The organism is Pseudomonas sp. REST10 (genome assembly GCF_029542605.1).
Lineage (GTDB): Bacteria > Pseudomonadota > Gammaproteobacteria > Pseudomonadales > Pseudomonadaceae > Aquipseudomonas > Aquipseudomonas khazarica.
This window is the reverse complement of sequence record NZ_CP035677.1, coordinates 4,799,297-4,853,296: the sequence shown is the minus strand read 5'-3', so window position 1 is coordinate 4,853,296 and position 54,000 is coordinate 4,799,297. Positions and strand designations below refer to the sequence as shown.

Genomic DNA, 54,000 nt, shown 5'->3' with positions numbered 1-54,000 from the left:
GCGCGCTTGCGCTCGAATTCCTTGAAACCGGGCTCGACGAAGGCGCGGGTCAGCTCGCGTGCGCGGTCGGCGCGGAAGTTCATGAACACCACGGCGTCGCCGTCTTCGACCTGTACCGCGTCGCCGATGGTGGTGGCCTTGACGAACTCATCGCTCTCGCCCCGTGCATAGGCGGCCTGCAGGCCTGCCACGGCATCGGCGGCGTTGAACTGGCCGGCACCGTCGACGATCAGGTTGTAGGCCTGCTCCACGCGGTCCCAGCGGTTGTCGCGGTCCATGGCGAAGTAGCGGCCCGTGAGGCTGGCGATGCGGCCTTTGCCGAGGCGGGCGAAGGCGGCGTCGAGCAGCTCGATGGACGGTTGCGCGCTCTTCGGCGGGGTGTCGCGACCGTCGAGGAAGGCGTGCAGGTAGATCTTCTCGGCGCCACGCTTGGCGGCCAGTTCGGCCATGGCGACGATGTGATCCTGATGGCTGTGCACGCCACCATCGGAGAGCAGGCCGAGGATGTGCACGGCTTTGCCGGCGGCCACGGCCTTGTCCACGGCCTGGTTGATCGTGGCGTTGTCGAAGAACTCGCCGTCACGGATGGCCTTGGTCACGCGGGTGAAGTCCTGATACACCACGCGCCCGGCGCCGAGGTTCATGTGGCCGACCTCGGAGTTGCCCATCTGCCCATCCGGCAGACCGACGTCCATGCCGCTGCCCGAGATCAGGCCGTGCGGGAAGGTGGCGCGCAGGCGATCGTAGACCGGCGTGTTGGCGGCGTGGATGGCGTTGTACTCGGGGTTGTCGCTGTGACCGAAGCCGTCGAGGATGATCAGAACCAAGGGTTTGGGCGTGGCGCTCATTAAGCTGGCTCGCTCTGGGTCGATGGACGGGAAACAAAGCCGGGCATTCTACGGCCAAGCGCCTGGCGCGTCACTGCCGGACGGGGTTTGGCCGACCTGTGGGGCTGTGTATACTGGCCGGCATTTTACCGTCCTGGGCCCTATAGATGTTCGCCAACCTGATTGAATTCATCATTAACCACTATGTACTGAGTGGATTGTTCGCCGTTCTGCTGGTGCTGCTGATCGTCACCGAGATGCGCAAGGGCGGCCAGAGCCTGTCGAGCCGCGAGCTGACCGCGCTGGTCAACTCCGACAAGGGCGTGGTGCTCGATGTGCGGGCCCAGAAGGAATTCTCCGCCGGGCATATCGTCGACGCGCTGCACATCCCCTACGACAAGGTGACTGCACGCATCGCCGAGCTGGAAAAGCACAAGGCCAGGACCATCGTCGTCGTCGATGCCGCTGGCCAGCACGCCGGCACCATCGCCCGCGAGCTGCAGAAGGCCGGCTACACCGCTGCCAAGCTGTCCGGCGGCATCGCGACCTGGCGCGCCGACAACCTGCCGCTGGTGAAGTGACATGAGCACGGTGGTCATCTACTCCAGCGACTGGTGCCCCTACTGCATGCGGGCCAAGCAATTGCTGGCCAGCAAAGGGGTGGATTTCGACGAGATTCGTGTCGACGGCCAGCCGGCCGTGCGCGCGGAGATGACCCGCAAGGCCGGACGCACCTCGGTGCCGCAAATCTGGATCGGCAGCACCCATGTCGGTGGCTGTGACGATCTCTATGCCCTGGAGCGCGCCGGCAAGCTCGACGCCCTGCTGCAGAGCCCCGCTTGAAACCGCAACGTTAAGGAAGGCAAACGCCATGACCGAGCAAGCCAACAGCGGCGCCGCCGCTGCCGAGTCGCAAAACCCGCAATTCTCTCTGCAGCGTATCTACGTCAAGGATCTGTCCTTCGAAGCGCCGAAGAGCCCGGAAATCTTCCGCCAGGAGTGGACGCCGAGCGTCGGTCTGGACCTGAACACGCGTCAGAAGGCCCTGGAAGGTGACTTCCACGAAGTGGTGCTGACCCTGTCGGTGACCGTCAAGAACGGTGAAGAAGTGGCCTTCATCGCCGAAGTGCAACAGGCCGGCATCTTCCTGATCAAGGGCCTGGACGCCGCGTCCATGAGCCACACCCTCGGCGCCTTCTGCCCGAACATCCTGTTCCCTTACGCTCGTGAAGCGCTGGACAGCCTGGTGACCCGTGGTTCGTTCCCGGCACTGATGCTCTCTCCGGTCAACTTCGATGCCCTGTACGCCCAGGAACTGCAGCGCATGCAGCAGGAAGGCCAGGCCGAGACCACTGCCCACTGAGGCGAGCGGGTCGGATGAAAAAAAGCGCCCTCAGGGGCGCTTTTTCTTTATCGGCTTCATTCGCTGTCGGCGAAGCCGTTCTGGCGCCAGGCCTCGTAGACGGTCACCGCCACGGTGTTGGACAGGTTCAGGCTGCGGCAGCCGGCGCGCATCGGCAGGCGCACGCGTCGCTCCACCGGCAGGGCGTTACGCACTTCTTCCGGCAGGCCCCGGCTTTCCGGGCCGAACAGGAAGGCGTCGCCGGGCTGGTAGGCGACCTCGTGGAACGGCTGCGAGCCCTTGGTGGTAAAGGCGAACACGCGCGGCTGGCCGATGCTGTCCAGGCTGCTCTGCAGATCGGCGTGGCGTTCGAGCGTGGCGTATTCGTGGTAATCCAGCCCGGCGCGACGCAGGCGCTTGTCGTCCAGCTCGAAACCCAGTGGTTCGATCAGGTGCAACCGACAGCCGCTGTTGGCGCACAGCCTGATAATGTTGCCGGTATTGGGCGGGATTTCCGGTTGAAAGAGGATGACGTGGAACATGCAGCACTCCGAGCACTGGGATGAGCGCCATTCTACGCCGCCTGAAGATCCACGGCCGCGTTTGCGCTGGCGTTTCATGGCCTCGGTGATGCTCATCGCCTTTCTCGTCGGCAGCATGATCGGCCGCGCGTTCGACCCGCCCCGCTTGCGTATCGAGCAGGTCGAGCCCTGGGAGCAGGGGGTGCAGCTCTGGTTCAACCGCGAGCCGCAGGCGCTGGCCGAGCACGCCGACGGTGCGCTGAGGTATCGCTTCGAGGATGCCTACGGACGTGTCCGCGAGGGGCGCCTGAGCTTGCCGCTGGGCTTGGTGAACTGGCGCGTGGAGCGCGACGGGCGGGACCTGCTGCTGGTACTGGTGTCGCCCCGTCCGCTGGACGGGGAGTGGCGCGGTGCGCAGGAGGATGGACGCTGGCGCGTGCAGCTGGCGCTGCGTCCCAGATAAAGAAGGGGATTCCCCGGCCTGCCTGTACCAAGGTCCCCGAAACGGGTAACGCCGTGCCCATGGATGAGCGGCGGCGGACTGCCATGACGCGGCGTTCGCGTCGAATAAAGAGGGGATTCCCCGGCCTGCCTGTACCAAGGTCCCCGAAACGGGTGACGCCGTGCCCGTGGATCAGCGGCGGCGTACTGCGGTGACGCGGCGTCCGCGTCGAATAAAGAAGGGGATTCCCCGGCCTGCCTGTACCAAGGCCCCCAAAACCTGGATTGCCTTAGCCTATGCAGGGCGTGTGCCAGTTTTCTTACATGGGCGTGAAGCCCTTGTTTCCTGGGGCTTGCGGTGCAGTGGGGAGCGCAGAAGGGCGGTCTTTGCGGGTGCTGTGCACCAGCGTGCAGCGTGATGCACCGGCGGCGCACCACGCTGTGAGTGGGGCAGGCCCGGCTGCGCGGGGGAGGCTGGTCGTTGCGACGCAGCAGGCGCAGGCCGGGTGGTGCTCAGCGGGGCAGCAGCCTGAGCGTGCCCTGGCTGTTGGCCGTCACGTCCGCTTCGCTCAGGTGCTGCGGCCGGTAGACGCCCAGTACGTGGCCGGCGGCCTGGTCGGCGTAGTGCGGGTCGAACGGCACGCCGCTCTGGCCCACGGGGTTGCTGCCGAGTGCCGTGCTGGCATCGGCCAGGTCGACCAGGCGGCGGGTCGAGGGCCCGTAGACCACCTGCCAGGGGGCCGGACCGATCTTGTGCGAGAGGTTGTTCGGCACCTCGTGGCTGCCCGGAGCCGCGTACGGGCCGGCATTCAGCAGCCAGGCCAGTGGCTGCTGCTGGCCCAGCGGGTGCGTGTGGGTCAGGGTATGGGCGCGTCCCCATTGCCAGGCGGCAGGATCATCACCGAACTGCTCGCGCAGGTGTGCCAGGCTGGCGCGCCAGGCGTCGGCGACGATCTGCGCACGGGTTTCCTCGCCGCTGCCACCCTGGCGATGCCACCAGGGCGACGTCGCATCGGCGGCCAGGCGCGGCAGGGCGACGTCGAGCACGCGGCTTTGCAGCAGGCTGTCGAAGAAGGCGTCGCCCAGCTCATCGGCCATGGCCTCGTGAGCCAGCTGATAGAGCAGCTGGTTGAACAGGGTGGCGCTCACCGAGTCCAGCGGATGCTCGCCGTTCCAGTCGGCCAGGGCCTGCACCATGGCCTGCTCCTGCTCGCCCTGGGCGGCGGCGCGCAGCTCGTCGAGGATCGGCGTCAGCACGCGCATGGGGTAATCGGTGCCTGTATCGAGCTGCAGGGCCTGGCTGTTGTGCAGGTCCCACTTCACCGAGGCGTCGCTCAGGCGCTGATTGAGGCGCTGGCCACGGTCGGGCAGGTTGTAGTAACCGGGAATCTCGATGCCGCTGGCCGGCACCGGCTGGTAGTTGGCCGAGACGATATAGCCGCGTGCCGGGTTCTCTTCCTGCGGGTTGGCGCTGAAGGGGTGGTAGCCGAGCTTGTCCGCCTCGGCGCTGGCGCCGTCGAGAATGAAGGTCGGGTTGACCCCGGCCGGGCGCAGCGGCAGCTTGGCAGCCGCCCACCAGCCGATGTCACCGGCGGCATTGGCCCAGACCACGTTGAGGCCGGGCGCTTCGATCTTCTCGGCGGCGGTGCGGGCCTTGTCCAGGGTATTGGCACGGTTCAACTGGTAGAAGGCGTCGAGGATCGGGTTGTCGGTCTCCAGGAAGGCCCACCACATGGCGATTGGCGTGCTGCCGCTGGTCTGGCCCAGGGCATCGTTGATGATCGGTCCGTGCGGCGAGCGGCGCAGGGTGAGCTGCACGGGCGCTGCATTCTTGACCTGGATGGTCTCCGTGCGCTGCTCCAGGTCGACCCAGCGGCCCTGGTACCAGACCTGGTTGGGGTTGTCCGGGTTGACGCGCTCGGCGATCAGGTCGAGGTCGTCGTTCTGGAACATGGTCAGGCTCCAGGCGAAGTCCCGGTTGTGGCCGAGCATGGCACTGGGGATCAGCGCGTGGTGGTAACCGTAGAGTTCGTAGCCGGGCGCCTGCAGATGCGCCTCGTACCACACCGCCGGCAGCGAGAAGCGAATGTGCGGATCGCCGGCCAGCAGGGGTTTTCCGCTGGCGGTGCGGCTGCCGGACACGGCCCAGGCGTTGCTGCCTTCGAACTGCGGCAGGCCGCTGTCGGCCAGGGCCGTGTCGCTGAGCTGGGCGAGGGCGGAGAGGTCCTTCCAGTCGCCGGCGCTCAGGGCGCTGCCGACTACACCGTCCGGGTGCCAGTCGAGATCGAAGACCTTGAGGTAATCCGCGCCCAGGCTGTCGCGCACGTGGCTCATCAGGGGCTCGGTACGCAGCGCAGCGGCGAAGCTGTAGGCCATGTAGCCGGCGACGCTCAGGGTGTCGGCGACGGTGAAGGGGCGCGGCTCGATGCCCAGCAGGTCGAATTCCACCGGTAGCGGGCGGCTGGCCTGGTACTGGTTGATGCCATCGAGGTAGTTCTGCAGGGCCTGCACGGACGGGCTGTCGGCATCCAGGCGGGTGGCATAGGTATCGGCGTGGCGACCCAGCTCCAGGGTGCGGAACAGGCGGTCGGTAGGCACAAGCTTCTCACCCAGCACTTCGGCCAGTTCGCCGCGGGCCAGACGCCGCAGCAGCTCCATCTGGAACAGGCGGTCCTGGGCGTGCACGTAGCCCAGGGCGCGATACAGGTCGGCCTCGTTCTCGGCACGGATGTGCGGGACACCCAGTTCGTCGTAGTTGACCGTGACCGGGGCGTGCAGCTCGCTGAGCACCAGCTCGCCGTCGCGCTGCGGTTGCTTGTCGTGCAGGTACCAGGTCAGGCCGCCCGCTGCGGCGGCAACGAGCAGGGCAAGGGCGGTCAGGGAGCGTTTCATCGAGCGGTCCTTGTTGTTATGGGGGATGCGTCGGGCTGCATTCTGCGCAGAAGCCGTGGCGACAACATTGACCAGATGCTGCAGTGATGAAAGTCTATGGTCAATTCATGCCGAGGAGCCAGCATGGCCACCCACGAGTTCGTCGCCCTGACCCATTCGTCGACGTTGCGCCGCCTGCTCTACGAGGCCCTGACGGCGCTCGGGCTCGACCCGACCCACACCTATCGGCAGGCATATGCCGGTGTGGCCCTGGCCGCGCCGCTGCTGGAAGCGCGTGAGGACCACGACAACGCGCCGCGCTTCTGGCAGGCGCTGGAGGGTATCACCGGCGATGCCGACATCGGCCTGCACCTGGGGGAAATGATGCAGCCACGGCCGATGGACGTGGTCGGCTACCTGCTCCTGGCCGCCCGTGATCTGCGCCAGGGGCTGCAGGCCTTCGTGCGCTTCCAGCACATCCTCTCCGGTGGTTTCGCCGCGCGGCTGGAGGAGGAGGGCGAGCAGGTGCGCCTGGTGATCGACCTCAACTACCGCGAGGTCGGCTCGTTGCGTCAGCAGATGGAATGCCTGGCGGTGCTGCTGATGAAGATGCTCGCCGCTGCCAGCGGAGAACTGCCGCTGTTCGGCGTCGACTTTCGTCACCGCGCGCCACGCAGGCTGGGCGAGCATCGGCGCCTGCTCGGCGTCGAACCGCGCTTCGCGCAGGCGCACGATGCGCTGATCCTGCCCCGTGCGCTGCTCGCGCGACCGTCGCGCAGCGCCAGTCCACGCTTGTTCGAGGTGCTCAGCGAGGAAGCCGAGAAGCAGCTGGCCGGGTTGGTGGAGAACCAGCTGCTGGCACGGGTGCGCTACTGGCTGGAGCTCAATATCGGCGCCACGACCTGCACGCTGCAGGCGTGCGCGCAGGCCCTGGGCAGCAACCGCAGTGCCTTGCAGCGAGCGCTGAGCGAGCAGGGCAGCAGCTTTCGGCTATTGCATGATGAAGTGCGGCGGTTGTGTGCGTTGCGCCTGCTGGATCAGGGCCTGAGCGTGCGAGAGGTCGCACGGGCCTGCGGCTTCGCCGAACTGTCACCGTTCTACCGGGCCTTCCGCCGCTGGCAGGGTGGCACGCCACGCGGTCGAGGCGGATGACGGGCACTTGAGACGCTGATGCAAGCTGGCTTGGCGGTCGACGTTCTGGTGGCGGCGTAACCCACCCTGCAGGTCAGTCGTTGCTTGCTTCGGCCCATTCGCAGAAGCACCCGACCGCCAGTGTGTTGCTGGCGTCGACCTTGCGCCCGGCCTCCAGGGCTTCGAGTATGGGCTCGATGAAGCTGTTGCTGGAGTTGCACACCAGCCCTTCGCTGTAGGGGCCGAAGTAGGCCAGCTGGCCCTGGCGGTCCCAGATCGCCACCGCCGGGCTGGCGGGCAGCTCGGCGCTGCCTGGCATCTCGTCGATCGGTTGCAGCGCCGCCAGTTCGGCAGGCAGGCGACCCTGGCTGCCGGGCTTCTGTACCACGTGGAACTGTACGCCTCTGGGGGCGTAGTGCTCGATCAGCTCGGCCAGGTGCTGCTGGTTGCCGACGTTGCAGGGGCAGGCCGGGTCCCAGAAGTGCACCAGGCGAATCTCGCCAGGGCCGGACAGCGCTGCGGGCAGTTGCAGTGCGGCGCCGGAGAATACCGCCGCGCGCTCATCGAAGGTGCGCAGGTAGCGGGTCTCGAACCAGCGATAGGCCAGCAGCAGGCCGACCAGGCAGGCCAGGACGAACAGGGCGACGAGCAGGTTCTTGCGTGACAGGCGAGGCATGGTGCGGATCGCGACGAAAAAAGGGCGTGTAGCTTGCCACGATGCGCCGGGCAGCTGAATATCGCAGCATTCGAGGAGATGTCGACGGGATCGCCCCTGGCAACCTGCAACTTACGGAAAGCCTCATGTCTGAGCCGTTTCAACCCGAACAACTGCGCCCCCTGCTGCGACCCTTGGCCGCAGCGCGCCTGGACCTGCCGGCGCTACAGGCCTACCGCAGCTTCTATGGCCTGGATCTGGGCGGTCGCTACGCCGGGCTGGACAGCCGGCTCGGCAGCTTCAATGCCGCCGGCTATCAGATTGCCGTGCAACTCTGGGCACCGGCCGAGCCGCGTGCGACCGTGCTGCTGTTGCATGGCTACTACGACCACATGGGGCTCTATCGCCATGTGATCGATTGGGCGCTGGCCATGAATTTCGCCGTGCTGGCCTGCGACCTGCCCGGTCATGGCCTGTCCAGCGGGGCGCGGGCCAGCATCGGCGACTTCGCCGAGTATCAGCAGGTGCTCGCCGGTCTGTTCGGGCAGGCCGCCGAACTGGACCTGCCGCAGCCCTGGCACCTGTGTGGGCAGAGCACGGGTGGGGCGATTGCGCTGGACTACCTGTTGGCCGACGGCAAGCGGCCGGAACTGGGCCAGAGCATTCTGCTCGCGCCGCTGGTGCGGCCGCGTGCCTGGGGCTGGTCGAAGCTCAGCTACCGTCTGCTCAGCCCGTTCGTACGCGAGATTCCGCGGCGCTTCAGCGACAACTCCAGCGACGCGACCTTCATCGACTTCGTGCACAACCTCGACCCCTTGCAGCCGCGCAGCCTGCCGACCTCCTGGGTCGGCGCGCTCACCCAGTGGGTGCCGCGCATCGAGGCGGCCGGGCGCAGCCGGCACAGCCCGCTGATCGTGCAGGGCGAGCAGGACATGACGGTGGACTGGCACTACAACCTCGGGGTTCTGCAGGACAAGTTCCAGCAGCCGAGCATCCTGCGCCTGCCCGAAGCGCGTCATCACCTGGCCAACGAGAGCGAGGCGTTGCGGAAACGCTACTTCGACTTTCTCCGCGAGCGCCTGGCTTAGATGCCCTGCGGCGCCGGCTCCAGGTCGGCGCTGCTCATGCCCACGGCAAGGCCGGCGCGCAGGGCCTTGAGGGCGGCCAGGTAGTAGGCCTTGCCCGCTGCCGACTGGGCGAATTCGACGAACTGCTCCAGTTCGGGATCGCTCAGGTCGCGATAGACGTGCAGCAGGGTGTTGTCCAGGTCCTGTTCGATCTGCCCCATCAGCCGTTCCCGCTGGCCGTTGAGCAGGCCTTGCGCCTGACCGCCGCCGAGCAGGCCGGGGATCATCTGGCTGAGACTGTCGGCCGCCACGCCGGCGAGCGCCAGGCTGACCTCGGCTCCGGCTTCCTTGGCCGGCAGTGCCTGGGCCAGGTGCCGGATCAGCAGGCGGCGGGTGGCGTCGGCCTCGGTGCGCGGCAGGCCGTTGGCGTACTTGGCCAGTTGATCGCTGCGCGTGGCCAGTTGTTCGGCGGCGACGATCTTGCGCCCCAGTTCGCCCTGGAAGAAGGTCAGCGCCGGTTGCGGGTCGGCCAGCTCCATGCGCAGGGCATGCTGGGCGCGCTGATCGATGGCGGTGGCGGCGAAGCGGCGGTTGCTGTTGTCCACCAGCGCCTGATAGACCGCTGGCGGCAGGGTGCTGCGGTAGCGTTGCTGGGCGGCATCGAGGGCCTGGTTGAAGTGTTCACGCTGTTGCGGCCAGCCGGCGGCCTGGTACAGGCGCAGATGTTCATCGGCCAGGGCCGGCAGAGCCAGGCCGATCAGCAACAGGGCAAACAAAACGCGCATCGAGAAACTCCTTGGCAAACTATCCTGGCCGGCTGCATGGCCCTGCGGCCGGCTATTTTCGGTGGCTGGCGGGGGCTTGTCGAGCTATGTCTGGCGGGCCATCCGGCGCTGTACAATCGCCGTCATGAACGACATCGACCTGCAAGACCGCTTTGCCAACCTCATCGACGACCTCGCCAGCCAGGGCTGGTCGTTGCGGGAGCTTTTCGCCCCTGAGGTTCTGACCCGCGAACTGGCCGCAGAGTGCCGTAAGCGTGAGCACCGTGGTGAGCTGAGTGCTGCCAGCGTCGGTCGTGGTGACGTCCAGCAGGTGCAGGAAGGCATCCGCGGGGATCGTATCCAGTGGCTGGAGCCGGGGCAGAGCGCCGCGTGCGACCAGTATCTGCAACTGATGGACGAGCTGCGCCTGACCCTCAACCGGGAGTTGTTCCTCGGGCTCGAGGACTTCGAGTGCCACTTCGCCTATTATGAGCCGGGGGCTTTCTACCTGCGCCATCTCGATCGCTTCCGTGACGACGATCGGCGCACGGTGTCGGCGGCGTTCTACCTCAATGACGACTGGCAGGCCGAGCAGGGTGGCGCGCTGCGCCTGTACCTGCATGACGGCCGTGAGCATGACGTCATGCCGCAGGCAGGCACCCTGGCGCTGTTCCTGTCCGGTGACATGCCCCATGAGGTGCTGCCGGCCAGCCGTGAACGCCTGTCGCTGACCGGCTGGTTCAGGCGCCGCAGCACGGACGTGCTCTGAGTCGACGGGCCGCCAGACGAGTCCCCTGGCGGGGCGCAGCGGCTTGCCGGGGCGTTCAGTGCCCCCAGACCTTGATGGTGCCGTTGATGTCGCGCAGGTCGCGCACGGCGACGTTGCCGATGCTGTTGTCGCCGATGTACAGGTCGCTGGCCACGCGGGCGCGGATCACCAGCTTGCCCAGCGGGCCGAGTTGTTGGTTGATCGCGGTCAGGTTGGGCAGCTTAAGCTGTAGCTGGCTCTGGCCGCCGCTGCCCTTGACCACATCCACTTCCAGGGTCGGCACCTCTATGCCCAGGGCCGGAATGCTGGCGCCAAGCTGGGCCGGGCCGAGGACGTAGCCGTCGCAATCGACAGGGGTGAGGCAGCCGTTGTCGATCTTCACGTTGCGCAGCGACAGGCTGCCGCCGTCGTCCTGCCAGCGTACTTCGTCGATGCGCGCCATCAGGTCGAGGCGGATGGTGATGCCGGCCTGGCCGCTGATCTGGCTCAGGCTTTCGTCCTCCAGTGCGCGCAGGTCGGCCTGGGCGAAAGGGGCAAACAATACCGCGTGACACAGCAGCGGCAGGACAAGCGTACGAAGTGCGATGGACATGAACGGGAACCTCCCTGGTTGGCCGCGCAAGTCTGGTTTGGCGCCGCCTGCCGCGCCATGGGCTAGCGCCGTTTCCCGCCGAAGGATAGGTCCGTGCGTCGCGTGAACAGCGGCCAGCAGGCCCTTTGCCGAACCCCTCGGCCTGGGCTGACAAGGGTGTTACCGCTGGTTACTCTGGTGGCAGCAAAGGAGAGAGTCGATGCAGAAGATCCTGGTCAGTCGCTGCCTGCTCGGACATCGCGTGCGCTATGACGGAGGTACCCATGGCCCCTTCGATCAGTTGCAGCGATGGCTGGACGAGGGGCGCGTAGTGGCATTGTGTCCGGAGGTGGCGGGTGGTCTGCCGACCCCGCGCGCACCGGCGGAAATCCGTGGCGGTCGTGGCGGTGCGGTGCTGGACGGTGAGCTGGCGGTGCTGACCGTCGAGGGCGAGGATGTCACCGCCGCGTTCGTCGACGGGGCCGAGCAGGCGCTGGCGCTGGTGCGTGAGCATGGCATCCGCCTGGCCCTGCTCAAGGCGCGGAGCCCGTCGTGCGGCAACCTGGAGAACTATGACGGCAGCTTCAGCGGCGTGCGGGTGGCGGGGGAAGGCGTCACGGCGGCCTTGCTGAAGCGCGCCGGGGTGAAGGTATTCAATGAAACGCAGCTGGACAAGGCGAGGGCCGAGCTGGTGCGGCTGGAGGCGTCCCGCTAGAACGGGCCGGCGTGGCGTGCGCGCAATGAAAAAGGGAGGCCGAGGCCTCCCTTCTTGCTGGCTGCGGCGTGCTTAGAACAGTACGCGGCTGCGGATGGTGCCGTTGACGTGCTGCAGTTTTTCCAGCGCCAGGTCGGAGTACTCGGCGTCGACGTCGATCACCACGTAGCCGACCTTCTCGTTGGTCTGCAGGAACTGGCCGGAGATGTTGATGCCGTTGTCGGCGAACACCTTGTTGATTTCGCTCATCACGCCAGGGACGTTCTCGTGGATGTGCAGCAGGCGGTGCTTGCCCGGGTGTGCCGGCAGGGCCACTTCAGGGAAGTTGACCGAGGACACCGAGGTGCCGTTGTCGCTGTACTTGACCAGCTTCTCGGCGACTTCCAGGCCGATGTTGGCCTGCGCCTCGGCGGTGGAACCACCGATGTGCGGGGTCAGGATCACGCGGTCCAGGCCACGCAGCGGGCTGGCGAACTCCTCGTCGTTGGACTTGGGCTCGACCGGGAACACGTCGATGGCGGCGCCGATCAGGTGCTCGTCCTTGATGGCATTGGCCAGATGGTCCAGCTCGACCACGGTGCCGCGTGCCGCGTTGATCAGGATGCCGCCCTTCTTCATGGCGCGGATTTCCTTCTCGCCGATCATCCACTGGGTGGAGGGCAGTTCCGGCACGTGCAGCGAGACGATGTCGCACAGACCCAGCAGCTCGTACAGATCGCCGATCTGCGTGGCGTTGCCCAGCGGCAGCTTGGTCACGGTGTCGTAGAAAAACACCTGCATGCCCAGTGCCTCGGCGAGGACCGAGAGCTGGGTGCCGATGGAGCCGTAGCCGACGATACCCAACTTCTTGCCGCGGATTTCGAAGGAGTTGGCCGCCGACTTGATCCAGCCACCGCGATGGCAGGAGGCATTCTTCTCGGGGATGCCGCGCAGCAGCAGGATGGCCTCGGCCAGCACCAGTTCGGCGACCGAGCGGGTGTTGGAATAGGGGGCGTTGAACACGGCGATACCGCGCTCGCGGGCCGCGTCCAGGTCGACCTGGTTGGTGCCGATGCAGAAGCAGCCGACGGCGACCAGTTTCTTCGCACAGTCGAAGACCTCGGCGGTCAACTGGGTGCGTGAACGGATCCCGATGAAGTGGGCGTCGGCGATCTTCTCTTTCAGCTCCTCACCCGACAGGGCCGTCTTGAGGTACTCGATGTTGGTGTAGCCGGCGGCCTTCAACGTGTCCACGGCGTTCTGGTGAACGCCTTCGAGAAGAAGGAACTTGATCTTGCTCTTGTCGAGAGAGGTCTTGCTCATCGGAGTACCTGTTGTCCCACGGGATGTTTTCAGGGAAGGGCTGAGAGGCTCAGCCAACGCCCGCGGATCGCTGCGTCGCTCGATTCACGGGGGGCGTATGCTAGCATGTTCGCCATTTTCAATGCTCGGTTGCGACCTGAATGGTTCTCAGGGCGACCATGAATCCTTTGAGAGTTCACGTGATGACTACCGCGGCCCAGATCGAAGAACTGAAGACGCTGGTCGAGTCCGGCAAGGTGCTGACCGATGCCGACGCGCTGCAGACCTACGGCAAGGACTGGACCAAGCAGTACACCCCAGCCCCTTCGGCCATCGTGTTTCCCAAGACTACCGAGCAGGTCCAGGCCATCGTGCGCTGGGCCAATCAGCACAGGATCGCCCTGGTCCCGTCCGGTGGCCGTACCGGCCTGTCCGCCGCCGCCGTGGCCGCCCATGGCGAGGTGGTGGTGTCCTTCGACTACATGAACCGCATCGTCGAATTCAACGAGTACGACCGCACCGTGGTCTGCCAGCCGGGCGTGGTGACCAAGCAACTGCAGCTGTTCGCCGAGGAGCAGGGCCTGTACTACCCGGTGGACTTCGCCTCCTCGGGTTCCAGCCAGATTGGCGGCAACATCGGCACCAATGCCGGCGGTATCAAGGTGATTCGCTACGGCATGACGCGCAACTGGGTCGCCGGCCTGAAGGTCGTCACCGGCAGCGGCGAGCTGCTCGAACTCAACCGTGACCTGATCAAGAACGCCACCGGTTACGACTTGCGCCAGCTGTTCATCGGCGCCGAGGGCACCCTGGGCTTCGTCGTCGAAGCCACCATGCGCCTGGAGCGCGCGCCGAAGAACCTCACCGCGATGGTCCTCGGCACACCCGACTTCGACTCGATCATGCCGGTGCTGCATGCCTTCCAGGGCAAGCTCGACCTGACCGCGTTCGAGTTCTTCTCCGACAAGTGTCTGGACAAGATCCTCGCCCGTGGCGACGTGCCGGCGCCGTTCGAGAGTCGCACGCCGTTCTATGCCCTGCTGGAGTTCGAGGCGCTCAACGAGGACGTGGCCAACGGGGCCCTGGCCACCTTCGAGCATTGCGTCGAGCAGGGCTGGGTCCTCGACGGCGTGATGAGCCAGAGCCAGCAGCAGCTGGAAAACCTGTGGAAGCTGCGCGAGTACATCTCCGAGACCATCAGCCACTTCACGCCGTACAAGAACGACATTTCCGTCACGGTCGGCCAGGTGCCGTCGTTCCTCAGGGACATCGACGACATCGTCTCGGCCAACTACCCGGACTTCGACGTGCTCTGGTACGGCCATATCGGCGACGGCAACCTGCACCTGAACATCCTCAAGCCCGAGGCGCTGGGCAAGGAAGACTTCTTCGCCAGGTGCGCGGTGGTCAACAAGTGGGTGTTCGAGATCGTCGAGAAGTACAACGGCTCGATCAGCGCCGAGCACGGCGTCGGCATGACCAAGCGCGATTACCTGCAGTACAGCCGTTCCGAGGCGGAAATCGCCTGCATGAAGGCGATCAAGGCGGTGTTCGATCCCAACGGGATCATGAACCCCGGCAAGATCTTCGCCTGACCCGAACGCCCATCCACACGATGGGCGTTTTCGTATGCCGTGCAGGCCGCCCCGAGCTTGGTTAATGTACGACCTCTGGCCACAAGCCAGGCATCCACGAACAACAACACACAGGAGTCGGTGATGAGCTATCAGCACCAGTACGTCGACGGAACCACCGTCCACTTTCCCCTTGGCAAGGTCGTCTGCATCGGCCGCAACTACGCGGAGCACGCCAGGGAGCTGAACAACCCGGTACCCAGCGAACCGCTGCTGTTCATCAAGCCGGGCTCCTGCGTGGTTCCTCTCGACGATGGCTTCAGCATCCCCGAGGAGCGTGGTTCGGTGCACTATGAGGCGGAGATCGCCGTGCTGATCGGCAAGCCTCTGTCGAAGAAGCCGGATGCCGAGGAAGTGCGCGATGCGATCAGCGGGTTCGCCCCGGCACTGGACCTGACCCTGCGTGACGTCCAGGCCAAGCTCAAGGAGAAAGGCTACCCCTGGGAAGTCGCCAAGAGCTTCGACGGTGCCTGCGTGCTGGCGCCGTTCGTGCCGGGCGACGCCATCGAGGACCTGGCCGACATCGGCATTCGCCTGGAGATCAACGGCGAGACCCGTCAGGACGGCAACAGCCGTGACATGCTCAACCCCATCCTGTCGATGATCCAGCACATGGCCGGGCACTTCTCCCTGCAGCCGGGCGATGTGATCCTGACCGGTACGCCGGTTGGTGTCGGCGCACTGAACAAGGGTGACGAACTGGTGCTGGAGCTGGTCGGTCACAGTCGTTTCACCAGCCGCGTGCTATAAGGCTTCGGCACGCACTGTCGAGCCGGGTCCCGCTGCGGCCCGCTCGCCAGTGCGTGAGCGGGTTGCGCCCTGGCCGGTGCAACTTCTGGCGACAGTGGACGTCGTATCGTTCCCATGCAGTCGAGTAGTCGCCGATGTCCTCATCCTTCCCGCGTATTCGCCGCCAGGGCCTTTGCCTGGCGGCCCTGGCGTTCGTGGCGCTGGGCGCTCTGGTACTCACCCAGCATTGGGATGATCGTGCCCGGCTCTGGCTGCAGGAGCGCTCCACGCCCCTGGTCGATCGCCTGGCCAGCGTGTGGCTGCCGGGCTACCGCGCGGTGATCCAGGCCAAGGCCCTGAGCGGTCTGGACAAGGATGAGACCTCCGGGCTGACCTACAACCCGGCGACCAGGACCCTGTTCACCGTCACAGGCAAGCATCCCCTGCTGGTGGAGCTGTCGCTTCAGGGCGAGATTCTGCGGCGCATCGAGCTGAAAGGCTTCGCCAACCCGGAAGGCGTCGAGGTGATGGACAACGGCCTGATGGGCATCGTCGACGAACGTCGCCGTCAGCTCACCACCTTTACCCTGAAGGACGATGATCTGGCGCTCGATGCCGCCGGTCTTGCCGGCTTCGACCTGGGCTTCGCCGATGCCGGCAACAAGGGCTTCGAAGGGCTGGGTTGGGATTCGCGCAGCCACAGCGTGATCCTGGGCAAGGAGCGTGGGCCGCTGGGCCTGTTCAGCTTGCCGTTCCCGGGCGAGGACGGCAGCGTCGGGGCGCTGCAGCCCCTGGCGGCGCAGCATCTCGGGTTGCGCGACATCTCCTCGCTGAGTGTCGACGGGCGTACCGGCCATCTGCTGGTGCTGTCCGATGAGTCGCGCATGCTGCTGGAAGTGGATCGTGCCGGCAGGCCGGTCAGCTTTCTCAGCCTCAATGGCGGCCTCAACGGGCTGGAGGACGGGATCGAGCAGGCCGAGGGCGTGGCCATGGACGAGGACGGCAACATCTATATCGTCGCCGAACCCAACCTGTTCTACGTGTTCAGCAAGCCCGCCGCGAAGGCTGGCCGAGCGGGGTGACGGATTAAGCTTGGCTTAAGCGCCGATTCAGTCTGGCTTCAGCTAGCGGCACTAATCTGACCCCGTCACTTACGAACAACGAGGTTCACGCCATGAAACGTACCGCTCTCGCCCTGATGGTCCTGCCGCTGCTCAGCACTGCCGCTTTCGCCACCGGCTACACCGGCCCCGGCTCCACGCCGCAGGTCACCACCGTCTCCGCCGCGCTGCAGGCTGCCGACGATACCCAGGTGGTGCTGGAAGGGCAGATCGTCAAGCGTCTGCAGGATGAGCTCTATGAATTCAAGGACGCCACCGGCACCATTCAGGTCGAGATCGACGACGAAGACTGGCCGGCCCAGAAGGTCTCGGAAACCGCCAAGGTGCGCCTGACCGGTGAAGTCGACAAGGACTTCAACAGCCGTGAGATCGACGTCGACCGGGTCGAGCTGATCAACTGATCGTGACGTTCTGCATGCCCGCCGCAGCAATGCTGTGGCGGGCTTTTCCGTGGTCGTAAGAGAAAACCGCCATGCGCCGCCTGCTTTCCATCAACCCCTGGCTCTACCTGCTGCTGTTCGTCCTGCTGGGCGGTGCCGTGCTGGCCCAGCAGTACCGGCTGTTCGAGCGCGCCTGGTTCTCGGTGCAGGAATGGCAGCATGGCGCGCAGTGGCGCGAGCAGTCGCTGTGGCTCGGCGACTACCGGGTGGTGATCGAGGCCAGGCCCATCGCCGATATCCGCGACGTCTCGGCACTGACCTACGATCCGGACCGGCGCAGCCTGTTCAGCGTCACCAACAAGCCGGCCAGGGTGATCGAGCTGAACCTGCAGGGCGAGCTCCTGCGCACGATCGATCTGCAGGGGTTCGGCGATCCCGAGGCCATCGAGTACGTGGGACCTGGCACCTACGTGATCGCCGACGAGCGCGAGCAGCGTCTGGTCAAGGTGCGGATCGACGATGACACCGCGGTGCTCGACGCCGCCGACTTCCAGCAGCTGTCACTGGGCATCGGGCGCAACGGCAACAAGGGCTTCGAGGGGCTGGCCTACGACGCGCAGGGCCAGCGTTTGCTGGTGGCCAAGGAGCGTGACCCGGTGCGGATCTTCGAAGTGCTGGGTTTCCCGCACATCGACGAGAGCAAGCCGCTGGCGTTGCAGGTCAACACCGACCCGAAACGCGACGCGCGCCTGTTCGTCCGTGACCTGTCGAGCCTGGATTTCGATTCGGCCACCGGCCACCTGCTGGCCTTGTCCGACGAATCGCGGCTGGTGATCGAACTGAATGCGGCAGGTGAGCCGGTCAGCACCCTGTCGCTGCTGCGCGGCCAGCATGGCCTGCAGCACGGCGTGCCGCAGGCCGAGGGCATCGCTTCGGACCAGGCGGGCAATCTCTACCTGATCAGCGAGCCCAATCTCTTCTACCTGTTCAGGAAGCCGGCAGACTAGGCGCTCTGGTCGTCCGTCTCGGCGCCGGGTGCGTTGTTCTGCACGGACTCGATGCCGCCTTTGCAGGCCGAGGCGCTGCTGTACATCTGGCTTTGCCCGACGACCTGGCCGTTGGTGGCCTTGAGCACGAAATAGTTTTTGTCGTTACTCGAGATCTTGGTCTCGAACGCCCCTTCGCGCTGGGCATTCTTCTTGACCGAGTCGATGCCGTTGAGTGCCGAGTCCTTGGCCTTGTACATCTCGCTGCTGAGAATGACCTGGCCATTGCCGGCCAGCAGATTGAAATAGAACTGGCCGTCTTTGGCCTTCTTCAGTTCGAACTTTCCAGACATGCGTATCTTCCTCTGGGAACCGGTGACATACCGTGGGTGTTGCGCTGTGCAGAGCAAGCCTAGCCCAGTTCCCGCGATATGCGCGGATCGCTCGCGGTCGACAGGCTCAGTGCGAGTGGCTCTTGCCTACGTGGGTGTGGCCGTCATCCGGCAGCGGCTGCACGCCGCCGCTGGCGTTGAGCTGGCGCAGGATGCCGCAGTCCTCGGCCTCCTGCGGGCCGTTGCAGCGGTCACGCAGCTCGCTCAACTGGTCGCGCAACGCGAGCAGGCTGTTGATGCGCGCTTCCACGTGCTCGATGTGTTCGTCCACCAGGCTGTTGATGCCGGCGCAGCTCTCGTGGGGCAGGTCGCGCAGGGACAGCAGGCGCTGGATCTCGTCCAGCGTCATGTCCAGCGTGCGGCAGTTGCGGATGAACACCAGGCGCTCGAGGTGCTCGCTGCCGTACAGGCGATAGTTGCCTTCGCTCCGCGCGGGTGCCGGCAACAGGCCCTCGCGCTCGTAGTAGCGGACCGTCTCGACCTGGCAGCCGGCCTTCTTCGCCAATTCGCCAATCTTCATGCGCAAGCCTCCTTTGGGGGTTGACCCTATAGTGACTACAGGGTGTGTACTCGGCAACAGTCACTTGAAGGAGAGTTGCCATGAGTCGTTGTTGCGACCATTCGCCCGAACCGTCACCCGTTCGTCATGAGCACGACCACGATCATGCCGGGCATGAGCACGGCGCCGCACAGTCGTCGTTCTCCGACGAACCGCTGGCCGGGGCGGTCAATACGCGCATCCGCATCGAGCAGATGGATTGCCCCACGGAAGAACGCCTGATCCGCGATGCGCTGGGGCGTCTGCCCGGTGTGGCGGGGCTGCAGTTCAACCTGCTGCAGCGGGTGCTGACCGTCAGCCATGACGACGGTGCGCTGGCCCAGGTGTTGCCGGCCATTCGCGGCCTGGGCTTCACCCCGCAGCTGGAAGAGGACGATGCTGCGCAGGTGCAGGCCGCCGAACCCGTGAAGAAGTCCGCCTGGCCGCTGCTGCTGGCTGCTGTCGCGGCGACCGCCTCGGAGGGCGTGCACTTCGCGACGCTTGGGCCTGACTGGCTGGTGGCGCTGCTGGCCATCACCGCCATCGGCCTGTGTGGCCTGAGCACCTACAAGAAGGGCTGGATCGCCCTGAAGAACCGCAACCTCAACATCAATGCGCTGATGAGCATCGCTGTGACCGGTGCGGTGCTCATCGGTCAGTGGCCCGAGGCGGCGATGGTGATGGTGCTGTTCACCCTGGCCGAGCTGATCGAGGCGCGCTCGCTGGACCGGGCACGCAACGCCATTCGCGGGCTGATGGACCTGGCCCCGCCGCGCGCCACGGTCAGGCAGGCCGACGGCAGCTGGCAGGAGGTGGACGTGCAGGGCGTCGCCGTGGATGCGCTGGTGCGCGTGCGCCCCGGCGAGCGCATCAGTCTCGACGGTGAGGTGGTCGGCGGCAGCTCGACGGTCAACCAGGCGCCGATCACCGGAGAAAGCCTGCCGGTGGAGAAGCGCGTGGGCGATCCGCTGTTCGCTGGCACCATCAACGAAGCCGGTTCGCTGGAGTTCCGCGTAACGGCGGCGGCGCGCGATACCACGCTGGCGCGCATCATCCATGCGGTGGAGGAGGCGCAGGGCTCGCGTGCACCGACCCAGCGTTTCGTCGACCAGTTCTCGCGCATCTACACCCCGGCGGTCTTCGCCTTCGCCCTGGCGGTCGCGGTGCTGCCGCCGCTGGTCATCGGCGGCGCCTGGCTCGACTGGATCTACCGCGCCCTGGTGTTGCTGGTGGTGGCCTGCCCCTGTGCGCTGGTGATCTCCACCCCGGTGACCATCGTCAGCGGTCTGGCCGCCGCCGCGCGCAAGGGCATCTTGGTCAAGGGCGGCGTGTACCTGGAGAACGGCCGTCATCTGGGCATGCTGGCGCTGGACAAGACCGGCACCCTGACCCACGGCAAGCCGGTGCAGACCGACAGCCTCCACTTGCTGGAGGCGGAGCAGCCGCTGCACGCCGTGTGGGCGGCGAGCCTGGCCGCACGTTCCGATCACCCGGTGTCGCGGGCGCTGGCCCTGCACGCCGAGGAGCAGGGGCGGGTGCTGCGCGAGGTCGAGGCGTTCGCGGCACTGCCGGGGCGGGGCACCCAGGGGGTGGTCGACGGTACCCTGCTGTACCTGGGCAATCACCGTCTGGTCGAAGACCTCGGGCTCTGCTCGGCGCAGCTGGAAGAGCGCCTGGAAACCCTGGAACGGCAGGGCAAGAGCGTGGTGGTGCTGTGCGACGAGCAGCGCGCGCTGATGCTCTTCGCCGTGGCCGATACGGTGCGCCAGAGCAGCCGCGAGGCGGTCGGTGAGCTGCACGAACTGGGCGTGCGTACCTGCATGCTCACCGGCGACAACGCCCACACTGCCGCCGCCATCGCCGAGCAGGTCGGTGTCGATGAGGCGCGTGGCGACCTGCTGCCGGCGGACAAGCTGGCCTGGGTCGAGGCGCGGCAGGCGCAGGGCAAGGTGGTCGGCATGGTCGGCGACGGCATCAACGACGCACCGGCGCTGGCCAGGGCGGAGATTGGCTTCGCCATGGGCGCCGCCGGAACCGACACCGCCATCGAGACGGCGGATGTCGCCCTGATGGACGACGATCTGCGCAAGATTCCCGCATTCGTCCGCCTGTCGCGGCAGACTCACGCGATTCTGCTGCAGAACATCGTGCTGGCGCTGGGTATCAAGGCGATCTTCCTGGGCATGACCCTGGCGGGCGAGGCGACCATGTGGATGGCGGTGTTCGCCGACATGGGGGTGAGCCTGATGGTGGTGTTCAACGGCCTGCGCCTGCTGAGCAAATGAGGACATCGAGGATGAACGAGAACTGGCAACTGGCCGTCGACGAGGCCTTCGCCCAGGCCCGGGGTGCCCTGGCCGGCGCGCGGGCTGCCGAGGCACTGCCCTGGCTGGAGCGTGCGCATGTCCTGACCCAGCGTCGTCCCTGGCTGCATGCCCGTGCGCACTGGCTGATGCTGCGCGCCGGTTGGCAGCTGGGTGATGTGCGCGAGGTGCTGGGGCAGCTGCCGCGCATCCTGGCGGCGTTGCTGTTCTCGCGCCTCTGGGTACCGCTCGGCAACAGCGGGCGGGCGCGGGTCAGTGCGTTCAAGCCGATGCCGCTCAGCGCGGAGCTGCGTCGCCTGCTGGATCAGGCGACGCCGTAGCCCGGATGCAATCCGGGGGTGTCCGACGCGTCTGCCCCGGATGTCATGCGGGCCACGATCGAAGCACCTGCTGGCGCCTCAGGGCTTGAGCGTCTTCACGCCTTCGGCGGTGCCGAGCAGCAGCAGGTCGGCCGGGCGGGCGGCGAACAGGCCATTGGTGACCACGCCGACGATGGCGTTGATATCGGCTTCCAGCTTCACCGGATCGGTGATCGACATGTTGTGCACGTCGAGGATGATGTTGCCGTTGTCGGTCAGCACGCCTTCGCGGTACACCGGGTCGCCGCCGAGCTTGACCAGTTCGCGGGCCACGTGGCTGCGCGCCATGGGGATGACTTCCACCGGCAGCGGGAAGACGCCCAGCACCGGCACCAGCTTGCTGGCGTCGGCGATGCAGATGAAGGTCTTGGCCACGGCCGCGACGATCTTCTCGCGGGTCAGGGCGGCGCCACCGCCCTTGATCAGGTTGAGGTGCTCGTCGCTCTCGTCGGCACCGTCGACGTAGAACTCCAGGTCACTGACGGCGTTGAGGTCGTAGACCGGGATGCCGTGACCCTTCAGGCGGGCAGCGGTGGCTTCCGAGCTGGCCACGGCGCCGTCGAAGTCCATCTTGTGCTTGGCCAGTGCGTCGATGAAGAAGTTGGCGGTGGAGCCGGTGCCGACGCCGACGATGCTCTTGCTGTCGAGGCGGGGAAGAATGTGGTCGACGGCGGCCTGGGCCACGGCCTGTTTCAGCTGATCCTGGTTCATCGCGGGTCTGTGCCTGGGAGTGAGGGAGACTTGAGGCGCGAATTATAGCCGCAAGTGCTGCGCCGACGGGGGCAAAACCCGCGTGTTTCGTATGGTCGCCCGGCGCGGCGCTGGGGTAGACTCGGCAGTCCCTTCCCAAGCCCGAACGCCTGCGAAATCGCCATGCTCGAACAGTACGTGAAGAAGACCCTCACCTCGCGCGTCTATGACGTCGCGGTGGAAACCCCGCTGCAACCCGCCCGTCAGCTCAGCGAGCGACTGGGCAGCCAGATTCTGCTCAAGCGCGAGGATCTGCAGCCGGTGTACTCGTTCAAGATTCGTGGCGCCTACAACAAGCTGGCGCAGCTGTCGCCGGAGGAGCTGGCACGCGGCGTGGTCACCGCCTCGGCAGGCAACCATGCGCAGGGCCTGGCCCTGGCCGCCAAGCACATGGGCGTCAAGGCCACCATCGTCATGCCGCGCACCACGCCGGAGCTGAAGGTGCAGGGCGTGCGCTCGCGGGGTGGCAAGGTGGTGCTGCACGGCGACGCCTTCCCCGAGGCGCTGGCCCATTCGCTGAAGCTGGTGGAGGAGAAGGGCTACACCTACATCCATCCCTACGACGACCCGCTGGTGATCGCCGGGCAGGGCACCGTGGCCATGGAGGTGCTGCGTCAGCACCAGGGGCATATCGATGCCATCTTCGTACCGGTCGGCGGCGGCGGTCTGATCGCCGGTATCGCGGCCTACGTGAAGTACCTGCGCCCGGAGATCAAGGTGATCGGCGTCGAGCCGGACGACTCCAACTGCCTGCAGGCGGCGCTGGCCGCCGGCGAGCGCGTGGTGCTGCCGACGGTCGGGCTGTTCGCCGATGGTGTGGCGGTGGCGCAGATCGGCCAGCACACCTTCGACATCTGCAAGGATCACGTCGACGAGGTGATCACCGTCAGCACCGATGAGATCTGTGCGGCGATCAAGGACATCTACGACGATACCCGCTCGATCACCGAGCCTGCCGGTGCGCTGGCCGTGGCCGGGATCAAGAAGTACGTCGAGCGCGAGGGCGCCAAGGGGGCGGTGCTGGTGGGCATCGACTCCGGCGCCAACGTCAACTTCGACCGCTTGCGCCACGTCGCCGAGCGCGCCGAGCTGGGCGAGAAGCGCGAGGCGATCATCGCCGTGACCATCCCCGAGCAGCCGGGCAGCTTCAAGGCCTTCTGCGAGGCGGTGGGCAAGCGCCAGATCACCGAGTTCAACTACCGCTATCACACCGACCGCGAGGCGCACATCTTCGTCGGCGTGCAGACCCATCCGGAGAACGATCCGCGCCAGGCGCTGGTCGAGGGCCTGCGTGCGCAGGGCTTCCCGGTGCTGGACCTGACCGACAACGAACTGGCCAAGCTGCACATCCGCCACATGGTCGGCGGTCATTCGGCCGGGGTGAGCAACGAGATGGTGCTGCGCTTCGAGTTCCCCGAGCGGCCGGGCGCGCTGTTCAACTTCCTGCAGAAGCTGGGTGGGCGCTGGAACATCTCGATGTTTCACTATCGCAACCATGGCGCCGCCGACGGTCGCGTGGTGGCTGGCCTGCAGGTGCCTGACGATGAGCGGCACCTGGTTCCGGCAGCCCTGGACGCCATCGGCTATCCCTACTGGGACGAGAGCGAAAACCCCGCTTATCGCCTGTTTCTCGGCTGATACTTTCGAACCCGTAGGGCGGGGGTAACCCGCCGGAGCGCGTTGGCGGGTTGCACCCGCCCTACCTAAAAAGGAAGCCTCGATGGAGCACTATCTGCTGGTTCGTATTCTTCACAGCGCCCCTGGCGTGTTGCTGCTGCTCGGCCTGATCGCGCACGCGTTCATGCTGTTCAAGGCGCAGCGCGGCGGTGATGCCGCCGTGCTGGCGCGCAAGCTGCGCGTGACCCTGTTGTTCAGCCTGCCTGCCTTTGCCGTGCTGGCGCTGAGCCTGCCGCTCAGTGGCTACTGGCTGGTGAACGCCGCCGGCTGGCCGCTGGGGCAGACCTGGCTGCTGCTGGGCAGCATCCTCTATGGCGTGATGATGCTGCTCGGCTTGCTGCTGGCCGGGCGTCTGGCCGTCTGGCGCGCGCTGGGCGATGCGCCAGCGCCCACTTCGCTGAAGCGCCTGTGCCTGATCTATGCCGGGCTGATTCTCGTGCTGCTGATCGCCATCATGGCGCTGATGGGCGCCAAGCCCGTCTGAGCAGAGTGGCCCGGATTGCATCCGGGCTACACGGCTGCGGCTGGCGATGGCCTCCGTAGGAGCGGCTCCAGCCGCGAAGCCAGCTTCAGTCCGTACTCAGCGCAGCGAGATCACCGGCCAGCCACGCTCGCTGGCGGTGGCGCGCAGCACGTCGTCCGGGTCCACGGCCACCGGGTTGGCCACGGCCTCCAGCAGCGGCAGGTCGTTGCGCGAATCACTGTAGAAATAGGCGCCGTCCAGGCTGTGGCCCGTCTCGCTCAGCCAGGCGTTCAAGCGGGTCACCTTGCCGCCCTGGTAGCAGGGGGTGCCGGTGATCTGGCCGGTGTAGCGACCGTCCTGCATGCCGCACTCGGTGGCGATCAGGGTGTCCACGCCCAGACGCTCGGCGATGGGCGCGGTGACGAAGCGGTTGGTGGCGGTGATGATCACCAGCTTGTCACCGGCGGCGCGGTGTTCGGCCAGCAATGCCTCGCCCTTGGCCAGGATGATCGGCTCGATCACTTCGGCCATGAACTCGCGGTGCCACTGCGCCAGTTGTGCCATGTCGCTGCGCCCGAGAATCGCCTGGCTGAAGTTCTGGTAGGCCACCACGTCCAGCTTGCCGGCACAGTAGTCGGCGTAGAACGCGTCGTTGCGTGCCAGGTACTCGGCTGCATCGACCAGGCCGCGCTGGCAGACGAATTCGCCCCAGCTATGGTCGCTGTCACCGGCCAGCAGGGTGTTGTCGAGATCGAAAAGGGCCAAACGCACGATTCTGTACCTGTTCTTCAAAGGGATTAGGGGCGTCTGCAGCCTGCGGCGCTCGTCCCGGTCGGGGCGGAACCTGGCGAAAAATGTGCATGTACCGCTGGTACACAGCCTCTTTTCGACGGGCTTCGCCATGCCTGACGGCGCTCGCAGCCTCGTGAACACCCGCGTGGGGCGCGCCAGAATAGCCGCTTTGGCCGGGCTTTCCCACTGCCGCCAAACCCGCGTTGCTGCTGGACTCGGCTTTGTGGAACAATGCCGGAACTTGCGTGTACGAGGTTGCTTGCCGTGATCGACTCTGATGGTTTTCGCCCGAATGTCGGCATCATCCTGACCAATGATGTCGGCCAGGTGCTCTGGGCCAGGCGCATCAATCAGGATGCCTGGCAGTTTCCGCAAGGCGGCATCAATGATCGCGAATCGCCCGAAGAGGCGTTGTACCGCGAACTCAATGAAGAAGTCGGGCTCGAAGAGCAGGATGTGAAGATACTCGCCTGCACCCGAGGCTGGTTGCGTTATCGTCTACCGCAGCGCCTGGTGCGCACGCACAGCCAGCCCCTGTGCATCGGGCAGAAGCAGAAGTGGTTCCTGCTGCGCCTGACCGGTGCCGAGGAGCGCGTACGCATGGACCTGACCGGTAAGCCCGAATTCGATGGCTGGCGCTGGGTCAGCTACTGGTACCCGCTGGGCCAGGTGGTCACATTCAAGCGCGAGGTCTATCGCCGCGCGCTCAAGGAACTCGCCCCGCGCCTGATAGTGCGCGACTGATACGGACCCCAATCGAGCATGCTCAATACGCTGCGCAAGATCGTCCAGGAAGTGAACGCCGCCAAGGATCTCAAGGCGGCGTTGTCGATCATTGTGCAGCGGGTCAAGGAAGCGATGGGCAGCCAGGTCTGCTCGGTCTATCTGCTCGACCCGGAAAGCAATCGCTTCGTCCTGATGTCCACCGAGGGCCTCAACAAGCGCTCCATCGGCAAGGTCAGCATGGCGCCCAACGAAGGCCTGGTCGGCCTCGTCGGTACCCGTGAGGAGCCGCTGAACCTCGAAGACGCCGCCAGCCACCCGCGTTATCGCTACTTCGCCGAAACCGGCGAGGAACGCTTCGCCTCCTTCCTCGGTGCGCCGATCATCCACCATCGCCGGGTCATGGGCGTACTGGTGGTGCAGCAGAAGGAGCGTCGCCAGTTCGACGAAGGCGAGGAAGCCTTCCTGGTGACCATGAGCGCCCAGCTCGCCGGCGTGATCGCCCACGCCGAGGCCACTGGCTCGATTCGCGGCCTGGGGCGCCAGGGCAAGGGCGTGCAGGAGGCCAAGTTCGTCGGCGTGCCGGGTGCGCCGGGGGCAGCGGTGGGGACCGCTGTCGTGGTGCTGCCCCCGGCCGATCTGAATGTAGTACCGGACCGCAACGTCGATGACATCGACGCCGAACTGGCCTTGTTCGACAAGGCGCTGGGCTGGGTGCGCGAGGACATGCAGGAGCTGTCCGAGAAGCTCGCGACCCAGTTGCGCAAGGAAGAACGCGCGCTGTTCGATGTCTACCTGATGATGCTCGATGACGCCGCCCTGGGTAACGAGGTGCGCAAGGTCATCAAGAGTGGCCAGTGGGCGCAGGGCGCCCTGCGCCAGGTGGTGCTCGACCACGTCAAGCGCTTCGAGCTGATGGACGACGCCTACCTGCGTGAGCGCGCCTCCGACGTGCGCGACCTGGGCCGGCGTCTGCTCGCCTACCTGCAGGAAGAGCGCAAGACCTCGCTGGTCTACCCCGACAACACCATTCTGGTCAGCGAGGAGTTGTCGCCGGCGATGCTCGGCGAAGTGCCGGAAGGCAAGCTGGCCGGCCTGATCTCGGTGACCGGCTCGGGCAACTCCCATGTTGCCATCTTCGCTCGCGCCATGGGCATTCCCACGGTCATGGGCGTGGTCGACCTGCCGTATTCGAAGATCGACGGTATCAAGCTGATCGTCGATGGCTACCACGGCGAAGTCTTCACCAACCCCAGCGAGCTGCTGAGCAAGCAGTACGCCGATGTGGTCGAGGAGGAGCGCCAGCTCACCGAAGGGCTCGATGCCCTGCGCGCGCTGCCCTGCGAAACCCTCGACGGCCAGCGCATGCCGCTGTGGGTCAACACCGGCCTGCTCGCCGACGTCGCCCGCGCCCAGCAGCGCGGGGCCGAGGGCGTGGGCCTGTATCGCACCGAAGTGCCGTTCATGATCAACGAGCGCTTCCCCAGCGAGAAGGAGCAGCTGGCCACTTACCGTGAGCAGTTGCAGGCCTTCCATCCGCTGCCGGTGACCATGCGCACCCTGGACATCGGCGGGGACAAGGCGCTGTCCTATTTCCCGATCAAGGAAGAGAACCCCTTCCTTGGCTGGCGTGGCATCCGTGTGACCCTCGATCACCCGGAAATCTTCCTGGTGCAGACGCGTGCCATGCTCAAGGCCAGCGAGGGCCTGAACAACCTGCGCATCCTGTTGCCGATGATCTCCGGCACGCAGGAGCTGGAAGAGGCCTTGCACCTGATCCACCGTGCCTGGGGCGAGGTCCGTGACGAGGGCACCGATGTGCCGTTGCCGCCCATCGGCCTGATGATCGAGATTCCCGCCGCCGTCTACCAGACGCGCGAGCTGGCGCGCCAGGTGGACTTCCTCTCGGTCGGCTCCAACGACCTGACCCAGTACCTGCTGGCGGTCGACCGCAACAACCCGCGGGTGGCCGATCTCTACGACTTCCTCCACCCGGCGGTGCTGCAGGCCCTGCAGAAGGTGGTCAACGATGCGCATACCGAGGGCAAGCCGGTGAGCATCTGCGGCGAGATGGCCGGTGACCCGGCGGCGGCGGTGCTGCTGCTGGCCATGGGCTTTGACTCGCTGTCGATGAACGCCACCAACCTGCCCAAGGTGAAATGGCTGCTGCGCCAGATCACCCAGAGCAAGGCCAGGGAACTGCTGGGCCAGGTGATGAGCATGGACAACCCGCACCTGATCTACAGCACCCTGCATCTGGCGCTGCGCAACCTCGGCCTGGGTAGGGTGATCAACCCGGCGTCCAACATCCAGGCGTGAACGGCGCGCCTGCGGGCGCGTCATCCCTGGGCCTGATGCAATCCGGGACCACTGCGCACGGAAGCTCCCCGGATTGCATCCGGGCTACCTGCTTACCCTGACTTCGCCCAACACGGCGCCGTGCGGCCCGAAACTGCGTTCGACGATGCTCCAGTGCCCATCCTGACCAAGGTTCAGCACGGTGCTGGCGCGCGTGCCGTAGGCGGCGCTGGCGATGAACACGCTCGACAGCAGGCGCTCCGTGGCCAGGCCGATGCCGGTATCCGGTAGCAGGTGCTCCGCTGGCTGGCTGTGGTCGGCCAGCAGCGCCAGCAGCTCCTCGTCAGCGCTATCGAGACGCGCCTGCAGGGTGCTTCTGGCCAGCAGCAGTTTGGGCCAGGGGGTGTCCAGCCCGGCGTTGGACAGGCCGTAGACGCCGGCTTGCAGGCGATGCGCCTGCCTTTCCTGGGAGTTGAAGTACCAGAGCTGAGTCGCATCCCCGAGCAGCAGGTTGAAGCCGGCATAGTCGGCTGCCCGCGCCATCAGGGTTTCCAGGTAGGCCTGTGGCGCGGCCTGGCCGCGCAGGTAGTCGGCGGTCAGTTCGCCGCGCGAGCGCGGGCCGATCTTCTGCCCCGGGTCGCGGATATTGGTCAGGGCGGCGAAGCGGCCCTCGGCGGTGATGCCCAGCCAGGTCCCGCCGGCCTGCAGATCGCGCCCGGCGAATACGCCCGGGGCCTCCTGCCATTCACTCAGCGCGGCGCTGGGGCGCGCGTAGAATTCGTCGCGATTGGCTGCCAGGCGCAAGGGCATGGCGCCCTGCGGCTGCCAGGCGAAGACGATCAGGCACATGAGAGTTCCTCTGATGGCAGAGCCTGGCAGGCTAGCGAGCTGGGGGGAAAGCGGCAACCGTTCCGTCGATCCGTATGCCGCTGAGTGGGCATTTCCGCTACCATGCCGCTTTGTTTTCGGGGGTGTCGATGGAACTGCTGCTCTACCTGGTGCTCGGTGCGGCCGCCGGTGTGCTGGCCGGCCTGTTCGGCGTGGGCGGCGGCCTGATCATCGTGCCGGTACTGGTGTTCAGCTTCAGTTCGCAGGGCATGGCGCCGGAGATCCTCACCCACCTGGCGGTCGGCACGTCCCTGGCGACCATCGTCTTCACCTCGATCAACTCGCTGCTGGCGCATCACCGCATGGGTGCCGTGCGCTGGCCGCTGTTTCGCTGGCTGACCGGCGGCATTCTGCTGGGGGCGGCGCTGGGGGCCATGACCGCCGCGCTGATCCAGGGGCCGCTGCTGCAGAAGATCATCGGTACCTTCGCCATCGTCATCGCCGTGCAGATGGTGCTGGACCTGAAACCCAAGGCCAGCGGCGGTGTCCCAGGCAAGCCCACGCTGACGGTGGCGGGCGGGGTGATCGGCTGGGCTTCGGCGATCTTCGGTATCGGCGGTGGTTCGCTGACCGTGCCGTTCCTGGTCTGGCGCAGCGTGCCGATGCAGCAGGCTGTGGCGACTTCGGCGGCCTGCGGCCTGCCGATCGCCATCGCCGGGGCGCTGAGCTTCGTCTACACAGGCTGGAACGAAGCGGATCTGCCGCAGTGGAGCCTGGGCTTCGTCTATCTCCCGGCCTTGCTGGGGATCGCCGTGACCAGCATGTTCTTTGCCCGTATCGGCGCGCGCCTGGCACATCGCCTGTCGCCGCGTCTGCTCAAGCGACTGTTTGCCCTGCTGCTGTTCAGCGTGGGCCTGAGTTTTCTCATCTAAGGAGTCCTGGATGCTGCCTTATCCGCAGATCGACCCGGTGGCCATCGCCCTCGGTCCCCTGAAAATCCACTGGTACGGCCTGATGTACCTGATCGGCATCGGTGGCGCCTGGTGGCTGGCCTCGCGTCGTCTGGCACGCTTCGACGCGAGCTGGAACAAGGACAAGCTGTCCGACCTGGTGTTCTGGGTGGCCATGGGGGTGATCCTCGGCGGACGCCTCGGCTATGTGCTGTTCTACGACCTGTCCGCCTACCTCGCCGAGCCGGCGAAGATCCTGCGGGTCTGGGAGGGTGGCATGTCCTTCCATGGCGGCCTGATCGGGGTGATGCTGGCGACCTGGTGGTTCGGCAAGCGCAACGGCAAGAGTTTCTTCGAGCTGATGGACTTCATCGCGCCGCTGGTGCCGATCGGCCTCGGTGCCGGGCGTATCGGCAACTTCATCAACGCCGAGCTGTGGGGCAAGGCCAGTGACGTGCCCTGGGCGATGGTCTTCCCCACCGATCCGCAACAGTTGGCGCGGCACCCGTCGCAGCTGTACCAGTTCGCCCTGGAAGGCGTGGCGCTGTTCGTCATCCTCTGGTTCTACTCGCGCAAACCGCGTCCTACCATGGCCGTATCCGGGATGTTCGCCGCCTGTTACGGGGTGTTCCGCTTCATCGTCGAGTTCGTCCGCGTGCCGGATGCCCAGCTCGGCTACCTGGCCTGGGGCTGGCTGACCATGGGTCAGATCCTCTGCCTGCCGATGATCCTCGGCGGCATCGGCCTGATCGCCTACGCCTACAAGCGCCAGCCCGTACAAGGAGCCGCCTGATGAAACAGTACCTCGACCTGATGCGCCACGTGCGTGAGCACGGCACCTTCAAGGAAGACCGTACCGGCACGGGCACCTACAGCGTGTTCGGCTACCAGATGCGTTTCGATCTGGCCGACGGCTTCCCCATCGTCACCACCAAGAAGTGCCACCTGCGCTCGATCATCCACGAGCTGCTGTGGTTCCTCCAGGGCGACACCAACATCAAGTACCTCAAGGACAACGGCGTCAGCATCTGGGACGAGTGGGCCGACGAGAACGGCAACCTCGGCCCGGTCTACGGCTACCAGTGGCGCAGCTGGCCGGCGCCCAACGGCGAGTCCATCGACCAGATCAGCAAGCTGGTCGAGATGATCCGCAGCAACCCGGACTCGCGCCGTCTGATCGTCTCGGCCTGGAACCCGGCGCTGGTCGAGCAGATGGCGCTGCCGCCCTGCCACGCGCTGTTCCAGTTCTACGTCGCCGACGGCAAGCTGTCCTGCCAGCTCTACCAGCGCTCGGCGGACATCTTCCTCGGCGTGCCCTTCAACATCGCCAGCTACGCCCTGCTGACGCTGATGGTGGCGCAGGTCTGCGGCCTGCAGCCGGGCGAGTTCATTTGGACCGGCGGTGACTGCCACCTGTACGCCAATCACATCGAACAGACCGACCTGCAGCTGACCCGTCAGCCGCTGCCGCTGCCGAGCATGAAGCTGAACCCCGAGGTCAGGGACCTGCTGGCGTTCAGGTTCGAGGACTTCGAACTGGTCGGTTATGAGGCCCATCCGCACATCAAGGCGCCGGTCGCGGTCTGAGGCAGGCCCGCAGGCGGGGGCAATTTGCTACCCTTTTCCCTCAACGAGTGAAAAGGGAGTCCCCCGTGAGCCGCATCGCACTGGCCCTGCTGCTGATCTGCAGTTGTTTGACGAGTCACGCCGAGACCACGCCGCTGCGGGTCGGCATCACCGAAGTGCCGCCGTTCGTGATCAAGCACGACGACGGCAGCTGGAGTGGCATCAGCATCGATCTGTGGAATGCCATCGCCGAAAAGAACGGCTATGCCTTCCAGTACGAGGCGATGCCCTTCGATCGCCTGCTCGACAGTCTCGAGCAGAGCAAGGTCGATGTCGTGGTCGGGGCGATGACCATGACCCCCGAGCGCGAGGCGCGCTTCGACTTCACCCATCCGTTCTACTTCACCGGCCTCGCCATCGCGGTGCCGGCTACCGCCTCGGCGGGCTGGTGGACGACCTTCAAGCGCCTGTTCTCCTGGCGGTTCATCAGCGTGGTGCTGGGCCTGGCCGCAGTGCTGATGCTGGTGGGGGCGTTGATCTGGTTCTTCGAGCGCCGGCGCAACCGCGAGCAGTTCCCCGAGGAGCCGGTGCGCGGCCTGGGCGATGGCTTCTGGTGGGCTGCCGTGACCATGACCACCGTCGGCTACGGTGACAAGTCGCCGGTGACGCTGGGCGGCCGGCTGGTCGCGGTGGTGTGGATGTTCGCCGCACTGATCATGGTCTCGACCTTCACCGCAGCAATGACCACGGCCCTGACCGTGAGCAATCTGCAGGGCGCCATCCAGGGCCCTGGCGACCTGCAAGGCGCGCATGTCGCCAGCGTGCAGCGCACGGCCAGCTCGCACTGGCTGCAGGAGCAGCGTATCCGCCAGAGCGACTACCCGAGCCTGGGCAAGGCGCTGCAGGCCGTGCAGCAGGGCGAGGCCGACGCCATCGTCTACGACAAACCCATCCTGCAATACCGCAACCGCGAGCTGGTCGGTGCGCGCCTGCAAGTGCTGCCCGGCACCTTCGAGAACCAGAGCTACGGCTTCCTGGTGCGCAGCGGCAGCCCGCTGCGCGAGCCGATCAGCCGCGCGGTGCTGGGCATCATGGATGATCCGCAGTGGCCGCGGACGGTGAGCGACTACCTGGGCGAGGAACTCTGAGGCGGCACCTCAGGCGTCGCCTGGGGTTCGGTCTGCAGCGGGAAGCGTCGCGCGATCTCGTCGATGATTTCGCGCGGCCCGCTGATCCTCCATTCCAGCCAGTTGTCCCACTCCAGCCTCAGCTCATCCAGGCCCCGGCGCAGGCGGTAGCTGTCGTAGTCGATGCCCTTGTCGAAGGCCAGCGGGCTGTATTGCGCGACCTGCCGCCAGCCCTCTGTCTTCAGGCTGTCGAGAATGCGGTCGCCGAGTTCGCTGTCGATCATCTCCACCGAGACGTGATCGGCCGTGTCCACCGGCGTGCGCTCGAGCCGTCTGCGCTGCAGCCAGCGACGCAGCGTGGTGAGGACGTTCAGGCTCTTCATGCCTCGGCCAGTTGCGCGGCCAGTCGCTGCACCTGCTCCTGGCGTTCGGCGTCCTCCAGGCGTGCGCCGGGGTTGAGCGACGACCATTGCGGGTGGGCGCGTGCGACGTTGAGCGGGGCGGGCAGCTTGCCCTGGCGCCAGAGGTTTTCCTGCGGGGCGCCGAGGGCGATGGCGTCCATGGCGGCGTGGCCGCGCCGGTCCAGCGCGGCCAGCAGCTGTTGCTGGCGCAGGGCGAGCAGGCGCAGCACGGCGTCGTCGACGGTCAGTTCGCGCTGGCCCTGCAGCTTGCCTTTCAGGCGTTGCCCGTAGTTGCGCAGGGTCTGCGCACTGCCACCGATCAGCGCACCCAGTGCCGCCGCTGCGCCGAGGGTCAGGCCGCCGACCAGCAGGTCGACCCCGACCCCGGTCGCGGCGCCTGCTGCCATGCCGCCGCCGACCTTGATGCCGAGTTGCCTGAGGGTTTCCGGGTTGAACAGGTCGTCACCCCAGCGGCCGTCGAGCAGGGGCAGGTCCGTGGCCTTGGCATCGTCGCGGCGGAAGGCGTACAGGCGCAACAGCGCCTCGACGCAGCGCTGCTCACGCTGGCGGATGGCGTCACGCAGTTCGGCGATGGCGCCTTGCTCCAGCAGCGGCTGGGCGGCAACGCTGCGCCGGCAGGCGGCACAGTCGATCAGCAACTCGGCGACCACGCGCTTGCCAGCCTGGCGGCGGGCCTGGCGCTGTGCCTGGTGATCCTCGATCAGGCGCTGCAGTTGCGCCCGCGAACGCTCCAGCAGCAGGGCCAGGCTTTCGTACAGGCGGCGCTCGCCGTCTTCGGGGGGCGCCACGCTGTCGAAGGCCACCAGCGCATGCAGGCCGAGACGCGCCAGGGCCTCGCGCCACTCGCCTTCGCGGTGCTGGCTGCTGGCGACGAAATTGAGCACGGGCAGCAGCGGGCGCCCGCACATGGTCAGCACGGCCAGTTCGTCGCGGTACTTGGCCAGCACCGGCTCGCGCACATCGATCACGTACAGCCCGGCATCGCAGGCCATCAGCTGGCGCAGCACCTTGGCTTCCTGCTCGTAGCGCTGGCGCGCCTCGCTGCCCTCCAGGAAGCGGGTCAGGCGCGCCGGGCCGTCGAGGCGTTCGCCAGGGCGATCGAGACGTTCCAGGTAGTCGAGCAGGGCGATGGCATCTTCCAGGCCTGGGGTGTCGTACAGCTCCAGCAGGGCCTGGCCGTCCACCGACAGGCGCGCGCCTTCGACGTGGCGCGTGGTGCTGGCGCGTGGCGAGACCTCGCCGAAGTCGACGTCACGGGTCAGGGTGCGCAGCAGCGAGGTCTTGCCGACGTTGGTGTGGCCGACCAGGGCGAGTTTCAGCGGTGGGCTCATGGCGCGGCCTCGGTCGGGGATGCGGACTGTAGGGTGGATGACGCTTCACCCATCCACCACGGCGATTGGTGGATGAAAAAAGCGTCATCCACCCTACGTCGAGCCTGTTCAATCATGCCCGCTCTCCAGCCAGTTCAGTCGGGTAGCCCGGATGCAATCCGGGAAGTGGCTGTGGCTCATTCCCGGATACGGGCTGTAGGGTGGATGACGCTTCACCCATCCACCGTGGCGACTGGTGGATGAAAAAGGCGTCATCCAGCCTGCGTCGAGCCTGTTCAATCATGCCCGCTCTCCAGCCAGTTCAGTGGAGCGCTGTCGCCATGCTGCAGGCCCAGTCTGTCGAGGGCCTGGTGCCAGTCGGCCAGGCGCGCGCTGTCCAGGCTCGCGCCGGGTGCGGGCGAGAGCAGCCAGATGCGCGTGGCGGCCGCGCAGCGCGCCAGTTCGCCGAGCAGCGCCAGGCTGCCGCGATCCGGTGAGCGCTGCGGGTCGCAGGCGATGACCAGGCGCTCGGGTGGGAAGCGGGTCAGCTGTTCGAGCAACTGGCGGCGCTGCTCGCGGCTGTCGATCACCCCGGCATCGGCGACGCCACTGGGCAGTTGCAGGGGCGGCCAGCTGCGCCGCTCATCCAACTCCAGGCCCAGCAGCAACGCGCCACTGCCGGCTTGCGGGTTGGCGCCGGCTTGCGGCTGGTGCAGGGTGGCCGGCGCCAGGTCGCAGACGCCGAGGCGCTCGCTGTCCGGCTGCAGGCGTTGGCGCAGCAGGTCGTAGCCGGGCAGGTCGAGTGCCAGGCGCAGCGCTGCCTTGCCGCTGAGCCAGCGCCACAGGCACAGCAACGTCAGCAGCAGACGTGGCAACAGGCCGTAGACCAGCAGCACGCCGACCAGCCAGCCGGCCCAGCTCTGTCGGGCGACCTCGCTGGCGATGGCGGCGTCGCCGCTGGCGCGAATCAGCGCGACGTCGGGCAGGCTGAAACCGAGCAGGGCCGGCAGCGCGCCGATGGCCTGGGTCATGGCGATGAAGCTGTCGCCGCCGAGGATGGTGGTTTCCCAGACGAAGCCGTAGCGCCGTGTGGCGAGCAGCAGCAGTGCGGTACCCAGGGCGGCGAGCATGGCCAGCGTCCACAGGCCGTTGCTCAGCAGGCCCAGGCCCCAGCGGGTCAGGCGCTGGCGCTGCAGCATCAGCAACAGGGCCGGCGCCAGGTGGGCGGCACTGGCATCGCGGGCCAGCTTGTCGCTGAGCCAGAGCCACAGGCGGCCGAGGGCGCCGGGGTGGTCGCGGGTCAGCAGCAGGCCGACCAGCCAGCCGAGCAGCATCAGCAGGTCGAGGCCGAGCAGGCTGCCCAGGGCCCAGAACACGTTGACCGGCTGGCGTCCGTCGCCCAGCGCCGCGAAGGCCAGGCCGGCTCCGCTGAACAGCGCCAGCAGCGCCAGCAGCAGGCCCGCCAGGCGTGCGCCCTGCAGCCAGTGCTGCAGGGCTTGCCACTGACCATCGCGACGGGCCAGGAGCAGGGCCCGCTGCTGGATACGCGTGGCCAGATCGCCGTGCTCGGCGCGGGCCAGGCGATTGGCCTCGGCATCTTCGAGCGGGCCGGCGTGTTCCTCGCGCAGGCGGATCGTCTCGCTGAGCCAGAGGCGTTGAAAGGCGGTGGGGGAGGAGGCGTCAGTCACGCGGCGTCTCGTCGTGCGGATCAGGGCTTGAGGATAACCCCTGATCCGCCCCCGTGCGAATCAGCGCTGTTCGCGCAGGCGTACGGCGATATCCGGTTGGTCGATGAACAGGCCATCGATGCCGGTGGCGAGGAAGGTGCGCAGCTCGGCGTCGATGTCGCCGCGTGCGGTCGGATCGCTGCCATTGCGCAGGTCTGTCGGCAGGAAGGCGTTCTCGGCGCGGAAGGTATAGGGGTGCACCTTGAGCCTGGCGGCATGGGCGTCGCTCACCAGGCTGGTCGGCGTGGTCAGGTTGCCGACTGCATCACGCGGGATGATCATGCCTTTCTCCGGACCGATGCCGCTGGCGTAACGGGCGATGGCTTTCAGGCCCTTGGGCGTGATCATCTGTGCATAGCTGAGGTCGGTGCCGAGTGCCTGCTGGTCATAGGGCTGGCCGTCCGTCCACAGCAGCTGGATCAGGCGGATGGAGGTCATGCGGCTGAGGGTCTTGAGGTTCTCCACCTCGAAGGACTGGATGTACACCGGCGCCTTGGCGCTGGCGTAGCCGTTGCGCTTGAGCACGGCCAGCAGCGGTTTCTCCATGGCCAGGCCGAGTTGCTGGAAGTGCGTGGGGTGCTTGGTTTCCGGGTACAGGCCGATCACCCGTTGCTGGCTGAGCTGCAGGCTCTTCACCAGGTCGATGATTTCCTGCAGGGTCGGGATTTCGAACTGGCCGTCGAAGCGCGTATTGCCCGGACGGACCTGCGGGATGCGCTCGATGGCGCGCAGCGTCTTCAGCTCGGCCAGGGTGAAGTCCTCGCTGAACCAGCCTTCCAGGCTGACGCCGTCGACCGTCTGGGTGCGCTTGCGTGCCGCGAACTCGGGGCGCTGGGCGACATCGGTGGTCAGGCCCAGCTCATTGTCATGGCGCGCCACCAGTTGCCCGTCGCGGGTCATCACCAGGTCCGGCTCGACATAATCGGCACCTTGCAGCACGGCCAGGGCGTAGGCGGCCAGGGTGTGTTCGGGCACGTAACCGCTGGCGCCACGGTGCGCGATCACCAGCGGCTTGCGCGCAGCATGCGCGTGCTGTGGCTGTGTGCCGGGTTGGCGCTGGGCCCAGTCGATGGCGTTCTGCACGGTGTCGGCCTGCACTGGCAGTGCAGCGCTCAGTAATCCTGCGCACAGCAGTCCTGTGCGCAACAGGTTCGATATCATCGCGGCATCTCCTTGCTCGGGTGGGAGCGCAAAGCCTGGCGCATGGACGATGACGATTCGGCGACAAACCGATGGCCGGTTGCTCGGGCTGTGAGCTGCTCGTCACTTGGTCGCTCTGCTATGCTCGCCGTCATGAACAAGACACTCCCCCTTTCGCTGATCGCTGCCCTCGCGCACAACCGCGTCATCGGCCGCGACAACCAACTGCCCTGGCACCTGCCGGCGGACCTCAAGCACTTCAAGGCACTGACCCTGGGCAAGCCGATCATCATGGGTCGCAAGACCTGGGACTCGCTCGGCCGGCCCTTGCCGGGGCGCCTCAACATCGTCGTCAGTCGCCAGCCGGACCTGAGCCTGGAAGGTGCCGAGGTGTTCGCCTCCCTGGAAGAGGCAATCGCCCGTGCCGACGCCTGGGCCCGTGAAGAGGATGCCGAAGAGCTGATGCTGATCGGCGGCGCGCAGCTCTATGAGCTGGGCCTGGCGCAGGCCGATCGCCTGTACCTGACGCGGGTCGGCCTTGATCCCGAGGGTGATGCCTTCTTCCCCGAGGTTGACCAGGCGCACTGGCACATGAGCTCCAGCGTCGAGCACCCGGCCAGCGCCGAGACACCCTTCTACGCCTTCGAGGTGTGGGAACGTCGCGACACACAATAACGACACTGCCGGCCGTCCCTGCCACCCGCTTCCCGCGTGCGGCGCGACGGCCACCGCCTTGCCTCTGCCATCACCTCTTTCGTGCACCCTGATGCAGGTTTTTCGATGACTGAGCAATCGCCCGTCGACGAGCGCCCGAGCGCCGTCGCCGCACTCTTCGTTCGCCACCCGCTGTGGGAGGATGCCCTGGCGCTGCTGTTCGGCACCGCCCTGGTGGCCCTGGGAATCACCTTCTACGCCCACGCCGGTTTGCTGACCGGCGGGACGGTGGGCATCGCCTTCCTGGCCAACTACCAGGCCGGCTGGCCCTTCGGCCTGGTGTTCTGTCTGGTGAACCTGCCGTTCTACCTGCTGGGCATCTGGCGCATGGGCTGGGGCTTCACCCTGCGTACCGGCTGTGCGGTGCTGCTGGTTTCACTGCTGGCGGAGCTGACCCCGCACTGGGTCGCCTTCGCCGCGCTCGATGCCATCTACGCCGCCCTGTTCGGTGGCGCCGCCATGGGCCTTGGCCTGCTCATGCTGTTCCGCCACCGCGCCAGCCTGGGCGGGGTGAACATCCTCGCGCTGTACCTGCAGGAGCGTTTCGGCCTGCGGGCAGGGGCGGTACAGATGGGCATCGACGCCAGCATCGTGCTGGCGTCGATCTTCGTGGTCTCGCCGGACAAGGTGCTGCTGTCGGTGCTGGGCGCGGTGATGCTCAACCTGGTGCTGGCGATCAATCACCGTGCCGACCGCTACGTTGGCGTGAGCTGAGTGGCTCGACGAACGAGGGGCTGCCTCGTAGGAGGCAGCCCCTCGTCGGGTGTCGCGGGCGCGACGCTCACTGCACGTCGGTGAACTGGATGATTTCCACCCAGTAGCCGTCCGGGTCCTTGATGAAGGCGATGTCGCGCATGCGGCCGTCGGTCAGGCGTTTCTGGAAGTCCACGCCGAGCTCTTCGAAGCGCTGGCAGGCAGCCTTGATGTCCGGTACCGACACGCACAGGTGGCCGAAACCGCGCGGGTCGCTGTTGCCGCTGTGGTAGGCGAACTCCGGGTCCTGCTCGGTGCCGTGGTTGTAGGTCAGCTCCAGCACGCCGGGGATGGACTTGCGCCATTGGTGGCGCGCGGCCGGGTCGGCCGGGATCTGCGACTTGTCGGCAATCAGCGCGAGGAAGTACAGGCTGAATTCGGCTTCGGGGAAGTCCTTCTTCTCCAGCAGGGTGAAGCCCAGCACGCGGGTGTAGAAGTCCAGCGATTTCTGCAGGTCCTTCACGCGGATCATGGTGTGGTTGTAGACGAAGTCGGCGGTGGCGACGTCGGGCTTGGCGGTCACGCCGGGGATGGCGTTGAGCTCGTCGAGGGTCATGAAAATCTCCATCGAGACATTGAAAAACGGTACCTGCCTAGATGGTCTCGGCGGCGGCGTTTTTCAAGGGGCCTTTGGGTGGTCGGTGGGACGGTGGACGGGTGAGGCGTCGTCCACCCTACGCCGGCATGCAGGGGGATCAGGCCGGCAGGGTGATCAGCTCGGCCCTTACCTGGCCGCCTTCGATATGCAGGATGCCCACCCCAATGGGCAGCTTGAAACGCCGTGGTCCGGCGCTGCCCGGGTTGAGGTAGAGCACGCCGTTGCGCGTCTCCTGCAGGGGCTTGTGCGAGTGGCCGGCGATGACCACGTCGATGCCCTGCTCAGCCGGGTCGACATCCAGCTGCTTGAGGTCGTGCAGCATGTGCAGCCGGACACCACCGAAGTCCAGCGTCAGCTGATCGGCGATGGTGTCGGCCCAGGCGTCCTGGTCGTTGTTGCCACGCACCACCGACAGCGGCGCGATGCGCTCCAGCTCGGCCAGGATCTGCGGCCCGCCGATATCGCCGGCGTGCAGCAGATGGTCGACACCCTGCAGCGCGGCCAGCGCCTCGGGGCGCAGCAGGTTGTGGGTGTCGGCGATCAGGCCGATGCGCATGGCGGGCTCCTGAGCAGAATGCAGGCACCAGCTTGCTGGCGAACGAGCGCAGATGCAAAACCTTCGGCAAGAAAAAGCCCGGCAGCAAGGCCGTAGTGCTGTTCCTTTGAGAGTTGGTCGGCCGCGATAGTCCCCTCGCCCCTTTGGGGAGAGGATTAGGGCGGGCCGCGTTCGGAGAGGGGGAAACTGGCAGTTTTGCTGCACTTCAGCCCTCTCCCCCAGCCCCTCTCCCATAAATGGGAGAGGGGAGCCAAACCTGTGCAACCTCAAATGAACAACGCTGCGCCAGCAAGGCCGGGCTTTTCATGTCGCAACGCGGGGTCAGCCGTCGAGCATCGCCTTGTTGCGCACCGCGCCCTTGTCGGCGCTGGTGGCGAGCAGGGCGTAGGCCTTGAGGGCGGTGGTCACCTTGCGCGCACGGGGTGCGGCCGGCTTCCAGCCTTTCTGGTCCTGTTCGCTGCGGCGCGATGCCAGCTCTTCATCGGATACCAGCAGGTTGATGCTGCGGTTGGGGATGTCGATGAGGATCTTGTCGCCGTCCTGCACCAGGCCGATGGCGCCACCCGAAGCCGCTTCCGGCGAGGCGTGGCCGATGGACAGGCCGCTGGTGCCGCCGGAGAAACGGCCGTCGGTGAGCAGGGCGCAGGCCTTGCCCAGGCCCTTGGACTTCAGGTAGCTGGTCGGGTACAGCATTTCCTGCATGCCCGGGCCGCCTTTCGGGCCTTCGTAGCGGATGATGACGATGTCGCCGGCCTTCACCTCGTCGGCGAGGATGCCTTTAACCGCGCTGTCCTGGCTCTCGAACACCTTGGCGGTGCCTTCGAAGACATGGATCGACTCATCGACGCCGGCGGTCTTCACCACGCAGCCGTCGAGGGCGATGTTGCCGTACAGCACGGCCAGGCCGCCTTCCTGCGAGTAGGCGTGCTCGACACTGCGAATGCAGCCTTCGGCACGGTCGTCGTCGAGGCTGTCCCAGCGGGTCGACTGGCTGAACGCGGTCTGGGTGGGGATGCCTGCCGGGCCCGCCTTGAAGAAGTGGTGCACCGCCTCGTCCTGGGTCTGGGTGATGTCCCACTGGGCGATGGCCTCGGCCATGTTCGGGCTGTGCACGGTGTGCACGTCGGTGTGCAGCAGGCTGCCACGGGCCAGCTCACCGAGGATGGAGAAGATGCCACCGGCACGGTGCACGTCTTCCATGTGGTACTTCTGGATGTTCGGCGCCACCTTGCACAGCTGCGGGACCTTGCGCGACAGACGGTCGATGTCGCGCAGGTCGAAGGCCACGTCGCCTTCCTGGGCGGCGGCCAGCAGGTGCAGGATGGTGTTGGTCGAACCGCCCATGGCGATATCGAGCATCATGGCGTTCTCGAACGCCTTGAAGTTGGCGATGTTGCGCGGCAGCACCGACTCGTCGCCTTCGCCGTAGTAACGCTGGCACAGCTCGACGGCCAGGCGCCCGGCGCGCAGGAACAGCTGCTCGCGGTCGCTGTGGGTGGCCAGGGTGGAGCCGTTGCCCGGCAGGGACAGGCCCAGGGCTTCGGTCAGGCAGTTCATCGAGTTGGCGGTGAACATGCCGGAGCAGCTGCCGCAGGTCGGGCAGGCGCTGCGCTCGTACTCGGCGACCTTCTCGTCGGATGCACTGGAGTCGGCGGCGATGACCATGGCGTCGACCAGGTCAAGGCCGTGGCTGGCCAGCTTGGTCTTGCCGGCTTCCATCGGGCCGCCGGAGACGAACACCACCGGGATGTTCAGGCGCAGGGCGGCCATCAGCATGCCGGGGGTGATCTTGTCGCAGTTGCTGATGCAGACGATGGCGTCGGCGCAGTGGGCGTTGACCATGTACTCCACGGAGTCGGCGATGATCTCGCGGCTCGGCAGCGAATAGAGCATGCCGTCATGGCCCATGGCGATGCCGTCGTCCACGGCGATGGTGTTGAATTCCTTGGCCACGCCGCCGGCTTTCTCGATCTCGCGGGCGACCAACTGGCCGAGGTCCTTCAGGTGCACGTGGCCGGGCACGAACTGGGTGAAGGAGTTGGCGATGGCGATGATCGGTTTCTTGAAGTCTTCGTCCTTCATCCCGGTGGCGCGCCACAGGGCGCGGGCGCCGGCCATGTTGCGGCCGTGGGTGGAGGTCTTCGAGCGGTAATCAGGCATGGTCGGGTCCTGCGGCTAATTCGGAGGTGTGTGCGGTGAGCGTCGTCGGGCAGCTGATCGCCGCATGTAGGGGGGCTGCATGACGAGACGGGATCTCCTCTCGCGCGGCCGGGGCTCACGAGCCCGCCGGTGATGCCGGCGAGCAATCGCTCGATTCTACGCCCGCCGAGGCAGACGGGCAAAGGCCGCTCAGCCGCGTTCGTTACGCAGGATGCAGGCGGGAATCTGCTCCAGGGCCACTTCGCGGTCGACCGCCCCCAGTTTCCTGGCTTCCTTGGGCATGCCGTAGACCACGCAGGTGGCTTCGTCCTGGCCGTAGGTGATGGCGCCGGCCTCGTGCATCTCGCGCAGGCCGCGCGCGCCGTCGTCGCCCATGCCGGTCATGATGATGCCGGTGGCGTTGGCGCCGGCGGCGCGGGCGGTGGAGCGAAACAGCACGTCCACCGAGGGCTTGTGGCGGCTGACGGGCGGGCCGTCGACCACTTCGACCACGTACTGGGCGCCGCTGCGCTTGAGCAGCATGTGGCGCCCGCCAGGGGCAATCAGGGCGCGACCGGGCATGACCCGGTCGCCGTTGCGGGCCTCGCGGACCTCGATCTGGCACAGGCCGTTGAGGCGCTCGGCGAAGGCGGCGGTGAAGCGCTCGGGCATGTGCTGGACGATGACGATGCCGGGGCAGACCCGTGGCAGTGCCGTGAGCACGTGTTCCAGTGCCTGGGTGCCGCCGGTCGAGGTGCCGATGGCGATGATGCGCTCGGTGGTGCGGGTCATGGCGCCGCTGCTGGCGGCAGGCAGGATGGCATCGGCGTTGAGCTTGGGCTGCACCGCCGGCGCTGCCGGGCCGAGGCGCTTGAGACGGGCCTGGGCCGCCGCACGGATGGCGCCGACCAGCTCTTCGGTGGCTTCGATGAGGAACTGGCGCAGCCCGGCCTGCGGCTTGGTGACGATGGCCACCGCGCCGGCGGCCAGGGCCTCCATGGTGGTGGCGGCACCCTTCTCCGTCAGGGTGGAGCAGATCACCACCGGGGTCGGGCGCTCGGCCATCAGTTTCTTCAGGAAGGAGATGCCGTCCATGCGAGGCATCTCCACGTCTAGCACGATCACGTCGGGCCAGTTGCGCTGCATCTTGTCCATGGCGAACAGGGGGTCGGCGGCGGCACCGATGACTTCGATGCCCGTGTGTTCGGCAAGGCCGGCACTCAGTACCTGGCGGACGACTGCGGAGTCGTCGACGATCAACACCTTGGTGTTCTTCATGGCGTGGGGGCCTCGTAGCGCCGGGTGGCGATCTGTTGGGACGTGGGGCAACGCAGTGCGATGTGCCCGCTCCAGACATCGAAAATCAGGTTGCGGTAGCCATCGCCACCGGCATGCCGTTCATGGCATTTCAGGCCGTGGGCGGCGAGCAGCTCCAGGCCGGCGCGTACGTTGCTCTGGCCGATGTTGCGCTGGCACAGCTCGCCGAACATGTTGCCGCCACCGAACAGGCTGATGCGGTAGTCCTGCGGCTGGCTGCCGCTGGCGCGGATCTTCTCCAGCAGCAGGTGCAGGGCCTCGTCGGCGTAGCGCCCATCGAGCCGGCTGCCGGGGTGGCGGCGGCTGGGCAGCATGTAGTGGCACATGCCGCCGATGCGTTCGCCGCGGTGCCACAGCACCAGCGACACACAGGAACCGAGCAGCGTGCGGATGCGCGTGCGGCGGTCGCCAAAGTACAGGTCACCTGGCTGCAGGAGCACTTCGATGACGCCGTCCGGGTTATGCATGGGGCTTGCGATAGATCGAGGGGCGCAGCGACTGCAACTCGTCGCTGATGCCGTGCAGGCTTTCGGAGTGGCTGACGAAGAAGTAGCCACCGGGACGCAGCCGTGCGCAGAGACGTTGCACCACCTGGCGCTTGGTCGGCGGGTCGAAGTAGATCATCACGTTGCGCAGGAAGATCACATCGAACACACCGACGTCCGGCAGGGCGTTGTTGAGGTTGATCTGGCGGAAGCCGATGCGCCGCTTCAATGCCGGCTCCAGGGTGAACATGCCGCTGTGGCTGCCGGTGCCGCGCAGGCAGTGGCGATGCAGCAGCTCGCGGGGGATGCCGCTGGCGTCCTCTTCCGGATAGATGCCGGTGCGTGCCTTGTCGAGGATGCGCGTGCTGATGTCCGACGCGAGGATCTCCCAGGGTCGCGACGGCAGGCAGTCGGCCAGCAGCAGGGCCAGGGTGTAGGGCTCCTCGCCGCTGGAGCAGGCGGCGCTCCAGACGCGCAGCGGCTGGCTGCTGCGCAGGTCGTCCTGCAGGCGCTCGCGGAGGAATTCGAAGTGCTTCGGCTCGCGGAAGAAGTAGGTTTCGTTGGTGGTCAGCAGGTCGACTGCGGTTTGCAACTCGGCCTTGTCCTTCATCAGCAGCTGGAAGTAGTCGCCATAGCTGCTCAGTTCGAAATGGCGCAGGCGCTTGCTCAGGCGTCCGGCCACCAGCTGGCGCTTGGCGTCGCTCATGGCGATGCCGGCGATTTCGTGGATCATGTCGCGGAACTGCTGGAATTCGCGGTTGTTCAGGCTCAGGGCTGTCATGGCGCCGCTCCAGGGTCAGGCCGGTTCGGGTTGTGCGGCGGCAGTGGCGAGCTGGCGCAGGTCGGCGAGCGAGAGAATCCGGCCGATGTCCAGCAGCACCACCAGGCGCTCGTCGAGCTTGCCCATGCCGAGCAGGAAGTCGGTGGGGATATGGCTGCCGAAGCTGGGCGCGGGCTCGATGTCCTGCTCGGGAATCTCCAGCACCGCGTTGACCGCCTCGACGACGATGCCGATGACCTGCTGCATCTGCTCGCGGACCACCTCGAGGATGACAATGCAGCTGCGTCGTCCGATCTGGGTCTGCTGCTGACCGAAGCGCTGGCGCAGGTCCATGATCGGCACCACGCCGCCACGCAGGTTGATCACGCCGAGGATGCTCGCCGGCATCAGCGGCACCGGGGTCAGGCGGCCGTACTCGATGATCTCGCGGACGTTGCGCGTGCCGACGGCGAAGAGTTCCTCGCCGAGGCTGAAGGTCAGGTATTGCTGGGTGGTGTCTGGCGCCGTGGCCGGGTTGAAACTGGGCATGGGTCGCTCCTCGGGCACCCGCAGGTGCCCGGCTGGGGGCTAGGACTGGAAGCGAATGAAACCGCTGGGGATCATCTGCTCGAGCAGCTCGCTACCGGCTTCGCTGGCGCTGCGGCTGCGCGCCGGCTGGCGAGGGGCGAGGAGCGGGGCGCGGGCGGCCGAGACCTTGAAGAAGTCCATCAGTTGCTGCAGCTGTTCGGCCTGGCCACTCATTTCCTCGGCGGTGGCGGCCAGTTCCTCGGCGGCGGAGGCGGACTGCTGGGTGATGTCGCTGAGCTGGGTCATCGCGCAGTTGATCTGGCCGACGCCGGCGCTCTGTTCCTCGGAGGCGGCGGCGATTTCCTGGACCAGGTCGGAGGTCTTGCCGATCGACGGCAGCATCTGGTCGAGCAGGCTGCCGGCGCGTTCGGCCAGCGACACGCTGCTCTTGGCCACTTCGCTGATTTCCTGCGCGGCCACCTGGCTGCGCTCGGCCAGCTTGCGCACCTCGGCGGCGACCACCGCGAAGCCCTTGCCGTGCTCGCCGGCGCGGGCGGCCTCGATGGCGGCGTTGAGGGCCAGCAGGTTGGTCTGGTAGGCGATGTCATCGACGATACCGATCTTCTCGGCGATGGTCTTCATCGCCGCCACGGTGTCGCGCACGGCCTGACCACCTTCATCGGCCTCGCGCGCGGCCTTGCCGGCCATGCCATCGGTGACCCTGGCGTTCTCGGTGTTCTGCGCGATGGAGGCGGACATCTGCTCCATCGAGGCGCTGGTTTCCTCCACCGATGCGGCCTGTTCGGAAGCGCCCTGGCTCATGCTCTGGGCCGTGGCGGAGATCTGTTCGGAGGCACTGGTGAGGGCATCGGCATTGCTGCGCACTTCGCCGATGATCTGCGCCAGTTTCTCGCTCATGCCCTTGATCGCGGCCAGCATGCTGCTGGTGTCGCCGTCTCGGGTGCTGACCTCGGTGTTGAGGTCGCCGGCGGCGATGCGGCTGACCACTTCCACCGCGTAGGCCGGTTCACCGCCGAGCTGACGCAGCAGGTTGCGGGTGATGAAAGCGCCGAACAGACCGATGACCAGCAGGGTGGCCAGCGAGACGACGATGGCGATCCAGGTGGCGTGCTGCAGGCTGGCCTGGGCCTGTTGGCTGCCGTCGTTGGCCATGGCGATGTTGTAGTCGCGGTGCTTGCCGATGGCGCTGCGCAGCGGGTCGATGACCGCGTGCTGCAATTCGAGCATGGATTCGCGCGCGGCCTCGTCCTTGTGCTGGCGCGACAGGGCCAGCGCCTTGTCGATGCCCTGGAGGAGGTTGTCGATGCCCTGATGCTCGGTGTCGAAGAGCTGCTGGTCCTGCTCGTCGCTGATGGTCGCGGCGTAGTCGTCGAGGGCGGCCTGGATGTCGCCACGATTGCCGGCGATGCGCTTGTCCACGGCATCCATGGCCTGGTCGTCGGCGCTCAGTACATGTTCGTAGACCAGTTGCACCTGCATGTTCACCGCCGTGCCGAGCTTGGCCAGGGCGGTAATTGCGGGCACCGAGTTGACGTTGCCGAAGTTGGCGGCGTTGAACACCTGGTTCATCTGCTGGTAGGACACACCCGACAGCAGCAGGATGCCGAGCAGGGCCGAGAGAACCAGGAGGGTCATTTTCTTGCTGATGGTCATGGCAGGGCTCCTGCGCGTCAGCGCACGTCTGCAGAGGGGGAAAGGGATTCGTTGCGCAGGCCGGCCATGGCTGCGATCTGCTCGACCGAGAGCACCTGCTCCATGCGCAGCAGGGTGATGAAACGTTCGTCCAGGCGCGCCATGTCCTCGATGAACTCGCTGCGCACGCGGCTGCCGAAGGCCGGGGCCTGACGCAGGGCGTCGGCCTCGATCTCGACCACGGCGCTGACGGCATCGACCAGCGCGCCCATCAGATGGGTCTCGTCCTCGTCGAGGATCTCCACGATGACGATGCAGGTGCGTGCGCCGAGCGGGCTCAGGCCATGGCCGAAGCGATCGGCGAGGTCGATGATCGGCACGATGGCGCCGCGCAGGTTGATCACGCCGCGCACCAGGCTGGGCATCATCGGCACCTGGGTGACCTGGTCGTACTCGAGAATCTCGCGCACGTAGCGGCTGGCCACCGCGTACATGTCCTGCTGTACGCGGAAGGTCAGGTACTGGCGCTGCTGTTGTGCGCAGCCGTCAGGCGTGTCCAGAGGCAGATCGACGAGGGCACCCATGGTTCAGCTCCCGTAGCGGACGAAGCCGCTCTCTTCGTCGTCCGCCACCACCGCTGCGCGCGTCGGCGCGGCACTCAGCGGGCGACCGAGTGTGGTCACCCCGGCGCTGGCGCGGCTGGCCAGGTGGAAGAACTGCATCAGTTGCTGCAGCTGGACGGACTGGCCGTTCATCTCCTCCGCCGTGGCGGCCAGCTCTTCCGAGGCGGCGGCGTTCTGCTGGGTGATGTCGCTGAGCTGGGTCATCGCCGAGGTGATCTGGTTGACCCCGGTGCTCTGCTCCTCGGAGGCGGCGGTGATTTCCTGGACCAGGTCGGAGGTCTTGGCGATCGATGGCAGCATCTGGTCGAGCAGGTTGCCGGCCTGTTCGGCCAGCGACACGCTGCTCTTGGCCACTTCGCTGATTTCCTGCGCGGCCACCTGGCTGCGCTCGGCCAGCTTGCGCACCTCGGCGGCGACCACCGCGAAGCCCTTGCCGTGTTCGCCGGCACGGGCGGCCTCGATGGCGGCGTTGAGGGCCAGCAGGTTGGTCTGATAGGCGATGTCGTCGACGATGCCAATCTTCTCGGCAATGGTCTTCATCGCCGCCACGGTGTCGCGTACCGCCTGGCCACCCTCGCTGGCTTCACAGGAGGCCTTGCCGGCCATGCCGTCGGTGACCTTGGCGTTCTCGGTGTTCTGCGCGATGGAGGCGGACATCTGCTCCATCGCCGCGCTGGTTTCCTCGACCGAGGCGGCCTGGCTGGAGGCGGCGTGGCTGAGAGTCTGGGCGGTGGCGGAGATTTCCTCGGCGGCGCCGCTGAGGGTCGCGGTGGACAGGTGCACCTGACCGATGATGTCGCTGAGTTTCTCCACGGTGCTGTTGAGCGAATGTTGCAGGTCGTGCAGATGGCCCTGGAACTGGCCGTGCATGGTGCGGGTCAGGTCGCCTTCGGCGAGGCCGGCGATGACCTGCATGGCTTCGTTCAGCGGCACGATGATCGCTTCCAGCGTGCTGTTGATGCCGTCGACGATGCGGCGGAAGTCGCCCTGATGACGGCTGGCGTCGGCGCGGGTGTCGAGCTGGCCGTGCTGAGCCGCCTGGCTGAGCATCTGGGTGTCTTCGATCAGCGCCTGGACATTGGCGCGCAGGGTCTCGATGGTGTCGTTGATGAAGGCTTTCTTGCCGGGGAACTGCTCCAGCGGCGCGCTCAGGTCGCCTTCGCCGAAGGCCTTGATGCAGGCCATGGCCTTCTTCTTCACGCTGATGTGGCCGGCGACCATGGCATTGATGCCCTGGGCGATCTCGGCGTAGCTGCCGGCGAAGCGCGCGGCGTCGATGATCACATCGATGTCGCCCTTGTCGTGCTCGTCGGACATGTGCCGCATCTCGCTCATCAGGCCGGTGAGGTTGCCGCGCAGGGTCTCGATGGTGTCGTTGATGAAGGCCTTCTTGCCGGGGAATTGCTCCAGCGATGCGCTCAGGTCGCCCTCGGCGAAGGCCTGGACGCAGGCCATGGCCTTCTTCTTCACGTTGATGTGGCCGGCGACCATGGCGTTGATGCCCTGGGCGATCTCGGCGTAGCTGCCGGCGAAGCGCGAGGCGTCGATGACCACGTCGATGTCGCCCTTGTCGTGCTCGTCGGACATGTGCCGCATTTCGCTCATCAGGCCGGTGAGGTTGCGCCGCAGGGTCTCGATAGTGTCGTTGATGAAGGCTTTCTTGCCGGGGAACTGCTCCAGCGGTGCGCGCAGGTCGCCCTCGGCGATGGCACGGACGCAGGTCATGGCCTTCTTCTTCACGTCGATATGGCTGGCGACCAGCGCGTTGATCGCCACGGCGATCTCGCGGTACACCCCCGGTTGCTGGCTGTCGAGGACGGCGTCGATGTCGCCGCGGGCATGCTCGTCGGTCACGCGGCTCAGCTCCGCGAGCAGCGCGCCGAGCTGTTCGCCGGTCTGCTGCTGGCTGTGCAGGAGCGAGCCACGCGCTGCCTGGGGCTGGTTCGTGCGGGGCAGTTCCCCCTGCGCCAGCTGTTCGGCGAGGTCATGCAGTGCACGCGGTTCGCCGCCGAGCTGCAGCTGCAGCGCACGGTTGAGCTGCCAGCCCTGGAGCGCCAGGGCGGCGCCTGCGAGCAGGGCAATGCCCAGGGCCAGGTAAGCGTTCAGCGCTGGCAGGGCCAGCAGGGTCAGTGCGATCAGCGCTGTTGCGACCAGGGCCGCGATACGGGTTGCCAGGTTCATAGCACAGTACTCCTGAGGTTGCCGGAGGGGGAAAGGGTGCGGCTGCTGCCGCCTTGGCTGACTTGCGAGAGCAGGCCGGGGATATCGAGGATCAGCGCCACGGCGCCGCTGCCGAGGATGGTGAAACCGCTCAGCGCCGGGACCTGGCAGAACACCTTGCCCAGCGGCTTGATAACGGTCTGGAACTCGCCCAGCAACTGGTCCACCACCAGGCCGGCGCGAATCCCGGCGTAGCTGATCACCACCACGTTCTCGCGCCGGGGCGGCTGGCTCTGGTCCTCGAACAGCTGGCGCAGGCGGATGAAGGGCAGGACGTCGCCACGCAGGTCGAGGTGCTCCTGGCCGGCGAGCTGTTCGCTGGGCAGTTCGATGCATTCTTCGACCATGTCCAGCGGGATGACGTAGCTGGCCTGGCCGACCCCGATGAGGAAGCCGTCGATGATCGCCAGGGTCAGCGGCAGGCGGATGCGCACGCAGGTGCCCTGGCCCAGCGCGCTGTCGAGCTCGACGCTGCCTCGCAGGGCGGTGATGTTGCGCTTGACCACGTCCATGCCGACGCCGCGCCCGGAGAGGTTGCTGATCTGCTCGGCGGTGGAGAAGCCCGGCTCGAAGATCAGGTTGAAGATCTCCTTGTCGCTGAGCTGCTGGCCTTCGCCGATCAGGCCGCGCTGGCTGGCCTTGGCGAGAATCTTCTGCGGGTCGAGACCGCCGCCGTCGTCGGACACCTCGATGACGATGCCACCGGCCTCGTGGTAGGCATTCAGGCGCACCACGCCTTGCAGCGGCTTGCCGGCGGCCTGACGCACCTCGGCCGGTTCGATACCGTGGTCCATGGCGTTGCGCACCAGGTGGGTGAGCGGGTCGCCGATCTTCTCGACCACGGTCTTGTCCAGCTCGGTGTCGCCGCCGCTGACCTGCAGGACGATGTCCTTGCCCAGTTCCCTGGAAACGTCGCGGACCACGCGCTGGAAGCGATTGAAGGTGGCGCCGATCTGCACCATGCGCAGGGTCAGCGCGCTGTCGCGCACTTCCTCGACCAGCCGCGACAGCGTTTCGGCGGATTCGCACATGCCGGCCAGGCCGCTGCGCTGGGCCAGCATGCGGGTGTTGGCGCCGGCGATGATCAGCTCGCCGACCAGGTTGATCAGTTGGTCCAGCTTGGCTGCGTCGACCCGGATCAGGTTGGTGTCACCGTTTGCGCGTGGGGCTTCCTTGCTGGCCACGGCGCGGCTTTCGCCGGCGCCGGACGCGGGAATGGCCGCTTGGTGCGTTGCCGGCGCCACAGCGCTGGAGCCATTGGCCTGCTCCAGCAGTGCAGCGTCAAAGCTTGTGCAACGCACCAGGCGTTCAACTTGCAGGGCGCCTTCGGCGGCGCGTAGTTCCAGCAGCTCTTGCAGCGCCGTCAGCGGCGCGCCGGGCGGCAGGATACGGATGCTGCCGTCTTCGCGGACGAAATCGAAGGCACCCTCGATGGCTTGCGCCTCGGCGGCGCTGGAGAAGGCCAGTTCCAGGCCCAGGTAGCAGCTTTCCGGGTCCATCTCGTCCAGCACCGGCAGATGCTCGAGCACCGGCTCGACATGCACGATGCTGCCCAGAGTCTCCAGGTAGCGAACGAAGGCCAGCGGATCCATGCCGTTGCGCAGGGTGTCCTGGCCGAAGCGCAGCGACAGGTGCCAGTGGCCGTTGCCGCTGGCCTCCACGGTGTCCTGGGACTGCGCGGCGGCGGCGGGGGCCGTCTCGGCCTGGTTGTCGAGGTAGCGGCGCAGGGCCTGGACCAGTTCGGCCTCGCGGGCGTGGTGTTCGGCCGGCAGTTCGGCCAGGTCGCGGCCCTCGGCGAGGTGACCGATCAGCCCGGCCAGGTGGTCGCCGACCTGCAGCATGAGGGCGATGAGTTCGCCGTCGAAGCGCACCTCGTCGGCGCGGACGCGGTCGAGGACGCTCTCGGCGACGTGGGTGAAGGCGACGATGGAGTCGAAGCCGAACAGCCCCGAGGACCCCTTGATGGTATGCGCGGCGCGAAAGATGGCATTGATCAGTTCGGCGTCGTCCGGCGTCTGCTCGATCTGCAGCAGGGCATCTTCCATCTGCTGCAGCAGCTCCTGGCTCTCGGCGATGAAGGTGCCGATCACGCTGTCGAGGTTCATCAGTGGTTCTCCTCTGCGAGCAGCGTCGTGCCCAGGCCGCTGAGCCGGAGCAGTTCCGAGATGGCCGGGCTGACGCCACGGAAGTGCAGGTCGATGTCCATGCGGCGTGCCTGCTCGCGGGTGGCCAGCAGCAGCTGCAGGCCGGCACAGTCGAATTCCTCGACGCCGCTGAGGTCGATCTCCAGGGCGATGGCGCCCTGCAGGGCCGAGCTGAGACGGGGCTTGGTGTCGGCGGCGGTGTAGATGCTCAGGGCGCCGTCGAGTACCAGTTGGCGGGTGTCAGTGGCTGGGGACGTGGCGTGCATGGCGCACCTCCTGACTCAGGGCAGGATCAGTTTGGAAACGGCGGTCAGCATCTGCGCCGGCTGGAAGGGCTTGACCACCCAGGCCTTGGCGCCGGCCGCCTGGCCTTCGCTCTTCTTGGCATCGCCGGCTTCGGTGGTGAGCATGATCACCGGGGTGAACTTGTAGCTGGCCAGCGTCTTGACGTTCTTCAGGAAGGTGATGCCGTCCATGTTCGGCATGTTCACGTCGCTGATGATCAGGTGCACCTTGCGCCCGTCGAGCTTGGTCAGCGCATCCTTGCCATCGACCCCTTCGATGATGTCGTAGCCGGCGTTCTTCAGGGTCATGCCGACCACCTGGCGGATCGAGGCGGAGTCGTCGACGATGAGAATGGTCTTGGCCATGGGGAAGTCCTCAGAAGAAGGTGATGTCGGAAGCGCTGGCGGCGGACGTGCCGTGACGGCCGCTGTGGATGGCGTGCTGTTCGGGCGTGGTGTAGGTGTGCGAGAGGTCGTCCAGCCAGCCGCTGGCGTCGACCTGGCCGCTTGCATCGACCAGGCGCAGGCCGAGTTTCTCGATGTCGTCGCGCATGTGGCCGAGCATCTGGCTGACGCGGTCCTGGAACTGCAGCGCGACCAGCACCTCGGAGATTTCCTCGCCGACCGCCTGGTTCTGGCTGTGCAGGGTGTTGCCGTGCTCGACCAGGCGCGTGGCGCCGTGGCGGAAATCCTCGATGACCTGGCGGATCAGCTGGCTGGCGCTTTCCAGGGTGCTGGCGTCGCGGCTGGCGTGTTCGTTGGAGACGTGCAGGGTGTGTTCGATGGCGGTGCTGACGTTCTCGATGGTCTCGCCGATGCGCTTGCCGGTTTCCTCCGAGAGGGTCGAGAGCTTGCGCACCTCGTCGGCGACCACGGCGAAGCCACGTCCGGCCTCGCCGGCGCGGGCGGCCTCGATGGCGGCGTTGAGGGCCAGCAGGTTGGTCTGCTTGGCGACGTCGCCGACTTCCTGGGCCATGGTGCGCAGCTGAGTGGTGTAGCCGCTGAGGCGGACCACTTCGGCGAGCAGTGTTTCCTTGCTGTCCAGGGCCTGGCGCAACTGGCTGACGATGTCTTCCAGTTCGTGTTCGCTACCGGCCAGCAGCTTCAGCAGCGCTTCGTCGTCGCTCGGCGCATCTACGCCGACCACGGCGCTGATGCGCTGTGCCAGGTGGGTGAAGCGTTCGCTCAGGGCTTCGATGGCGGTCTGGGTGTGGAGGCGGGCGGCTTCGATCTGCTGCGACCAGATGGGCGCGATGTTGCGGCACAGGTCCGCCAGGCCATGCACGTGGCGTTCGGCTTCCTGGGCCTGGCCGACGGCGATGGCGCTCTCCTGGACCTCAGAGAGGGTCCGCGCCTGCGCGCTGGCCTGGCGGCGCAGGCTGACATGCACCACGACACCCGGTAGCAGGGCGGCGACCAGCCAGTAGTGGCTGGGTACTTGCGTCGCCAGCCAGACCAGCGACAGGCTGCAGAGGCTGACGAGGACGGTGGTAATCCAGCTGGCTTGGGTGGCGGTCTGAGCGTTCACGTTCACACTCCATCGAGCAACGGGAGCGGGTATTGGCTACCCGTTCATGGCTGTCAGGATGGTCTGTGAAGGGCTATCCGGGCATCGTCTGATTCCGGTGATGGCATAAGGCTATTCCGGTTTTTTGTAGGAATTTCCCTACCTCGACAGCTGCTCCGTCAGGGCGAAGCGGATGATGTCGGCATTGCAGCTGAAGCCCATCTTCTCCATCAGGCGGGTCTTGTGGGTGCTGACGGTCTTGTTGCTGATCGACAGGTGTTCGGCGATCTGGTTGACGCCCAGGCCATCGGCGAGCAGGCGCAGGATCTGGAATTCCCGGTCCGACAGGCTGTGCAGGCCACTGTTGCGCTCCTCGGCGTTGGCGAAGGCCAGCTGTTCGGCGATGCGCGGGTCGAGATAGCGCCCGCCGTTGGCCACCTTGTTGATGGCCGCGAGCAGGGTTTCGGCGTCGTGGTCCTTGGTCAGGTAGCCGCTGGCGCCGGCACGCAGGGCGCGCTGGGCGATCTG

The 54,000-nt window shown here is 66.6% G+C and carries 56 protein-coding genes (2 of these 56 only partly in view); 25 read left to right on the top strand and 31 right to left on the bottom strand.

Annotated features, from left to right (window positions below; all coding sequences use genetic code 11):
- Positions 1–848, bottom strand: the 5' portion of a protein-coding gene (gpmI, locus tag EWH21_RS22945; protein ID WP_150606940.1) for a 2,3-bisphosphoglycerate-independent phosphoglycerate mutase. 685 nt of this gene lie to the left of the window's left edge; 848 of the gene's 1,533 nt are visible here — the first part of the coding sequence; the start codon lies at positions 846–848; the stop codon falls past the left edge of the window.
- A 146-nt stretch (positions 849–994) separates the two neighbouring features.
- On the opposite strand from gpmI, the gene EWH21_RS22940 reads away from it, so the two are divergent.
- Genes EWH21_RS22940 through secB form a run of 3 tightly spaced genes read left to right on the top strand, consistent with a single transcriptional unit; the run spans position 995 to position 2,190 of the window.
- Positions 995–1,408, top strand: a complete 414-nt coding sequence (locus tag EWH21_RS22940; RefSeq protein WP_037055285.1) for a rhodanese-like domain-containing protein — start codon at positions 995–997, stop codon at positions 1,406–1,408.
- Between the two features lies 1 nt (position 1,409).
- On the top strand, positions 1,410–1,670 hold the full coding sequence (grxC, locus tag EWH21_RS22935) for a glutaredoxin 3 (protein ID WP_037055283.1): 261 nt from the start codon (positions 1,410–1,412) through the stop codon (positions 1,668–1,670).
- Positions 1,671–1,698: 28 nt separating this feature from the next.
- Positions 1,699–2,190, top strand: a complete 492-nt coding sequence (gene secB / locus EWH21_RS22930; RefSeq protein WP_037055281.1) for a protein-export chaperone SecB — start codon at positions 1,699–1,701, stop codon at positions 2,188–2,190.
- Between the two features lie 56 nt (positions 2,191–2,246).
- Here the strand turns inward: secB and trmL are convergent, their stop codons facing one another.
- Positions 2,247–2,711 (bottom strand): tRNA (uridine(34)/cytosine(34)/5-carboxymethylaminomethyluridine(34)-2'-O)-methyltransferase TrmL, encoded by a 465-nt coding sequence (gene trmL / locus EWH21_RS22925; protein WP_277699412.1) that lies wholly within the window; start codon positions 2,709–2,711, stop codon positions 2,247–2,249.
- Between trmL and EWH21_RS22920 the strand changes: the two genes are divergently transcribed.
- Complete coding sequence (locus EWH21_RS22920; RefSeq protein WP_047586524.1) at positions 2,710–3,153, top strand: hypothetical protein; 444 nt, start codon at positions 2,710–2,712, stop codon at positions 3,151–3,153. The genes trmL and EWH21_RS22920 overlap by 2 nt on opposite strands.
- 491 nt (positions 3,154–3,644) lie before the next feature.
- Here EWH21_RS22920 and EWH21_RS22915 read toward each other — a convergent pair whose 3' ends face one another.
- A complete protein-coding gene (locus tag EWH21_RS22915) occupies positions 3,645–6,023 on the bottom strand; it encodes a penicillin acylase family protein (protein ID WP_277699411.1) in 2,379 nt (792 codons plus the stop codon).
- A gap of 123 nt (positions 6,024–6,146) precedes the next feature.
- On the opposite strand from EWH21_RS22915, the gene EWH21_RS22910 reads away from it, so the two are divergent.
- Complete coding sequence (locus tag EWH21_RS22910; protein WP_277699410.1) at positions 6,147–7,154, top strand: AraC family transcriptional regulator; 1,008 nt, start codon at positions 6,147–6,149, stop codon at positions 7,152–7,154.
- Positions 7,155–7,227: 73 nt separating this feature from the next.
- Here the strand turns inward: EWH21_RS22910 and EWH21_RS22905 are convergent, their stop codons facing one another.
- Positions 7,228–7,809, bottom strand: coding sequence for a DUF6436 domain-containing protein (locus tag EWH21_RS22905; protein WP_277699409.1), 582 nt, complete (start codon positions 7,807–7,809; stop codon positions 7,228–7,230).
- A gap of 125 nt (positions 7,810–7,934) precedes the next feature.
- Between EWH21_RS22905 and EWH21_RS22900 the strand changes: the two genes are divergently transcribed.
- The gene (locus EWH21_RS22900; protein WP_277699408.1) at positions 7,935–8,876 is read left to right on the top strand and encodes an alpha/beta hydrolase; all 942 of its coding nucleotides are present in this window, start codon (positions 7,935–7,937) and stop codon (positions 8,874–8,876) included.
- On the opposite strand, the gene EWH21_RS22895 is transcribed toward EWH21_RS22900, so the two are convergent.
- Entirely contained in the window at positions 8,873–9,640 is a 768-nt protein-coding gene (locus tag EWH21_RS22895; RefSeq protein ID WP_277699407.1) for a hypothetical protein, read from the bottom strand. The genes EWH21_RS22900 and EWH21_RS22895 overlap by 4 nt on opposite strands.
- A gap of 124 nt (positions 9,641–9,764) precedes the next feature.
- Here EWH21_RS22895 and EWH21_RS22890 point away from each other — a divergent pair, with 124 nt between their 5' ends.
- On the top strand, positions 9,765–10,388 hold the full coding sequence (locus EWH21_RS22890; RefSeq protein ID WP_277699406.1) for a 2OG-Fe(II) oxygenase: 624 nt from the start codon (positions 9,765–9,767) through the stop codon (positions 10,386–10,388).
- A 55-nt stretch (positions 10,389–10,443) separates the two neighbouring features.
- Here the strand turns inward: EWH21_RS22890 and EWH21_RS22885 are convergent, their stop codons facing one another.
- Positions 10,444–10,980 carry a DUF6160 family protein gene (locus EWH21_RS22885; protein WP_277699405.1) on the bottom strand — a complete coding sequence of 179 codons (537 nt, stop codon included), beginning with the start codon at positions 10,978–10,980 and terminating at the stop codon, positions 10,444–10,446.
- A gap of 199 nt (positions 10,981–11,179) precedes the next feature.
- On the opposite strand from EWH21_RS22885, the gene EWH21_RS22880 reads away from it, so the two are divergent.
- Positions 11,180–11,674: a DUF523 domain-containing protein gene (locus EWH21_RS22880; protein ID WP_277699404.1), complete on the top strand. Its 495-nt coding sequence runs from the start codon at positions 11,180–11,182 to the stop codon at positions 11,672–11,674.
- A 72-nt stretch (positions 11,675–11,746) separates the two neighbouring features.
- Here EWH21_RS22880 and serA read toward each other — a convergent pair whose 3' ends face one another.
- A complete protein-coding gene (gene serA, locus EWH21_RS22875; RefSeq protein ID WP_037055255.1) occupies positions 11,747–12,976 on the bottom strand; it encodes a phosphoglycerate dehydrogenase in 1,230 nt (409 codons plus the stop codon).
- 182 nt (positions 12,977–13,158) lie between these two features.
- Between serA and EWH21_RS22870 the strand changes: the two genes are divergently transcribed.
- The 5 genes from EWH21_RS22870 to EWH21_RS22850 all read left to right on the top strand — a co-directional run bounded on the left by EWH21_RS22870 (position 13,159) and on the right by EWH21_RS22850 (position 17,826).
- Entirely contained in the window at positions 13,159–14,550 is a 1,392-nt protein-coding gene (locus tag EWH21_RS22870) for an FAD-binding oxidoreductase (RefSeq protein WP_037055252.1), read from the top strand.
- A 123-nt stretch (positions 14,551–14,673) separates the two neighbouring features.
- Positions 14,674–15,339 (top strand): fumarylacetoacetate hydrolase family protein, encoded by a 666-nt coding sequence (locus EWH21_RS22865; RefSeq protein ID WP_277699403.1) that lies wholly within the window; start codon positions 14,674–14,676, stop codon positions 15,337–15,339.
- Positions 15,340–15,473: 134 nt separating this feature from the next.
- Positions 15,474–16,400, top strand: coding sequence for an SdiA-regulated domain-containing protein (locus EWH21_RS22860; protein WP_175254171.1), 927 nt, complete (start codon positions 15,474–15,476; stop codon positions 16,398–16,400).
- Positions 16,401–16,492: 92 nt separating this feature from the next.
- On the top strand, positions 16,493–16,840 hold the full coding sequence (locus EWH21_RS22855) for a NirD/YgiW/YdeI family stress tolerance protein (protein WP_277699402.1): 348 nt from the start codon (positions 16,493–16,495) through the stop codon (positions 16,838–16,840).
- A 71-nt stretch (positions 16,841–16,911) separates the two neighbouring features.
- On the top strand, positions 16,912–17,826 hold the full coding sequence (locus tag EWH21_RS22850; RefSeq protein ID WP_047584790.1) for an SdiA-regulated domain-containing protein: 915 nt from the start codon (positions 16,912–16,914) through the stop codon (positions 17,824–17,826).
- Here the strand turns inward: EWH21_RS22850 and EWH21_RS22845 are convergent.
- Together EWH21_RS22845 and cadR are read right to left on the bottom strand one after the other, a co-directional pair.
- On the bottom strand, positions 17,823–18,158 hold the full coding sequence (locus tag EWH21_RS22845) for a YegP family protein (protein ID WP_277699401.1): 336 nt from the start codon (positions 18,156–18,158) through the stop codon (positions 17,823–17,825). The two genes, EWH21_RS22850 and EWH21_RS22845, sit on opposite strands and share 4 nt — an antisense overlap.
- 106 nt (positions 18,159–18,264) lie before the next feature.
- Positions 18,265–18,717: a Cd(II)/Pb(II)-responsive transcriptional regulator gene (gene cadR / locus EWH21_RS22840; protein WP_037055241.1), complete on the bottom strand. Its 453-nt coding sequence runs from the start codon at positions 18,715–18,717 to the stop codon at positions 18,265–18,267.
- An 80-nt stretch (positions 18,718–18,797) separates the two neighbouring features.
- On the opposite strand from cadR, the gene EWH21_RS22835 reads away from it, so the two are divergent.
- Positions 18,798–21,020, top strand: coding sequence for a heavy metal translocating P-type ATPase (locus EWH21_RS22835; protein ID WP_277699400.1), 2,223 nt, complete (start codon positions 18,798–18,800; stop codon positions 21,018–21,020).
- Positions 21,021–21,031: 11 nt separating this feature from the next.
- Positions 21,032–21,379, top strand: a complete 348-nt coding sequence (locus tag EWH21_RS22830) for a DUF3703 domain-containing protein (protein ID WP_277699399.1) — start codon at positions 21,032–21,034, stop codon at positions 21,377–21,379.
- A gap of 78 nt (positions 21,380–21,457) precedes the next feature.
- On the opposite strand, the gene rpiA is transcribed toward EWH21_RS22830, so the two are convergent.
- Positions 21,458–22,129, bottom strand: coding sequence for a ribose-5-phosphate isomerase RpiA (gene rpiA, locus EWH21_RS22825; protein WP_277699398.1), 672 nt, complete (start codon positions 22,127–22,129; stop codon positions 21,458–21,460).
- 162 nt (positions 22,130–22,291) lie between these two features.
- On the opposite strand from rpiA, the gene ilvA reads away from it, so the two are divergent.
- Together ilvA and EWH21_RS22815 are read left to right on the top strand one after the other, a co-directional pair.
- Entirely contained in the window at positions 22,292–23,806 is a 1,515-nt protein-coding gene (gene ilvA, locus EWH21_RS22820; protein ID WP_047584800.1) for a threonine ammonia-lyase, biosynthetic, read from the top strand.
- A gap of 82 nt (positions 23,807–23,888) precedes the next feature.
- On the top strand, positions 23,889–24,329 hold the full coding sequence (locus EWH21_RS22815; protein WP_277699397.1) for a DUF2269 domain-containing protein: 441 nt from the start codon (positions 23,889–23,891) through the stop codon (positions 24,327–24,329).
- A 96-nt stretch (positions 24,330–24,425) separates the two neighbouring features.
- On the opposite strand, the gene EWH21_RS22810 is transcribed toward EWH21_RS22815, so the two are convergent.
- Positions 24,426–25,079 (bottom strand): HAD family hydrolase, encoded by a 654-nt coding sequence (locus tag EWH21_RS22810; RefSeq protein ID WP_037055220.1) that lies wholly within the window; start codon positions 25,077–25,079, stop codon positions 24,426–24,428.
- 285 nt (positions 25,080–25,364) lie between these two features.
- Here EWH21_RS22810 and EWH21_RS22805 point away from each other — a divergent pair, with 285 nt between their 5' ends.
- A complete protein-coding gene (locus tag EWH21_RS22805; RefSeq protein WP_021445072.1) occupies positions 25,365–25,844 on the top strand; it encodes an RNA pyrophosphohydrolase in 480 nt (159 codons plus the stop codon).
- Between the two features lie 18 nt (positions 25,845–25,862).
- Positions 25,863–28,142: a phosphoenolpyruvate--protein phosphotransferase gene (gene ptsP / locus EWH21_RS22800; protein WP_037055218.1), complete on the top strand. Its 2,280-nt coding sequence runs from the start codon at positions 25,863–25,865 to the stop codon at positions 28,140–28,142.
- A gap of 84 nt (positions 28,143–28,226) precedes the next feature.
- Here ptsP and EWH21_RS22795 read toward each other — a convergent pair whose 3' ends face one another.
- Positions 28,227–28,970, bottom strand: coding sequence for an NRDE family protein (locus tag EWH21_RS22795; RefSeq protein WP_277699396.1), 744 nt, complete (start codon positions 28,968–28,970; stop codon positions 28,227–28,229).
- Positions 28,971–29,098: 128 nt separating this feature from the next.
- Here EWH21_RS22795 and EWH21_RS22790 point away from each other — a divergent pair, with 128 nt between their 5' ends.
- The 4 genes from EWH21_RS22790 to EWH21_RS22775 all read left to right on the top strand — a co-directional run bounded on the left by EWH21_RS22790 (position 29,099) and on the right by EWH21_RS22775 (position 32,613).
- A complete protein-coding gene (locus EWH21_RS22790) occupies positions 29,099–29,881 on the top strand; it encodes a sulfite exporter TauE/SafE family protein (protein ID WP_037055213.1) in 783 nt (260 codons plus the stop codon).
- Between the two features lie 10 nt (positions 29,882–29,891).
- On the top strand, positions 29,892–30,692 hold the full coding sequence (gene lgt / locus EWH21_RS22785; RefSeq protein ID WP_277699395.1) for a prolipoprotein diacylglyceryl transferase: 801 nt from the start codon (positions 29,892–29,894) through the stop codon (positions 30,690–30,692).
- Entirely contained in the window at positions 30,692–31,486 is a 795-nt protein-coding gene (locus EWH21_RS22780; protein ID WP_037055209.1) for a thymidylate synthase, read from the top strand. Before lgt ends, EWH21_RS22780 begins: the two co-directional genes overlap by 1 nt.
- 65 nt (positions 31,487–31,551) lie before the next feature.
- A complete protein-coding gene (locus EWH21_RS22775; protein ID WP_269319953.1) occupies positions 31,552–32,613 on the top strand; it encodes a transporter substrate-binding domain-containing protein in 1,062 nt (353 codons plus the stop codon).
- Here EWH21_RS22775 and EWH21_RS22770 read toward each other — a convergent pair.
- The 4 genes from EWH21_RS22770 to EWH21_RS22755 form a co-directional block, all read right to left on the bottom strand.
- A complete protein-coding gene (locus EWH21_RS22770) occupies positions 32,592–32,975 on the bottom strand; it encodes a hypothetical protein (protein WP_277699394.1) in 384 nt (127 codons plus the stop codon). The genes EWH21_RS22775 and EWH21_RS22770 overlap by 22 nt on opposite strands.
- Positions 32,972–34,345 (bottom strand): GTPase/DUF3482 domain-containing protein, encoded by a 1,374-nt coding sequence (locus EWH21_RS22765; protein ID WP_277699393.1) that lies wholly within the window; start codon positions 34,343–34,345, stop codon positions 32,972–32,974. The genes EWH21_RS22770 and EWH21_RS22765 overlap by 4 nt, the downstream gene beginning before the upstream one ends.
- 275 nt (positions 34,346–34,620) lie before the next feature.
- On the bottom strand, positions 34,621–36,012 hold the full coding sequence (locus EWH21_RS22760) for a DUF2868 domain-containing protein (RefSeq protein WP_277699391.1): 1,392 nt from the start codon (positions 36,010–36,012) through the stop codon (positions 34,621–34,623).
- A 60-nt stretch (positions 36,013–36,072) separates the two neighbouring features.
- The gene (locus tag EWH21_RS22755) at positions 36,073–37,212 is read right to left on the bottom strand and encodes a glycerophosphodiester phosphodiesterase (RefSeq protein ID WP_277699390.1); all 1,140 of its coding nucleotides are present in this window, start codon (positions 37,210–37,212) and stop codon (positions 36,073–36,075) included.
- A 132-nt stretch (positions 37,213–37,344) separates the two neighbouring features.
- On the opposite strand from EWH21_RS22755, the gene EWH21_RS22750 reads away from it, so the two are divergent.
- Positions 37,345–37,866 (top strand): dihydrofolate reductase, encoded by a 522-nt coding sequence (locus tag EWH21_RS22750; protein ID WP_277699389.1) that lies wholly within the window; start codon positions 37,345–37,347, stop codon positions 37,864–37,866.
- Positions 37,867–37,971: 105 nt separating this feature from the next.
- Positions 37,972–38,619 carry a YitT family protein gene (locus EWH21_RS22745; RefSeq protein WP_150606917.1) on the top strand — a complete coding sequence of 216 codons (648 nt, stop codon included), beginning with the start codon at positions 37,972–37,974 and terminating at the stop codon, positions 38,617–38,619.
- 67 nt (positions 38,620–38,686) lie between these two features.
- Here EWH21_RS22745 and gloA read toward each other — a convergent pair whose 3' ends face one another.
- The 15 genes from gloA to EWH21_RS22670 form a co-directional block, all read right to left on the bottom strand.
- Positions 38,687–39,214, bottom strand: coding sequence for a lactoylglutathione lyase (gene gloA, locus EWH21_RS22740; protein ID WP_037055189.1), 528 nt, complete (start codon positions 39,212–39,214; stop codon positions 38,687–38,689).
- Positions 39,215–39,353: 139 nt separating this feature from the next.
- Positions 39,354–39,812 (bottom strand): metallophosphoesterase family protein, encoded by a 459-nt coding sequence (locus tag EWH21_RS22735; RefSeq protein WP_277699388.1) that lies wholly within the window; start codon positions 39,810–39,812, stop codon positions 39,354–39,356.
- A 321-nt stretch (positions 39,813–40,133) separates the two neighbouring features.
- Positions 40,134–41,972, bottom strand: coding sequence for a dihydroxy-acid dehydratase (gene ilvD / locus EWH21_RS22730; RefSeq protein ID WP_277699387.1), 1,839 nt, complete (start codon positions 41,970–41,972; stop codon positions 40,134–40,136).
- Between the two features lie 189 nt (positions 41,973–42,161).
- Positions 42,162–43,229: a chemotaxis response regulator protein-glutamate methylesterase gene (locus tag EWH21_RS22725; protein WP_134676395.1), complete on the bottom strand. Its 1,068-nt coding sequence runs from the start codon at positions 43,227–43,229 to the stop codon at positions 42,162–42,164.
- Positions 43,226–43,735, bottom strand: a complete 510-nt coding sequence (locus tag EWH21_RS22720) for a chemotaxis protein CheD (protein ID WP_037055183.1) — start codon at positions 43,733–43,735, stop codon at positions 43,226–43,228. Before EWH21_RS22720 ends, EWH21_RS22725 begins: the two co-directional genes overlap by 4 nt.
- Positions 43,728–44,534, bottom strand: a complete 807-nt coding sequence (locus tag EWH21_RS22715; RefSeq protein ID WP_047588035.1) for a protein-glutamate O-methyltransferase CheR — start codon at positions 44,532–44,534, stop codon at positions 43,728–43,730. The genes EWH21_RS22720 and EWH21_RS22715 overlap by 8 nt, the downstream gene beginning before the upstream one ends.
- A gap of 15 nt (positions 44,535–44,549) precedes the next feature.
- The gene (locus tag EWH21_RS22710; RefSeq protein ID WP_037055181.1) at positions 44,550–45,062 is read right to left on the bottom strand and encodes a chemotaxis protein CheW; all 513 of its coding nucleotides are present in this window, start codon (positions 45,060–45,062) and stop codon (positions 44,550–44,552) included.
- 39 nt (positions 45,063–45,101) lie between these two features.
- On the bottom strand, positions 45,102–46,715 hold the full coding sequence (locus tag EWH21_RS22705) for a methyl-accepting chemotaxis protein (protein ID WP_047588037.1): 1,614 nt from the start codon (positions 46,713–46,715) through the stop codon (positions 45,102–45,104).
- A 17-nt stretch (positions 46,716–46,732) separates the two neighbouring features.
- Positions 46,733–47,278 (bottom strand): chemotaxis protein CheW, encoded by a 546-nt coding sequence (locus EWH21_RS22700; RefSeq protein ID WP_206596628.1) that lies wholly within the window; start codon positions 47,276–47,278, stop codon positions 46,733–46,735.
- A gap of 3 nt (positions 47,279–47,281) precedes the next feature.
- A complete protein-coding gene (locus EWH21_RS22695; protein ID WP_277699386.1) occupies positions 47,282–49,498 on the bottom strand; it encodes a methyl-accepting chemotaxis protein in 2,217 nt (738 codons plus the stop codon).
- The gene (locus EWH21_RS22690) at positions 49,495–51,642 is read right to left on the bottom strand and encodes a chemotaxis protein CheA (protein WP_277699385.1); all 2,148 of its coding nucleotides are present in this window, start codon (positions 51,640–51,642) and stop codon (positions 49,495–49,497) included. Before EWH21_RS22690 ends, EWH21_RS22695 begins: the two co-directional genes overlap by 4 nt.
- Positions 51,642–51,947, bottom strand: a complete 306-nt coding sequence (locus tag EWH21_RS22685; protein WP_037056486.1) for an STAS domain-containing protein — start codon at positions 51,945–51,947, stop codon at positions 51,642–51,644. The genes EWH21_RS22690 and EWH21_RS22685 overlap by 1 nt, the downstream gene beginning before the upstream one ends.
- 15 nt (positions 51,948–51,962) lie before the next feature.
- On the bottom strand, positions 51,963–52,331 hold the full coding sequence (locus EWH21_RS22680) for a response regulator (RefSeq protein ID WP_037056485.1): 369 nt from the start codon (positions 52,329–52,331) through the stop codon (positions 51,963–51,965).
- Positions 52,332–52,341: 10 nt separating this feature from the next.
- On the bottom strand, positions 52,342–53,493 hold the full coding sequence (locus EWH21_RS22675; RefSeq protein ID WP_277699384.1) for a methyl-accepting chemotaxis protein: 1,152 nt from the start codon (positions 53,491–53,493) through the stop codon (positions 52,342–52,344).
- Between the two features lie 138 nt (positions 53,494–53,631).
- Positions 53,632–54,000 carry the 3' portion of a response regulator transcription factor gene (locus tag EWH21_RS22670; protein ID WP_047588915.1) on the bottom strand. The gene runs 261 nt beyond the window's last position, so 369 of the gene's 630 nt are visible here — the last part of the coding sequence; its start codon lies off the right edge, out of view; its stop codon occupies positions 53,632–53,634.

Excerpts from the sequence above, each read along its gene's own strand:
- EWH21_RS22940 (WP_037055285.1), top strand. The coding sequence starts at position 995 with ATGTTCGCCAACCTGATTGAATTCATCATTAACCACTATGTACTGAGT.
- grxC (WP_037055283.1), top strand. The coding sequence starts at position 1,410 with ATGAGCACGGTGGTCATCTACTCCAGCGACTGGTGCCCCTACTGCATG.
- secB (WP_037055281.1), top strand. The coding sequence starts at position 1,699 with ATGACCGAGCAAGCCAACAGCGGCGCCGCCGCTGCCGAGTCGCAAAAC.
- EWH21_RS22920 (WP_047586524.1), top strand. The coding sequence starts at position 2,710 with ATGCAGCACTCCGAGCACTGGGATGAGCGCCATTCTACGCCGCCTGAA.
- trmL (WP_277699412.1), bottom strand. The coding sequence starts at position 2,711 with ATGTTCCACGTCATCCTCTTTCAACCGGAAATCCCGCCCAATACCGGC.
- EWH21_RS22915 (WP_277699411.1), bottom strand. The coding sequence starts at position 6,023 with ATGAAACGCTCCCTGACCGCCCTTGCCCTGCTCGTTGCCGCCGCAGCG.
- EWH21_RS22910 (WP_277699410.1), top strand. The coding sequence starts at position 6,147 with ATGGCCACCCACGAGTTCGTCGCCCTGACCCATTCGTCGACGTTGCGC.
- EWH21_RS22905 (WP_277699409.1), bottom strand. The coding sequence starts at position 7,809 with ATGCCTCGCCTGTCACGCAAGAACCTGCTCGTCGCCCTGTTCGTCCTG.
- EWH21_RS22900 (WP_277699408.1), top strand. The coding sequence starts at position 7,935 with ATGTCTGAGCCGTTTCAACCCGAACAACTGCGCCCCCTGCTGCGACCC.
- EWH21_RS22895 (WP_277699407.1), bottom strand. The coding sequence starts at position 9,640 with ATGCGCGTTTTGTTTGCCCTGTTGCTGATCGGCCTGGCTCTGCCGGCC.
- EWH21_RS22890 (WP_277699406.1), top strand. The coding sequence starts at position 9,765 with ATGAACGACATCGACCTGCAAGACCGCTTTGCCAACCTCATCGACGAC.
- EWH21_RS22885 (WP_277699405.1), bottom strand. The coding sequence starts at position 10,980 with ATGTCCATCGCACTTCGTACGCTTGTCCTGCCGCTGCTGTGTCACGCG.
- EWH21_RS22880 (WP_277699404.1), top strand. The coding sequence starts at position 11,180 with ATGCAGAAGATCCTGGTCAGTCGCTGCCTGCTCGGACATCGCGTGCGC.
- serA (WP_037055255.1), bottom strand. The coding sequence starts at position 12,976 with ATGAGCAAGACCTCTCTCGACAAGAGCAAGATCAAGTTCCTTCTTCTC.
- EWH21_RS22870 (WP_037055252.1), top strand. The coding sequence starts at position 13,159 with ATGACTACCGCGGCCCAGATCGAAGAACTGAAGACGCTGGTCGAGTCC.
- EWH21_RS22865 (WP_277699403.1), top strand. The coding sequence starts at position 14,674 with ATGAGCTATCAGCACCAGTACGTCGACGGAACCACCGTCCACTTTCCC.
- EWH21_RS22860 (WP_175254171.1), top strand. The coding sequence starts at position 15,474 with ATGTCCTCATCCTTCCCGCGTATTCGCCGCCAGGGCCTTTGCCTGGCG.
- EWH21_RS22855 (WP_277699402.1), top strand. The coding sequence starts at position 16,493 with ATGAAACGTACCGCTCTCGCCCTGATGGTCCTGCCGCTGCTCAGCACT.
- EWH21_RS22850 (WP_047584790.1), top strand. The coding sequence starts at position 16,912 with ATGCGCCGCCTGCTTTCCATCAACCCCTGGCTCTACCTGCTGCTGTTC.
- EWH21_RS22845 (WP_277699401.1), bottom strand. The coding sequence starts at position 18,158 with ATGTCTGGAAAGTTCGAACTGAAGAAGGCCAAAGACGGCCAGTTCTAT.
- cadR (WP_037055241.1), bottom strand. The coding sequence starts at position 18,717 with ATGAAGATTGGCGAATTGGCGAAGAAGGCCGGCTGCCAGGTCGAGACG.
- EWH21_RS22835 (WP_277699400.1), top strand. The coding sequence starts at position 18,798 with ATGAGTCGTTGTTGCGACCATTCGCCCGAACCGTCACCCGTTCGTCAT.
- EWH21_RS22830 (WP_277699399.1), top strand. The coding sequence starts at position 21,032 with ATGAACGAGAACTGGCAACTGGCCGTCGACGAGGCCTTCGCCCAGGCC.
- rpiA (WP_277699398.1), bottom strand. The coding sequence starts at position 22,129 with ATGAACCAGGATCAGCTGAAACAGGCCGTGGCCCAGGCCGCCGTCGAC.
- ilvA (WP_047584800.1), top strand. The coding sequence starts at position 22,292 with ATGCTCGAACAGTACGTGAAGAAGACCCTCACCTCGCGCGTCTATGAC.
- EWH21_RS22815 (WP_277699397.1), top strand. The coding sequence starts at position 23,889 with ATGGAGCACTATCTGCTGGTTCGTATTCTTCACAGCGCCCCTGGCGTG.
- ptsP (WP_037055218.1), top strand. The coding sequence starts at position 25,863 with ATGCTCAATACGCTGCGCAAGATCGTCCAGGAAGTGAACGCCGCCAAG.
- EWH21_RS22795 (WP_277699396.1), bottom strand. The coding sequence starts at position 28,970 with ATGTGCCTGATCGTCTTCGCCTGGCAGCCGCAGGGCGCCATGCCCTTG.
- EWH21_RS22790 (WP_037055213.1), top strand. The coding sequence starts at position 29,099 with ATGGAACTGCTGCTCTACCTGGTGCTCGGTGCGGCCGCCGGTGTGCTG.
- lgt (WP_277699395.1), top strand. The coding sequence starts at position 29,892 with ATGCTGCCTTATCCGCAGATCGACCCGGTGGCCATCGCCCTCGGTCCC.
- EWH21_RS22780 (WP_037055209.1), top strand. The coding sequence starts at position 30,692 with ATGAAACAGTACCTCGACCTGATGCGCCACGTGCGTGAGCACGGCACC.
- EWH21_RS22770 (WP_277699394.1), bottom strand. The coding sequence starts at position 32,975 with ATGAAGAGCCTGAACGTCCTCACCACGCTGCGTCGCTGGCTGCAGCGC.
- EWH21_RS22765 (WP_277699393.1), bottom strand. The coding sequence starts at position 34,345 with ATGAGCCCACCGCTGAAACTCGCCCTGGTCGGCCACACCAACGTCGGC.
- EWH21_RS22755 (WP_277699390.1), bottom strand. The coding sequence starts at position 37,212 with ATGATATCGAACCTGTTGCGCACAGGACTGCTGTGCGCAGGATTACTG.
- EWH21_RS22750 (WP_277699389.1), top strand. The coding sequence starts at position 37,345 with ATGAACAAGACACTCCCCCTTTCGCTGATCGCTGCCCTCGCGCACAAC.
- EWH21_RS22745 (WP_150606917.1), top strand. The coding sequence starts at position 37,972 with ATGACTGAGCAATCGCCCGTCGACGAGCGCCCGAGCGCCGTCGCCGCA.
- gloA (WP_037055189.1), bottom strand. The coding sequence starts at position 39,214 with ATGACCCTCGACGAGCTCAACGCCATCCCCGGCGTGACCGCCAAGCCC.
- EWH21_RS22735 (WP_277699388.1), bottom strand. The coding sequence starts at position 39,812 with ATGCGCATCGGCCTGATCGCCGACACCCACAACCTGCTGCGCCCCGAG.
- ilvD (WP_277699387.1), bottom strand. The coding sequence starts at position 41,972 with ATGCCTGATTACCGCTCGAAGACCTCCACCCACGGCCGCAACATGGCC.
- EWH21_RS22725 (WP_134676395.1), bottom strand. The coding sequence starts at position 43,229 with ATGAAGAACACCAAGGTGTTGATCGTCGACGACTCCGCAGTCGTCCGC.
- EWH21_RS22720 (WP_037055183.1), bottom strand. The coding sequence starts at position 43,735 with ATGCATAACCCGGACGGCGTCATCGAAGTGCTCCTGCAGCCAGGTGAC.
- EWH21_RS22715 (WP_047588035.1), bottom strand. The coding sequence starts at position 44,534 with ATGACAGCCCTGAGCCTGAACAACCGCGAATTCCAGCAGTTCCGCGAC.
- EWH21_RS22710 (WP_037055181.1), bottom strand. The coding sequence starts at position 45,062 with ATGCCCAGTTTCAACCCGGCCACGGCGCCAGACACCACCCAGCAATAC.
- EWH21_RS22705 (WP_047588037.1), bottom strand. The coding sequence starts at position 46,715 with ATGACCATCAGCAAGAAAATGACCCTCCTGGTTCTCTCGGCCCTGCTC.
- EWH21_RS22700 (WP_206596628.1), bottom strand. The coding sequence starts at position 47,278 with ATGGGTGCCCTCGTCGATCTGCCTCTGGACACGCCTGACGGCTGCGCA.
- EWH21_RS22695 (WP_277699386.1), bottom strand. The coding sequence starts at position 49,498 with ATGAACCTGGCAACCCGTATCGCGGCCCTGGTCGCAACAGCGCTGATC.
- EWH21_RS22690 (WP_277699385.1), bottom strand. The coding sequence starts at position 51,642 with ATGAACCTCGACAGCGTGATCGGCACCTTCATCGCCGAGAGCCAGGAG.
- EWH21_RS22685 (WP_037056486.1), bottom strand. The coding sequence starts at position 51,947 with ATGCACGCCACGTCCCCAGCCACTGACACCCGCCAACTGGTACTCGAC.
- EWH21_RS22680 (WP_037056485.1), bottom strand. The coding sequence starts at position 52,331 with ATGGCCAAGACCATTCTCATCGTCGACGACTCCGCCTCGATCCGCCAG.